The organism is Cohnella cholangitidis, assembly GCF_014107495.1.
In the GTDB taxonomy this organism is placed as follows: Bacteria; Bacillota; Bacilli; order Paenibacillales; family Paenibacillaceae; genus Cohnella; species Cohnella cholangitidis.
The window spans coordinates 1,266,247-1,323,658 of sequence record NZ_CP041969.1; the positions used below are offsets into that span (position 1 = coordinate 1,266,247).

Annotated in this window: 54 protein-coding genes, 2 pseudogenes and 2 riboswitches (1 of these 58 cut by a window edge); of the genes and pseudogenes, 21 read left to right on the plus strand and 35 right to left on the minus strand. The window is 51.1% G+C overall.

Annotation, left to right across the window (positions count from 1 at the left end; all coding sequences use genetic code 11):
* Positions 1-268, minus strand: partial view of a pirin family protein gene (locus tag FPL14_RS06225; RefSeq protein WP_182302199.1) — the 5' portion only. The gene continues 437 nt to the left of window position 1, outside the view; the window shows 268 of its 705 coding nt (coding positions 1-268); its start codon is at positions 266-268; the stop codon falls past the left edge of the window.
* A gap of 22 nt (positions 269-290) precedes the next feature.
* Positions 291-692, minus strand: coding sequence for a DoxX family protein (locus tag FPL14_RS06230; RefSeq protein WP_182302200.1), 402 nt, complete (start codon positions 690-692; stop codon positions 291-293).
* Between the two features lie 156 nt (positions 693-848).
* Between FPL14_RS06230 and FPL14_RS06235 the strand changes: the two genes are divergently transcribed.
* Positions 849-1,157, plus strand: coding sequence for a winged helix-turn-helix transcriptional regulator (locus FPL14_RS06235; protein ID WP_182302201.1), 309 nt, complete (start codon positions 849-851; stop codon positions 1,155-1,157).
* Between the two features lie 81 nt (positions 1,158-1,238).
* On the opposite strand, the gene FPL14_RS06240 is transcribed toward FPL14_RS06235, so the two are convergent.
* Together FPL14_RS06240 and FPL14_RS06245 are read right to left on the minus strand one after the other, a co-directional pair.
* The gene (locus FPL14_RS06240; protein ID WP_182302202.1) at positions 1,239-1,919 is read right to left on the minus strand and encodes a sensor domain-containing protein; all 681 of its coding nucleotides are present in this window, start codon (positions 1,917-1,919) and stop codon (positions 1,239-1,241) included.
* A gap of 106 nt (positions 1,920-2,025) precedes the next feature.
* A complete protein-coding gene (locus tag FPL14_RS06245; RefSeq protein ID WP_182302203.1) occupies positions 2,026-4,023 on the minus strand; it encodes a methyl-accepting chemotaxis protein in 1,998 nt (665 codons plus the stop codon).
* Positions 4,024-4,241: 218 nt separating this feature from the next.
* On the opposite strand from FPL14_RS06245, the gene FPL14_RS06250 reads away from it, so the two are divergent.
* The 10 genes from FPL14_RS06250 (at position 4,242) to FPL14_RS06295 (ending at position 16,368) form a co-directional block, all read left to right on the plus strand.
* Entirely contained in the window at positions 4,242-5,201 is a 960-nt protein-coding gene (locus FPL14_RS06250; RefSeq protein ID WP_229263802.1) for a M15 family metallopeptidase, read from the plus strand.
* 35 nt (positions 5,202-5,236) lie between these two features.
* A complete protein-coding gene (locus FPL14_RS06255; RefSeq protein WP_182302204.1) occupies positions 5,237-5,923 on the plus strand; it encodes a response regulator transcription factor in 687 nt (228 codons plus the stop codon).
* On the plus strand, positions 5,920-7,404 hold the full coding sequence (locus tag FPL14_RS06260) for a sensor histidine kinase (protein ID WP_182302205.1): 1,485 nt from the start codon (positions 5,920-5,922) through the stop codon (positions 7,402-7,404). Before FPL14_RS06255 ends, FPL14_RS06260 begins: the two co-directional genes overlap by 4 nt.
* Entirely contained in the window at positions 7,401-8,519 is a 1,119-nt protein-coding gene (locus FPL14_RS06265) for a TolB family protein (protein WP_182302206.1), read from the plus strand. The genes FPL14_RS06260 and FPL14_RS06265 overlap by 4 nt, the downstream gene beginning before the upstream one ends.
* A 40-nt stretch (positions 8,520-8,559) precedes the next feature.
* Positions 8,560-10,116 (plus strand): helix-turn-helix domain-containing protein, encoded by a 1,557-nt coding sequence (locus FPL14_RS06270; protein ID WP_182302207.1) that lies wholly within the window; start codon positions 8,560-8,562, stop codon positions 10,114-10,116.
* 7 nt (positions 10,117-10,123) lie between these two features.
* On the plus strand, positions 10,124-11,860 hold the full coding sequence (locus FPL14_RS06275; protein WP_182302208.1) for a cache domain-containing sensor histidine kinase: 1,737 nt from the start codon (positions 10,124-10,126) through the stop codon (positions 11,858-11,860).
* Positions 11,861-11,977: 117 nt separating this feature from the next.
* Entirely contained in the window at positions 11,978-13,360 is a 1,383-nt protein-coding gene (locus FPL14_RS06280) for an ABC transporter substrate-binding protein (RefSeq protein ID WP_182302209.1), read from the plus strand.
* Between the two features lie 91 nt (positions 13,361-13,451).
* A complete protein-coding gene (locus FPL14_RS06285; RefSeq protein WP_182302210.1) occupies positions 13,452-14,339 on the plus strand; it encodes a carbohydrate ABC transporter permease in 888 nt (295 codons plus the stop codon).
* Entirely contained in the window at positions 14,336-15,139 is an 804-nt protein-coding gene (locus FPL14_RS06290; protein WP_182302211.1) for a carbohydrate ABC transporter permease, read from the plus strand. Before FPL14_RS06285 ends, FPL14_RS06290 begins: the two co-directional genes overlap by 4 nt.
* A 551-nt stretch (positions 15,140-15,690) precedes the next feature.
* Positions 15,691-16,368, plus strand: coding sequence for a hypothetical protein (locus FPL14_RS06295; protein ID WP_229263803.1), 678 nt, complete (start codon positions 15,691-15,693; stop codon positions 16,366-16,368).
* A 923-nt stretch (positions 16,369-17,291) separates the two neighbouring features.
* Here FPL14_RS06295 and sdhB read toward each other — a convergent pair.
* From sdhB to FPL14_RS06320, 3 genes and pseudogenes are all read right to left on the minus strand, one after another.
* Positions 17,292-18,071 (minus strand): succinate dehydrogenase iron-sulfur subunit, encoded by a 780-nt coding sequence (gene sdhB / locus FPL14_RS06310; protein ID WP_182302213.1) that lies wholly within the window; start codon positions 18,069-18,071, stop codon positions 17,292-17,294.
* Positions 18,072-18,074: 3 nt separating this feature from the next.
* Positions 18,075-19,830, minus strand: a pseudogene (sdhA, locus tag FPL14_RS06315) (succinate dehydrogenase flavoprotein subunit).
* 18 nt (positions 19,831-19,848) lie between these two features.
* Positions 19,849-20,523, minus strand: a complete 675-nt coding sequence (locus FPL14_RS06320) for a succinate dehydrogenase cytochrome b558 subunit (protein WP_182302214.1) — start codon at positions 20,521-20,523, stop codon at positions 19,849-19,851.
* 170 nt (positions 20,524-20,693) lie between these two features.
* Between FPL14_RS06320 and FPL14_RS06325 the strand changes: the two genes are divergently transcribed.
* Positions 20,694-21,602: a LysR family transcriptional regulator gene (locus FPL14_RS06325; RefSeq protein WP_182302215.1), complete on the plus strand. Its 909-nt coding sequence runs from the start codon at positions 20,694-20,696 to the stop codon at positions 21,600-21,602.
* Positions 21,603-21,753: 151 nt separating this feature from the next.
* Positions 21,754-21,913, plus strand: a riboswitch (cyclic di-AMP (ydaO/yuaA leader).
* Positions 21,914-21,919: 6 nt separating this feature from the next.
* Positions 21,920-22,561 carry a 3D domain-containing protein gene (locus FPL14_RS06330; RefSeq protein ID WP_182302216.1) on the plus strand — a complete coding sequence of 214 codons (642 nt, stop codon included), beginning with the start codon at positions 21,920-21,922 and terminating at the stop codon, positions 22,559-22,561.
* 68 nt (positions 22,562-22,629) lie between these two features.
* On the opposite strand, the gene FPL14_RS06335 is transcribed toward FPL14_RS06330, so the two are convergent.
* From FPL14_RS06335 to FPL14_RS06350, 4 genes and pseudogenes are all read right to left on the minus strand, one after another.
* Positions 22,630-23,409, minus strand: a complete 780-nt coding sequence (locus FPL14_RS06335) for a polysaccharide deacetylase family protein (protein WP_182302217.1) — start codon at positions 23,407-23,409, stop codon at positions 22,630-22,632.
* Between the two features lie 97 nt (positions 23,410-23,506).
* On the minus strand, positions 23,507-24,169 hold the full coding sequence (locus tag FPL14_RS06340; protein WP_182302218.1) for a potassium channel family protein: 663 nt from the start codon (positions 24,167-24,169) through the stop codon (positions 23,507-23,509).
* Between the two features lie 13 nt (positions 24,170-24,182).
* Positions 24,183-25,528 (minus strand): annotated as a pseudogene (locus FPL14_RS06345) (TrkH family potassium uptake protein).
* A 14-nt stretch (positions 25,529-25,542) separates the two neighbouring features.
* Positions 25,543-26,883 (minus strand): TrkH family potassium uptake protein, encoded by a 1,341-nt coding sequence (locus FPL14_RS06350; protein WP_182303877.1) that lies wholly within the window; start codon positions 26,881-26,883, stop codon positions 25,543-25,545.
* A 93-nt stretch (positions 26,884-26,976) separates the two neighbouring features.
* Positions 26,977-27,176: riboswitch (cyclic di-AMP (ydaO/yuaA leader) on the minus strand.
* A gap of 256 nt (positions 27,177-27,432) precedes the next feature.
* On the opposite strand from FPL14_RS06350, the gene FPL14_RS06355 reads away from it, so the two are divergent.
* Positions 27,433-29,133, plus strand: coding sequence for a CPBP family intramembrane glutamic endopeptidase (locus tag FPL14_RS06355; protein WP_182302219.1), 1,701 nt, complete (start codon positions 27,433-27,435; stop codon positions 29,131-29,133).
* Here FPL14_RS06355 and FPL14_RS06360 read toward each other — a convergent pair.
* From FPL14_RS06360 to uvrC, 6 genes are all read right to left on the minus strand, one after another.
* Complete coding sequence (locus FPL14_RS06360) at positions 29,093-30,166, minus strand: sensor histidine kinase (RefSeq protein WP_182302220.1); 1,074 nt, start codon at positions 30,164-30,166, stop codon at positions 29,093-29,095. The genes FPL14_RS06355 and FPL14_RS06360 overlap by 41 nt on opposite strands.
* Entirely contained in the window at positions 30,156-30,845 is a 690-nt protein-coding gene (locus tag FPL14_RS06365) for a response regulator transcription factor (protein ID WP_182302221.1), read from the minus strand. The genes FPL14_RS06360 and FPL14_RS06365 overlap by 11 nt, the downstream gene beginning before the upstream one ends.
* A gap of 46 nt (positions 30,846-30,891) precedes the next feature.
* Positions 30,892-31,464, minus strand: coding sequence for a class I SAM-dependent methyltransferase (locus FPL14_RS06370; RefSeq protein ID WP_182302222.1), 573 nt, complete (start codon positions 31,462-31,464; stop codon positions 30,892-30,894).
* Positions 31,448-32,140, minus strand: coding sequence for a phosphatase PAP2 family protein (locus FPL14_RS06375; RefSeq protein WP_182302223.1), 693 nt, complete (start codon positions 32,138-32,140; stop codon positions 31,448-31,450). Before FPL14_RS06375 ends, FPL14_RS06370 begins: the two co-directional genes overlap by 17 nt.
* A gap of 35 nt (positions 32,141-32,175) precedes the next feature.
* Positions 32,176-32,910: a YkoP family protein gene (locus FPL14_RS06380; RefSeq protein WP_182302224.1), complete on the minus strand. Its 735-nt coding sequence runs from the start codon at positions 32,908-32,910 to the stop codon at positions 32,176-32,178.
* A gap of 206 nt (positions 32,911-33,116) precedes the next feature.
* Positions 33,117-35,021, minus strand: a complete 1,905-nt coding sequence (uvrC, locus tag FPL14_RS06385; RefSeq protein ID WP_229263946.1) for an excinuclease ABC subunit UvrC — start codon at positions 35,019-35,021, stop codon at positions 33,117-33,119.
* Between the two features lie 235 nt (positions 35,022-35,256).
* Between uvrC and FPL14_RS06390 the strand changes: the two genes are divergently transcribed.
* Positions 35,257-35,403 carry a YqzM family protein gene (locus FPL14_RS06390; protein WP_182302226.1) on the plus strand — a complete coding sequence of 49 codons (147 nt, stop codon included), beginning with the start codon at positions 35,257-35,259 and terminating at the stop codon, positions 35,401-35,403.
* Between the two features lie 59 nt (positions 35,404-35,462).
* On the opposite strand, the gene FPL14_RS06395 is transcribed toward FPL14_RS06390, so the two are convergent.
* Complete coding sequence (locus FPL14_RS06395; RefSeq protein WP_182302227.1) at positions 35,463-38,078, minus strand: SLC13 family permease; 2,616 nt, start codon at positions 38,076-38,078, stop codon at positions 35,463-35,465.
* A 225-nt stretch (positions 38,079-38,303) separates the two neighbouring features.
* Between FPL14_RS06395 and FPL14_RS06400 the strand changes: the two genes are divergently transcribed.
* Complete coding sequence (locus FPL14_RS06400; protein WP_182302228.1) at positions 38,304-38,771, plus strand: VOC family protein; 468 nt, start codon at positions 38,304-38,306, stop codon at positions 38,769-38,771.
* A gap of 117 nt (positions 38,772-38,888) precedes the next feature.
* On the plus strand, positions 38,889-39,440 hold the full coding sequence (locus FPL14_RS06405; RefSeq protein WP_182303878.1) for a TetR/AcrR family transcriptional regulator: 552 nt from the start codon (positions 38,889-38,891) through the stop codon (positions 39,438-39,440).
* 65 nt (positions 39,441-39,505) lie between these two features.
* On the opposite strand, the gene FPL14_RS06410 is transcribed toward FPL14_RS06405, so the two are convergent.
* Entirely contained in the window at positions 39,506-40,417 is a 912-nt protein-coding gene (locus tag FPL14_RS06410; RefSeq protein WP_182302229.1) for a YVTN family beta-propeller repeat protein, read from the minus strand.
* 199 nt (positions 40,418-40,616) lie between these two features.
* Here FPL14_RS06410 and FPL14_RS06415 point away from each other — a divergent pair, with 199 nt between their 5' ends.
* Positions 40,617-41,069, plus strand: a complete 453-nt coding sequence (locus FPL14_RS06415; RefSeq protein WP_182302230.1) for a helix-turn-helix domain-containing protein — start codon at positions 40,617-40,619, stop codon at positions 41,067-41,069.
* An 83-nt stretch (positions 41,070-41,152) separates the two neighbouring features.
* On the opposite strand, the gene FPL14_RS06420 is transcribed toward FPL14_RS06415, so the two are convergent.
* From FPL14_RS06420 to FPL14_RS06455, 8 genes are all read right to left on the minus strand, one after another.
* Positions 41,153-41,338, minus strand: coding sequence for a YezD family protein (locus FPL14_RS06420; protein ID WP_182302231.1), 186 nt, complete (start codon positions 41,336-41,338; stop codon positions 41,153-41,155).
* A gap of 42 nt (positions 41,339-41,380) precedes the next feature.
* The gene (gene cysW, locus FPL14_RS06425) at positions 41,381-42,247 is read right to left on the minus strand and encodes a sulfate ABC transporter permease subunit CysW (RefSeq protein WP_182302232.1); all 867 of its coding nucleotides are present in this window, start codon (positions 42,245-42,247) and stop codon (positions 41,381-41,383) included.
* A gap of 5 nt (positions 42,248-42,252) precedes the next feature.
* Positions 42,253-43,101 carry a sulfate ABC transporter permease subunit CysT gene (cysT, locus tag FPL14_RS06430; protein ID WP_182302233.1) on the minus strand — a complete coding sequence of 283 codons (849 nt, stop codon included), beginning with the start codon at positions 43,099-43,101 and terminating at the stop codon, positions 42,253-42,255.
* 33 nt (positions 43,102-43,134) lie between these two features.
* Positions 43,135-44,232, minus strand: coding sequence for a sulfate ABC transporter substrate-binding protein (locus tag FPL14_RS06435; protein ID WP_407644644.1), 1,098 nt, complete (start codon positions 44,230-44,232; stop codon positions 43,135-43,137).
* A 253-nt stretch (positions 44,233-44,485) separates the two neighbouring features.
* Entirely contained in the window at positions 44,486-45,436 is a 951-nt protein-coding gene (locus tag FPL14_RS06440; protein WP_182302235.1) for an ATP-binding protein, read from the minus strand.
* A 49-nt stretch (positions 45,437-45,485) separates the two neighbouring features.
* Positions 45,486-46,958 (minus strand): DnaD domain protein, encoded by a 1,473-nt coding sequence (locus FPL14_RS06445; RefSeq protein WP_229263805.1) that lies wholly within the window; start codon positions 46,956-46,958, stop codon positions 45,486-45,488.
* Positions 46,959-47,136: 178 nt separating this feature from the next.
* Entirely contained in the window at positions 47,137-47,553 is a 417-nt protein-coding gene (locus FPL14_RS06450) for a GtrA family protein (RefSeq protein ID WP_229263806.1), read from the minus strand.
* 20 nt (positions 47,554-47,573) lie between these two features.
* Positions 47,574-47,885 carry a YuiB family protein gene (locus FPL14_RS06455; protein ID WP_182302238.1) on the minus strand — a complete coding sequence of 104 codons (312 nt, stop codon included), beginning with the start codon at positions 47,883-47,885 and terminating at the stop codon, positions 47,574-47,576.
* Positions 47,886-48,083: 198 nt separating this feature from the next.
* On the opposite strand from FPL14_RS06455, the gene hemQ reads away from it, so the two are divergent.
* Positions 48,084-48,833, plus strand: a complete 750-nt coding sequence (gene hemQ, locus FPL14_RS06460; protein WP_182302239.1) for a hydrogen peroxide-dependent heme synthase — start codon at positions 48,084-48,086, stop codon at positions 48,831-48,833.
* A gap of 77 nt (positions 48,834-48,910) precedes the next feature.
* On the opposite strand, the gene aspA is transcribed toward hemQ, so the two are convergent.
* From aspA to FPL14_RS06475, 3 genes are all read right to left on the minus strand, one after another.
* Positions 48,911-50,329, minus strand: coding sequence for an aspartate ammonia-lyase (gene aspA / locus FPL14_RS06465; RefSeq protein ID WP_182302240.1), 1,419 nt, complete (start codon positions 50,327-50,329; stop codon positions 48,911-48,913).
* A 114-nt stretch (positions 50,330-50,443) separates the two neighbouring features.
* Complete coding sequence (locus FPL14_RS06470) at positions 50,444-50,722, minus strand: hypothetical protein (RefSeq protein ID WP_182302241.1); 279 nt, start codon at positions 50,720-50,722, stop codon at positions 50,444-50,446.
* Positions 50,722-51,915, minus strand: coding sequence for an NAD(P)/FAD-dependent oxidoreductase (locus FPL14_RS06475; RefSeq protein WP_182302242.1), 1,194 nt, complete (start codon positions 51,913-51,915; stop codon positions 50,722-50,724). Before FPL14_RS06475 ends, FPL14_RS06470 begins: the two co-directional genes overlap by 1 nt.
* 255 nt (positions 51,916-52,170) lie before the next feature.
* Between FPL14_RS06475 and FPL14_RS06480 the strand changes: the two genes are divergently transcribed.
* Complete coding sequence (locus FPL14_RS06480) at positions 52,171-53,166, plus strand: NAD(P)/FAD-dependent oxidoreductase (protein ID WP_407644645.1); 996 nt, start codon at positions 52,171-52,173, stop codon at positions 53,164-53,166.
* 294 nt (positions 53,167-53,460) lie between these two features.
* On the opposite strand, the gene sda is transcribed toward FPL14_RS06480, so the two are convergent.
* The 5 genes from sda to FPL14_RS06505 form a co-directional block, all read right to left on the minus strand.
* Positions 53,461-53,604 (minus strand): sporulation histidine kinase inhibitor Sda, encoded by a 144-nt coding sequence (sda, locus tag FPL14_RS06485; protein ID WP_182302244.1) that lies wholly within the window; start codon positions 53,602-53,604, stop codon positions 53,461-53,463.
* 280 nt (positions 53,605-53,884) lie between these two features.
* Positions 53,885-54,556 carry a YheC/YheD family protein gene (locus FPL14_RS06490; protein WP_182302245.1) on the minus strand — a complete coding sequence of 224 codons (672 nt, stop codon included), beginning with the start codon at positions 54,554-54,556 and terminating at the stop codon, positions 53,885-53,887.
* Positions 54,557-54,688: 132 nt separating this feature from the next.
* The gene (locus FPL14_RS06495; RefSeq protein WP_182302246.1) at positions 54,689-54,925 is read right to left on the minus strand and encodes an aspartyl-phosphate phosphatase Spo0E family protein; all 237 of its coding nucleotides are present in this window, start codon (positions 54,923-54,925) and stop codon (positions 54,689-54,691) included.
* A gap of 217 nt (positions 54,926-55,142) precedes the next feature.
* Complete coding sequence (gene erpA, locus FPL14_RS06500) at positions 55,143-55,502, minus strand: iron-sulfur cluster insertion protein ErpA (RefSeq protein WP_182302247.1); 360 nt, start codon at positions 55,500-55,502, stop codon at positions 55,143-55,145.
* Positions 55,503-55,555: 53 nt separating this feature from the next.
* Positions 55,556-56,011, minus strand: coding sequence for a hypothetical protein (locus tag FPL14_RS06505; protein WP_182302248.1), 456 nt, complete (start codon positions 56,009-56,011; stop codon positions 55,556-55,558).
* A gap of 256 nt (positions 56,012-56,267) precedes the next feature.
* Here FPL14_RS06505 and mqnE point away from each other — a divergent pair, with 256 nt between their 5' ends.
* The gene (mqnE, locus tag FPL14_RS06510; RefSeq protein ID WP_182302249.1) at positions 56,268-57,371 is read left to right on the plus strand and encodes an aminofutalosine synthase MqnE; all 1,104 of its coding nucleotides are present in this window, start codon (positions 56,268-56,270) and stop codon (positions 57,369-57,371) included.
* The last annotated feature ends 41 nt before the right edge of the window (positions 57,372-57,412 follow it).

The window sequence follows — 57,412 nt, forward strand, 5'->3', positions numbered from 1 at the left end:
TTCCGCCCCAAGTCGTCTCCGCCCGGTTGCCAAGACTGTCCTTATGCTCCAATCTTCCGGCGAGAACGATAGTGACGATCTCCATCTCCCGGTGAGGATGCATTCCGAAGCCCTCCGAAGCCGCGATCGAATCGTCGTTCAGCACTCTCATCGGACCGAATTGCACGTATTCCGGATCATAATAATCCGCGAAGGAAAAACTGAAATTGGATTTTAACCACCCATGGTCTGCGGAGTAGCGTTCATGCGAGCGTTGAATGGAAATCATCGATAATGCCTCCTTGTTTGAATCAGTTTACCCACAATGCGTCTAAAGAATAGTCGCCAGGTCCGATAAGCGCCACGGATACGGCAATGACAATAAGCACCAGATTGAATTCATACCCGTTCTGCGTTACCCATAAACCGTTTTTGCCATGTACTTTCAAGATAGCGATCAACATGGTCAGCACGATTAGCAATGCGGCAAGCGGAGTGAACAAACCGAATGCGAACAGCAATCCCCCAACGAGCTCCGCAAGTCCGGCCAGCAGAGCCATCGTACGGCCCGGTTTAATTCCGATCGACTCGAAGAATCCGCCCGTACCCGCCAGACCGTATCCTCCGAACCAGCCTGCCAATTTCTGCATCGCGTGACCCGCGAACAATAAACCTACCACGACTCTAAGCAACAATAATCCCCATTCCATCATAACCCACGCCTTTCGTTTTGTTTAGCATTCCTTACGTTCTGCTTTCTACTATATTATTTTAATTCACTTACTTTTGTCAAGTAACTTAATAATAAAAAGATTTAACTTACTTTTCTGAAGTGGGTATGCTAATATAGAACCAAAGGGGGAATCGGTATGGACTATTCCAAAATGTGCCCCAAATACGAATCCGCTGCAGAATTACTGGGCAAAAAATGGACGGGACTTATCATCCGCGTGCTGCTTGGCGGTCCTAAACGTTTCAAGGATATCAAAGAGCAAATTCCCGAAATGAGCGACAAAATGCTGACTGATCGCATGAAAGAGCTTGAATCATCCGGGATTCTAACGCGAACGGTGTATCCTGAAATGCCGGTGCGCATCGAATATGAGTTAACCGAGAAAGGCCGACATTTGGAGGAAGTCATTCACTCTATCCAAAACTGGGGCGAAAATTGGATGTAACGCGCAAACCGTCTAATCGAATGAAATGTCAAAGAACCTCCAACCCTTGAAGGATTGGAGGTTCTTTGCATGCGTATCAGATTATAGCTCGTGCACCGCCACTGGCGAATCGGCTTTCGCCGATCTTGAGATCCAATGGATCCACGCCGCATAAAAACCGACTAGCTTCCTCAAGAGAAACGGGGCGGACAAGAGCAATACGGCGCCCAAGCCGGCATTAAACCAGGATCGTTGAAACGAGCTCCAGTCCGGGAACAGCCATTTCATGAACCAGTCCTCGGCGAACAGATCGAATTGAAAAAACTCGATGCTCACGATAGCCGCGACAGGGGTTAACAACAATCCGATACCGACGGCAGGAATGATAACGGCTAAGACGAACGCAAGAATCGACACGGGAAAATGGAATATTCCGTAAACCAAGCTCCAATATTGTTGCTTGTTCGTTAGAACGCTTAGCCACCCCCGCCAATGCTTTAACCGACTATCGTTTGCAAGGTCCGCAAGGTTTATTTTCTGCGCGTTCGCACGTTGCGGATCCGACTGTTCATTATGGTCCAACTCCGCTAACAAACGGCGTTCAACGTTTAATATTCGCTCGCAGACGATCAGCATTCCCGCCAATAGAGGCAGGCCAATCACGAATATGGCTAGCGGAAGCCCTGCGCTTAATCCGGCAATCGCGATGACGAACGCTCCGATCCCTCTCGGGAGAGCCCCCAGCAAGATCGTCCAGGCTTTAAACACTTTCATTTTCTTCATCTGTCGGCTTCCCCTCGGCTTTTGTTTTCTTGCAATTATCGTAAGGGAAAAATGGAAAGATTGCCCTTGGCTAACGATCGGTTCCCCGACTGGACTTAAGTCCAGTTTACTTGAACCGGTTGACCGCCTGCTCCAATTCGCTAATCCGGGCCGATAACGAACCTATGGCGTCCGCGACTCTGCGTACCGTATTCATCTGGGATTCGGCTATTCCCGCGACATCTTGCGACCGTTCGGCGCTCGATTCGGATATCGCCTCGGTCTGGCTGACCAAGATGGATAGCTCTTCTACTTGCGCTCCGACCTCTTGTCCGGCGGACGCGATTTCCCTTAGCTCTCCCTCCATATCCGCAATGCCGGATGAAATCCCTTCGAAGGCGTTACCGGCATCGCGAACGAGCAAAGTACCGCTTTGCACTTCCCGATAGCCGTCCTCTATTCTATGGGTAACGGCGTTGATCCCCGAACGAATCCGGTCTACTCCGCTTGCGATTTCCGTCGCCGTCCGATCCGCAAGCAGCGCAAGCTTCCGCACTTCGCCGGCCACGACCGAAAATCCGCGTCCATGCTCTCCCGCCCTGCTAGCCTCGATGTTGGCGTTGAGCGCCAATAAATTCGTGCGATAAGCGATGGCCGAGATCGCCTCGACCATTTTCCCGATCTGTTCCGATTCCCTATGAAGCTCTTGCGCATCCGTAACCGAACTCTCTACCGAAACCGCGATCCGCTCCATCTGCGCCACGGCATGCCGAACCGTTTCGTTTCCTTCTTCCGCTTGTTTCGTCGCTTGCTCGGCTACGGCGGCGACGGAAGTCGTCCGATCGCTGATGATGTTCATGCTGCCCAATATTTCCCGGGTAACTTCGGCCCCCCGCTTCATCCCTTGCGCCTGAGAGTCCGCGCCCGCGGCGACCTCCAGCATCGACTCCGCTATCCGGTCCGCGCCTTCCGCGGCCGTATCCGCTTCGCCGGTCAATTGCCCCGCGGCGGTCGCCGTAACGTGCGCGGTCGAGCGAATGCCGGAGACCAGATGCTTAAGCTGCTCGACCATATCCTGCAAGGAACGAGCGATCGAACCGATCTCGTCTTCCCTTCTCCGAACTTTTTCTTGCAATTGGCCGGACAAGTGCCCCGCGGATACTTCTTTCAAGAAAACTTCGAACTTCACGAGCGGCACTATGATTCTGCGGCGAAGAACGACCGCGATCAATACGATCAGGACGATCGCCAGAACCGCCGCGATTCCGCTTATCCGGACCATTTCCTTCTGAACCGTCCCGCTCGCCTCCGCGGGCACGGATACGACCATTTCCACGACGGTCTGCCCCGATAAGCCGGAATGTCCGGATTTGACCTCGCTATACCTAGAACCGCTTATCTCCCCTGATCGGAAACTAGGCTGCCGATCGATCGCCGGCAGTCCGGAAGAACCGTCTCCATCCAACAACGCTGCAGTTTCGGCGCTGCTTCCTAACTTCTGCTGATCCGATGACCTTATCGCAATGCCAGCATTCAGAATCGTCCCGATTCCTTTTAACGCCTCGTCATCCAACAGCCGTCCGAAAATCAGCATCCCCGTAGATTCGGCTTTGCTCTGTTCGTCGGTAATCTGCGAGGCGGCAACGACCGCGATCCCCTCGGACGTCTGAATCATACCGTAGACATCCGGAGTTTTCCGGACCTTTTCCGCTATCGACATATCCTTCAACTGTCCGGTGAATTCGGGAATGTCCCCGGCTTGCGTCACGACTTTCCCCTCGTAATCGACGGTAGCCACGAAGCTGAGATCCGGAATAATGTCCAAAGAAACGTTTACGTTCTCCTCGATCCAAGCGAGATCATCTTGGTTCAGCGCGTCCAAATAATCTTTCCACTTCGCGTTCGTGATCACGGACCCCGACAATTGCTCTCCAAGCTGATCGAGCAACCGATGAGCGGAAGCGTTCACTTCGATCGCGTGCGCTTTCTCTATTTTCGCCAAATCCGAGCTTAACGTTCGGTAATATAACCAGCCAACGCCGCCGAGCGGCAGCATAAGCATCACGACCATTAATAACATGACTTGAATTCGCAAATGACCCCAGAATCGGCGACGCGTGGACATGAATACAACATCCTCCCAAGTAAAACAGCTTTTATTCCATTTGACATTCGCCCATGATTTTCCTCCTATATCCGACGACAATTGCAATATTTTAAGCAAATTCAATAGTACTTTAGCCCCGAGTTGAAAGTTTACACTTTAGAAACATGTCGATATGACGCGGATACATCTCTCTCTTACTCTTGTATTCTGAACATCGTTCCTAAGGAGAGAGAAATATGAATAAAAGAGTCGTCCTAACCGTCATTGTCGGCGCTGCGATCATAGGCGGAGTATGGTCCATAACGAATAAATCGTCTTCCGCGCCGGGCGCTATGCCGGAATCGTCCGGCAGCCCTTCACCTTCCCTATCCGCCAATCCGTCGCCGTCCGCGAGCTCGTCGCCGTCCGCGAGCTCGTCGCCGTTACCAGCGGAAACATTGTCGCCGGAACCGAAACCAACGCCTTCGCAGGAACAACAACCCTCGCCCACTCCAACGGAGAAGGTCGAATCGCCGCAGCTTGGAAATCCAATCTACGCGCTCCTGGCCGACAGCTTACCTAGCTCGACGGTCGCAAAGAACGAAGACGGCCTAGCGATCATTACTAATCCGACTAGCCCTTATGTACTCGTCAACAAGAAACGCAATCTTCCTTCCGATTACGTGCCGCCGGATTTGGTCGTTCCCGACGTTCCGTTCTCCTTCTCCGGAAATTCGCCCAAGAAGCAAATGCGCAAGTATGCCGCCGAAGCTCTGGAAGCTCTATTCGATGCGGCCGAAGAGGATGGCATAGAGCTGAAAGCCGTATCCGGTTATCGTTCATACGGGACGCAGAAGTCGATCTTCGAGAACAACGCGAAAAACAAAGGCGAAGAAGTCGCAAACCGGACAAGCGCCCGTCCCGGACAAAGCGAGCACCAAACCGGGCTTGCGATGGATATTTCCAGCGCTAGCGTCGGTTACGGATTGGAGGAGAGCTTCGGCGAGACGGATGAAGGCAAATGGTTAGCCAAGCACGCCCCCGAACATGGGTTTATCCTCCGCTTCCTGAAAGGTAAAGAATCGATAACGGGCTATTCCTACGAGCCTTGGCATGTGCGTTATGTTGGGAAAAAGATCGCGGAGGACATAACTAAGAAGAAGACGACGCTTGAACAATATTACGAACAAGTTGAGGCCGCGGCCGCTTCGCGGTAATATAGAACTCTTATTCCATACTTTCAGGTGAAGCTATGATTAAACGCATCCTCGTCGCGGACGACGAGCCCGGGATCGCCAACCCGATCTCCTATGCTTTTCGCAAAGAGGGCTATGAGGTGGAAACCGTCTATGACGGACAAGCCGCATTGGACAGAGCTCTCAGCTTCCATCCGCACGTCATCGTGCTGGATGTCATGATGCCCAAGCTGACGGGTTACGAAGTATGTCGCAAGCTGGATAATCGGTCGGATACGGGCATCATTCTCCTTACCGTTAAAGACGATATCGTAGACAAAATCGTCGGACTCGAGATGGGCGCGGACGATTACATGACTAAGCCCTTCGACATGCGGGAGCTGATCGCGAGGGTGAAGGCGCTTCTTCGCCGGTTGGACAAAAAAGAACCGGAACCCGCCGAATCCATTGTCTCAGGCCTCGTATCGGTTCATCTCAGGCTGCGCACGGCGTTCGTTGACGATAGAGCGATCGAGCTTACCCCCAAGGAATTCGATTTGCTTGCGCTTCTGCTATCGCACCCGGAACGGGTGTTTACCAGAGACGAGCTGCTGGATGCCGTTTGGGGGATCGAATACGCGGCCGGTACGCGAACCGTCGACATCCATATACAGCGACTGCGCAAGAAACTCGGAGAAGACGGCCAACTCATGCTCCAAACCGTGTTCGGCGTAGGCTATAAAGCCGTGGGGAGCAGCCGATGAGAGCCATTAGCATCAAGCTCAAATTCAGCCTTTTCCTAGCCGTTCTGCTGTTGCTCACCGTATTGGTTCTGAGCGTGTTCGTCCTACGGGGGATCAAGGACCAGCAGCAGCTGCGCATGGAAAAGGAGCTATTGCAACAGACGCGGATTGCCAACCTGAGCATCAAACAAGCTTATCTGACTTCCCCCCCGATCGAAGCTCAGACTTTCCTGCGCTCCCGCGGGCAGCAGTTTGCGATGGATCTGGCGGTATATTCGGGGCTGCACGTCGTTCTCTACGATAATTCGGGGAAGAAAGTCGGGGACTCCGTTCCGTTAAGCTCCTCCTACGAGGTGGATAACGCCCTGGTCTTTGCGCTGAAAGGGAAAATCGCCTACCAACGCGAAGGGAGCTCGCTACTCTATTTAACCCCGCTACAAGGCCCGGGCAAGCAAATGGGAGTGCTTCAGTTTCAATATTCGTTAGCTAACGATATTCGTTTCTACGATACGATCGCGGGCCTATTCCTATTTACCGGCGCTGCCGTGCTTGCGGCCAGTTTCATCCTCGGCTTCCTCTTTTTCAGACGGGCGACGTCTGCGATCATTACGCTTAACCATGCGGCCGAGCAAATCCGTAAAGGACAATTTCTCCAACGATCTCCGCTTAACCGTCAGGACGAGCTTGGACAGCTCAGTCGGGGTATATTCTACATGAGCACGGAAATACGCAAGAGCATGGAAGCCATGAAAGCCGAGGATCGGAAGCTGCGACAAGCCGTCGTCAAGCTGCAGCAGCTCGAACGGCAGCAGAAGCAGTTCATCGGCAACATAAGCCATGAGTTCAAGACACCGCTAACCTCCATCAAGGCGTACTCCGACCTAATGGAGTTATATCCGGAAGATAACGCGCTGCAGGGCGACGCGGTCCATCATATCAAGCTCGAAACCGATCGGCTGACGGATATGGTGGAGAAAGCTTTGCGTCTTACCGCCTTGGAGAAATACGATTTCGAGTATCAGCCCGAACTAATCCCTATACGGGAATTGTTGCTTGATTTGATCGGCAGAATGAAAGCGAAAGCGGAACGATTCGATGTCGCGATCGATCACCGATTGGAAGAAATCCCGATATGGGCCGACCGCGAAAGCTTCGTGCATATCCTCGTCAATCTGCTCGACAACGCGATCAAATACAACCTTCCCGGCGGACGCGTGCACGTCTCCGACCGCGCGGAAGAGAATAACGCGATCATTGAAATCTCGAACACGGGAGCGGGGATCCCCGAAGATGCCCGGGACAAAATCTTCGAACCTTTCTTCACCGTGAACAAGGACCGATCAAGGCAAAGCGGCGGCACCGGGCTTGGTCTGGCGCTCGTGAAGCAATTGATGGAAAAGCATAACGGAAAGATCGAACTGATCGATTCCGAGCTCGGCACGACTTTTCGTTTGATCTTTCCCGTTCGTACTTCGCCTCTTAGGAAGGAGGAACTCTTATGAAACCGAGATTGCATAGCCAAGCGATCGGATACGTCCTTGCGCTCGCGCTTCTTCTGTCCGGCTGCCAGCAGCAAGGCACAACGGACAAAGAAGAGCTGCAGATCGAAGGCAAGACCATTACCGTTATGGATAACCGGGAGATAGCCTCTTACGAGAAAACGGAAACCCATGCGCTAGTCCGGCTAAACGACGTGAGAGGAATGGATTGGCTAAGCGAAAACGAGCTTCTTATCGATAAGGAGAATCGCGATTTCAAGCCCGAGCAAATCGAAGGCTCCGAGTGGTATCCGCATAATATATACGTCCACTCCCTCTCGTCCGCCGTGCAGACTCCCCTTATTCCCGCCAACGAGAATCAAGGCTACGCCCAGGCGAGTCCGGACCGAACGAAAATTTTCTATAAAACGTTCAGTCTTCAGAGCAATACGGGCCAAGGACATATTTTGGATATCCCTTCGGGCCGTATTACGACCTACACCGATATCGACGCGATGACGATCGATAACGGCCGATGGGTAGATAACGACTCGATCGTGTACGGAACGATCGACGGCAAGCTTTACTTGGCGGATTCGGCTCGAAGCTCTGCTAGAATGCTCGTCGATACTAAGATCCCGTTCGCGAATAATATTGCTTATTTGGACGATCAGGTCATTTATAGTTCGCTGAAAGGCGATCTGATGTCGAACTCGCTAATCGACGATCCTGCCGCTTTCAAGATCGACAACGTCGTGTGGATGGTTCCTTCGCCGGACGAGCAACGGCTCGCCATCGTGAGGAAAATTTCCAGCGGCGAAGCAGAGCTTATCATCACGGACATGCAAGGCAACGTTCTTCAAGCGATCGCCCAAGATACGCAAATTTACGGAACCGCGTGGTCGCCCGACGGCAACAAACTCGCCTACGCGGGTATAACGTCTAACGGAACCGTACGCGGCGTCTACGTGGCCGACGCGTCGACGGGATTGTCCTCCCCCTTGTCTTTGGATATTAAATTCATCGCCGATCCTCTGCGCTGGAACCCGACCGGCAACCGCCTTATGGTGTCCGCGACGCAAACCGACGAACAACGAAACCGGAATCGATTTATTACCTATCTCGTCAGAATCAGTTAATATAAGAGTTACATTATGACTTGATAGGGGAAGACGACAGATGAAACCGATCCGCGTGTTGATCCTTGATGACGAGATTCTGGCCATCGAACATATTCGCCGCTTAGTGCCTTGGAAGGAATTGGGTTACGAAATTTGCTGCGTAGCTACCCATCCGGTCAAGGCGCTTTCTCTCGTGGAAGAATTCCGCCCTCAATTAATTATCGTCGACATCAAAATGCCCGTCATGGACGGGCTGGAATTTTGCAAACGGGTACTGGCGTCCGAAGAGCGTTCGCCCAAAATCGTCCTGCTATCCTCTTATAAAGAATTCGATTACGCCAAGGAAGCGATTCAGCTCGGCTTGTCCAACTACTGGGTGAAGCACGAACTGAATGCGGACTATTTGGCTCGCGAGCTGATCTTGCTCAAGAAAGATTTCGAAGAGGAATTTGTTAAACAGGCCGCGCTGCGCAAGCCCTTGCTGGCGGACTTAATCGCCGGCCGTCCGGTCACCCGGGAGCAATGGCTGGCGACGGCGGGAGCTTTCGCCGAAGCCGATTACCTCCAATTGGCGGTGGTCCAACAAGATCGCCCGTTTCCGTTGCTGACGGAAATGACGAATATCGGAGCTCCGATCCCTCCCGCATTCGAACAGCCGCAAGCCGAGCTGGAAGACGAATCGCTGCTGGCCGCGATTCCGATTCGCAAATCCCAATACGCGTTCCTGTTTATCGCCCAAGGCATCCGCAGCGAGCAGAAGTTATGGGACCATGCCCATGAGAAAGCGATGCTGGCCAAACGAGCCGTCGAAGAGCAAACCGGCGGGACGACATCGGTTGCGATCGTGCACGACATTAGCGACTGGAAAGGCATCCCCTCGCTCTTTCACGAAGCCAACTTACTATTATCCCGCTCCGTATTTTACGGACCGAGATTTCTTTTCCGCTTGCAGAACCGCAATGACTATAAAGTTGCGAGACTCGCGACGGATCAACAGCTGAAGGAATTCTCAGAGAACGTAAGAACGTTTCAACTTGACGGGATTCCTTCCCTGCTCGCGAATCTGTTCGCTGACGCCGCGGCTTCCAAGGACCTCGCCGGTTTTACCGATATGTGCAAGCAGTTGGTTTCGATTGTCGACCAAAGCCGCGAAACGTTGAACCTTCCTTCCTTGGAGCTGTTATGGAGCCGGGATGAAATCGACACCGCCCCGTGGACGTCAGCGGACGGGATTAGGGACTGGTTCATACGCGAATTCCAATCCTTGGCGGAAGCTTCCTCCGCCTTCAAATCGTATTCGCGAAAAGTAACCCAAGCTCTAGAGTATATCCGCAAAAATTACTCGGAGGATATCGGAGCGCAACAAATCGCCGAGCACATCGGCATCAGCCGCGACCATTTGCGCCACCTGTTCAAGGAGGAAACCGGACAAACCGTATTGGACGCGCTCACGGCCATTCGGGTCGATCAATCGAAAAAAATGCTCGAAGAGGGAAAACATAAAATTTACGAGATCGCGGAGCTCGTAGGTTACCGAAACAGCCAATATTTCAGCCAAGTGTTCCGCAAATCGACGGGCATGACCCCGCTCGAGTACGTGGAAAGGAAAAGGTGAGCCTGCGATGCGCTTCAAGATAAGGACGAAAATCATCGCCAGCACGGCTCTAGTCGTCTCCGTCACCTTAATGCTGAGCGGATTTTTCATCTACGACTACGCCAAGGGGATCATTCGGGAGCAATCGATCAAAGACAGCCGAACCAAGCTCGCCCAGGTATCCTTCCAACTCAAGAAGGTACAAGAGCAGGTTACGAAAACCGCGGAGTATATCGTATCCGACGAGGAGATCGGTTCTCTCGTTTATCTTTCTCCCAGTCCGTCGCTGGAAGAAAACTATTTTCGCAAACAAGCCGTTCAAGAGAAGCTCAAGCGCTTCGCGGCTCTGAATCATTATATCCAGAACATAGTCATCGTGAGGCCGGACAAGGAAACCTTCTCCAACAATACCGGCTACGAGGATTATTTCGCCGACTACTTGCAACAGGATTGGTTCGTTGAGCGAATGGACGAACGCAGCGGGTTTTCCGTTCCTCATCAGTTTTTCTATCTCGGCAGCAATCGTCAGGTGTTCAGCTACATTCTGAAATACCGTCCGATCGGGGACAACGTTTCTCCTTACAGCTACTTGGTATTGGATATCGCCTATTCGGAAATCGGCAACGCCTTTCTGCAGAGCGCGGGCGATTTCGAACAAATTCGGTTATCCATGGATTCCGGCGAATCGTTGTACGAGAGCCGCACCGACATTTCCGAGAATGACCGCGCTTTTATTCGGGATGTATACGCGACGAACGAGATTTATAAAGAAGACTCTTCGCGAATCGCGTTGATCGACTCCTCCATGAACCAAGGCTGGAAACAAGTCGCCCTGTTGTCGAAGGACAGGCTGTTCGAGAAAATCAACCGCGTATTTTATTTTTACATTTTGATCATTTTGTCCGCCATTTTGCTTAGCCTTATCGTCATGCTGCCGATCATTCTAAGCTTAACGAAGCCGTTGTCCAGATTGACCCAAGCGATGAAAAGGGTTGCCGTCGGGGATCTCAATACGAGCGTGGCCATCCGCAGCGGAGACGAGTTGGAAATACTAGGGGCAGGCTTTAACCGGATGGTGCACGACCTCAAATCCCATATCGAATCCTCCATACGCGACCAGGATATGAGACGAAGAATGCAGATCGACTTGCTGATGGCTCAGATCAATCCGCACTTCCTGTACAACACGTTAAACACGATTATTTACTTGTGCCACGCGGAACGTAATCTACAGGCTGCGGAGATGACCCAAGCCCTGATCGCCATTCTTCAGGATACGATCAAAACAGGGGACGGAGCCGAGTTCGCTACGCTTAAGGAAGAACGCCGAATCGTGGATCAATACGGGGTTATCCAGCAGACCCGCTATCCCGATCGTTTTCGCATCGAGTGGCAAGCGGAGGAAGAGCTGATGGATACCGTCGTTCCTCGAATGCTTCTTCAGCCGCTCGTGGAAAACGCCATCCTGCACGGGTTATTCCCTTCCGACCGGGAGGATGGGCGAATCAGGATCAGAGCCTACGAGGATCAACACCAGCTCCTATTGGAAGTCGAAGATAACGGGGTCGGCATTGACGAGAAAAAGAGCGCGGAAATCCGCCACTTATCGCTAACCGGACCTGAACGTACCCGCGGAATCGGCCTCAGCAACATTCGCGAGCGTATCCAATACCACTATGGTTCGCCTTACGGAGTAGAAATCGGGCAACCGGACGGACAAGGAACGCTCATTAGAATTCGGTTGCCGCTTAAGCCGCATGAATAACGCGATCGCCGGATTTTATACAAAATAACCGCTTACTCTCGTTTTCCCGTTTAACCCTCGCTGTTAACATAACAAGGTAAGCGTTTTCCACAAGAGATACAGGAGGGGTATTCAACAATGAAGACAATCGGATTCAAGAAATGGGCGACGATGCTCGCCTCGCTTTCCTTGCTGACCGTTTCGCTCGCGGCGTGCGGCGGCAACAATAACAACAATGCCGCGCCTTCGGCAACGGCGGATTCAAGCGCAGGCTCCAGCCCGAGCGCAAGCCAAGCCGCAAGCGCCAACCCGGCCGACCTGAGCGGCACCGTCAAAATTTGGGACTGGGATGAAACGTTCCAGAACGGCATGATTCCGGAATTCAACAAAAAATATCCGAACATCAAAGTCGAAGTCACCGTCGTTAACCCGAACGATTACTTACAGAAGCTGCAAAGCGGTATCGCATCCGGCTCCGACGTGCCGGACATCATTCTCGGAGAATCCGCTTACCGCGGCAAGCTGTTCGATCTAGGCGTACTGGATAATCTGGAAGGCGCGCCATACAATTTCGACAAGAGCTCCGTGCTGGATTACACGGTTCCATACTTGCAGAACTCCAAAGGCGAGTTGATCGCGATCGACCAGGCGATTACGCCTGCCGGGTTCGCTTACCGCCGCGACCTTGCCAAGCAATACTGGGGCACGGACGATCCTGCCGAGCTGGAAAAGCTGATCTCCACTTGGGATGATTTTATCGCCAAAGGACAAGAACTGAAAGAAAAAAGCGGCGGCAATGTATTGATGTTCCCTGGATTGGGCGACGCTTATATCGTTCTTCGCGGACAAAACTTCAACTCTTACGTTAACGGTACCGACGTTGACCTTACTTCCAAGCTGCAAAAGCCGCTTGAAACTTTGTTCAAAATGAGAGATGCGGGCATTCTCGGCAAAAACGAGCTTTGGACGCCCGCATGGTCCGCTTCGATGGCGAAGGGCCAATTCATGTTCTACCCGATGGGACCTTGGGGACCGAAATGGCATATTTCCGCCAACGACCCTGAGGGCAGCGGCAAATGGGGTCTCGTGAAAGCGCCGGAAGGCGGATTTACGCGCGGCGGAACGGCAATCGGAATTTACAAAGACAGCAAAGCGAAAGAAGCCGCTTGGGCATTCATGCAATTCGCTTACTTGTCCGACGAAGGCTCGGCTTACAACTTCAAAACATTCGGCAACATGACCAGCTCCAAAGCGTTCTACGAGAATCAAAAAGCTCTTATCGATGCTCCGGGAGCATACGACGAGTTCTTCGGAGGACAAAACCTTGCGAAATACTTCATGGAGAACATCGTTCCCGACATGAAGGGCGAAGCGCAATCGAAGTATGACTCCGTAGTCGACAGCGTATTCAACGCGCTCTATCCTTTGTGGACCAAGGACACTACCATCACCGCGGATGCCGCGTTGCAAAAATTCATCACCGAAGTGAAGAACAAAGCAACCGACGCCAACGTGAAATAAAAACTTGCATAAACGAGGGATGAACGTGAATTCGGAACGCACACTTCTAACGTCTTCCGCCGCATCCCGCAAACGGAAATGGGGGCCACGCATGTGGCCCTACCTTTTCGCTTTGCCTTTCATTCTTTCATACGCGGCGTTTCAACTATACCCTGTACTCTATTCCTTCTACCTGAGCTTAAACGACTGGAACGGAATCGGCGAAAAAACCTATATCGGCTTTAAGAACTACGTCGACTTGCTAACGAACGATCCTTTGTTCTACAAGTCGCTCTGGAACACGTTGATCATGATGCTCATGTTCATTCCGGTTACGCTCATTTTAGGCCTTCTTCTCGCCTATTGGACTTTCCAGCTCACGAGAGGAAGAAAGCTGTTTCAAACGATTAACGTACTCCCTTACATTACGACTCCGGTCGCCATCGGTTTTATTTTCTCTTACTTTTTCGATTGGCAAACCGGCTTGATCAATCTTATCTTCGTGAAGCTCGGTTTGATGCAGGAAGGCTTTTATTGGCTTCAAGATCCGTGGACTTCGCGGGCGGTCATTGCCATGATGGTCGTTTGGCGCAACCTCGGTTATTTCATGGTCATCTTCATGGCGGGCATGACGGCCGTGCCTCAAGACGTATACGAAGCGGCCAAAGTCGACGGATCGACGGGGTTCCATACTTTCCGTCACATCACGATGCCGTTGCTTAGAAACATCTCCGTATTTTTGATCGTCACGTCAGTCATAGGCGGACTTCAGTTGTTCGACGAGCCTAAGCTGTTGTACGGCGGTTGGTCAGGGTCGGTGCAAGTCGGCGGGCCGGACAATACGGCGCTTACTGTCATCTGGAAATTCGTGGACGAATCGTTCATTTCCAATACGCGCTTCGGATATGCTTCGGCAATCGCTTATACCTTGTTCGTATTGATCGTCTTTTTCTCCATCATCAGCTATCGTCTCAGTGCGCCAAAGGAGGATAAGCGATGAAGAAGCTTATGTGGATTTGCCTAATACTCATTTCTCTGTTATCGCTGTTTCCTTTTTACATGATGATCGTCATGAGTACCTATTTCAACGAAGATTTGTTCAAGGGAATCCCTCTTCTTCCTAGCGACTATCTATTCGAGAACTTAAAAACGGTATTCAAATCCGACTTCTTGCGGGTGTACGGCAACAGCCTGATCGTGTCGATTACTTCGGTCGCCCTTGCGCTGTTCACAAGCACGTTGATCGGCTACGCGATCGCCAAATTCAAATTCCGCGGCCGGAATTTCCTGCAAATATTCGTTATCCTCACGATGATGGTGCCTACGCAGGTCGGATTGATCGGCTACATTATCGAGATGCGCCACATCGGCGTAGGCAACACGTTATGGCCGATAATCTTCGTCTGGATGGCTTTCCCGTTCGGAGCGTTCTTCATGATTCAATTCATGCGGGATGCCGTACCGAACGATCTGCTCGAATGCGCGCGCATCGACGGCTGTACCGAGCCCGGTATCTTGCTGCGCATCGTCCTTCCGATCATTAAGCCGGGTCTCGCGACGATGGCGACGATGGTGTTCTTGTGGTCATGGAACAACTACTTGCTGCCCTTGGTCACGATCAACAAATCGGAATGGTTTACGTTGCCGCTCTTCATCTCCAATCTCGGAATGGTCCATCGCACCGACTACGCCGCCCGTATGGCTGCACTCGCAATGACGACCGTACCGGTGCTGATCTTGTTCATTCTGGGCTCCAGAACATTCATGAAAGGCTTAACCGCCGGCGCCGTGAAGGGGTAAGAAGCAGCGAGTTAGCTATGCAGAACACAATGCTAGGACTGTTCAATTTGCAATTTTCCGAATATACTGTCAACTAAGAGACGAAGAACGTCCTTATCCCGGATCAGGGATGGGGCGTTCTTTTTTTTTGCGTCTTGTCCATGTAGCTTTCACTCGTACAAAGCTCTAGCTCCCCCCCATTTTCTCATAGACCAAGATGCCCCTTTTTCATTGATCAAGAAGCCAACTTTCTCATCGACCAGGAAGGCCCTTTTTCATCGACCAGGAAGCTACTTTCTCATCGACCAGGAAGCTACTTTCTCATCGACCAGGAAGCCCCTTTTTCATCGACCAGGAAGCTACTTTTTCATCGACCAGGAAGCTACTTTCTCATCGACCAGGAAGCCCCTTTCCCCGCACAAATCTGGCCTTCCCCTCGCACAATGGCCAATTCCCTCGCAAAACGCCCCTATCCCCTCGCAAAATTATGTCTGGGGTGATGTCGAATCGTAGCTCATTGCTGAGTATTTGGTTGTAGTCGGATGATTAAATTACATTCTTAGGAGGTTAAAATGATGGAATTTGAACAAGCGTACGAAAAGTTTATGCAAAGCCATATCGAACGCCGATCCGGCGAGCGCAGAGGACGGCTGATTAGCCGCAATTTTCATGGAGAGAAGTTATTTTTGCAGAACATCTGGTGGGTCCTTAAAGGGAGTTTGGATAATCTGCATCCCGAGTACGAAATCATGGATTGGCGGGGCAGGTCCTATTTTGCCGATTTTGCTTGGAAAACCCCTTGGAATTTCACTCTAATATTCGAGATCAAAGGCTTCGCCAAACACATTCGGGAAATGGATAGAAACGGATTCGATAATGATTCGAATCGGGAGCTGTTTCTCCAAGGGATCGGTTACCGCCTTATCTCCTTAACCTATGACAACGTCTCAAAACGGCCCGAATTATGCATCACATTGCTTCGCTTATTTTTTAGCCAATTTCAAGATATTGAAGTTCCGAAGCAAGCCTCTCGGCTAGGAGAAAAGGAAATCATCAGATACGCTCTCAGACTGGCTAGGCCTTTCCGTCCAATAGATGTCTCCCGAAATTTCCAGATCAATTACAGAACAACCATGAGGATTCTTCGGCAGCTACTAACTAAGGGCTGGATTGTCCCTGTCATGACGGGAAAAAGCATGAGAGTCGTTTGGTATAAAGTCGCGGATGGAGCCGTTCATTTTATTTGCTAATATCCAATGTCGAAACAAACTAGTACTACGCACAGTTTCTTAGCACACATAAACCGATTGCAAGCACTATAAGTAACCTATATATTCCCAGCCCATACTAACTCCATCATGACTGTCTCGATCATGGCTGTCTAATATGACTTTCTCGATCATAACTGTCTAATCATCCCTGTCTCGATAATGGCTATCTCGATCATGGCTCGCTCACGTACTTGCCCGATCACGCCCTAGCTCGATCACGCCCTAGCTCGATCACGCCCTAGCTCGATCACGTCTAAATGTAAAATTTACATTAATAATTATGGAAAATGCTCTTTTTCATGATCTAGGTGTAAAACATACACTTAAATCGCGTGAATATACCATAAATCATTGTAATGATCTAAAATAGTTGCAGATTTTACACTTAGACAATGTTGCGGGAAAAGAAGCCTATTTTAGATGTATATTTTACACTTGGGTTACAAGAGATTGCCTGGTTGGTTGGTTGGTTGGTTGGTTGGTTGGTTGGTTGGTTGGTTGGTTGGTTGGTTGGTTGGTTGGTTGGTTGGTTGGTTGGTTGGTTGAAAGTTGGCGGTACGGGGTTCGCGGGTTTGCCCGTGGCGAGCATGTGGCGCATGCGGGATTGCGTCAGGGTTCGCGGGGTTCGCGGGGTTCGCGGGGTTCGCGGGGTTCGCGGGGTACGCGGGGTTCGCGGGGTACGCGGGGTTCGCGGGGTACGCGGGGTTCGCGGGGTACGCGGGGTTCGCGGGGTACGCGGGGTACGCGGGGTACGCGGGGTAGGCGGGGTACGCGGGGTACGCGGGGCTACGCATAGTCTGAATATAGCAGCAATGAGACAATTTGCCTTTACACCTAGGCAAAACACACCGCTGCCCAAAAAAACCGCCGTTCCCGAAGGAACGACGGTTTACCCTAATGAGTTACATGCCAAGCCATTGCTTGAACAATTGCTTTGTCGTGTCTTTGTTCATCGCCGCGATGGAAGTCGTGAGCGGGATGCCTTTCGGGCAGGAGCGAACGCAGTTTTGCGAGTTGCCGCAGCCTTCTATGCCGCCTTCTTCCATCAACGCTTCCAGACGCTCGTGCTTGTTCATCTCGCCCGTCGGGTGAGCGTTGAACAAGCGCACTTGCGAGATCGGCGCCGGACCGATAAAGCTGTTCCGGTCGTTTACGTTCGGGCAAGCCTCGAGGCATACGCCGCACGTCATGCACTTGGACAGCTCGTAAGCCCATTGGCGCTTCGATTCCGCCATCCGAGGACCCGGTCCGAGATCGTACGTTCCGTCGATCGGAATCCATGCTTTAACCTTCTTAAGCGCGTTGAACATCCGCTCGCGGTTAATGACCAGGTCCCTTACGACAGGAAACGTTGCCATCGGTTCCAACCGAATCGGTTGTTCCAGCTTGTCGATGAGCGCGCTGCAAGCTTGACGAGGCTTGCCGTTGATGACCATCGAACAAGCGCCGCAAACTTCTTCCAAACAGTTGGATTCCCAGCATACGGGCGCGGTTTTCTCGCCGTTCGCCTTCACCGGATTACGCTGAATTTCCATCAAAGCGCTGATCACGTTCATGTTCGGACGGTACGGAACCTCGAATTCCTCCGTGAATGGGGAGGCATCCGGACGCTCTCGGCGCGTAATGATAAATTTGACTTTACGACCCGCTGCCGTTGCTGGTGCAGTTGTAGCTTGAGACATGGATTAACCCTCCTTCTTCTTGTTGGTGGAGTAGTCGCGTTTCCGAGGCGGGATCAAGGATACGTCCACGTCCTCGTACGAGATTTGCGCCCTTCGGGCGTAAATGTCGCTTTGGTCGTCTTCAGGAAGTTCTCGTCGTCCCGTTCCGGGAATTCCGGCTTATAGTGGGCTCCGCGGCTCTCGTTGCGCAGAAGCGCTCCGGCCGTCATCGCTTCTGCCAGTTCCAGCATGTTCCACAATTGACGAGTGAACGCGGCGCCGGAGTTGTTCCATTGCGCGGTATCGTTGATGTTGATCTTATGGTAACGCTGCTTAAGCTCTTTGATTTTGTCGATCGTCTCTTCGAGCTTCTTGTTGTAACGGACAACGGTCATGTTGTTCGTCATCCACTCTCCGAGCTCTCTGCTCAATACATAAGCGTTTTCGTTGCCGTCCATTTTCAGGATCGATTCGAATTTGTTCGCTTGTTTTTTGCGCTCTTGCTCGAAAATGCTCTCCGATACGTCTTCGGCCGACTTCTTCAAGCCGCGCACGTACTCGATCGCTTTCGGTCCCGTGACCATACCGCCGAAGATCGCGGACAGCAACGAGTTTGCGCCAAGACGGTTCGCGCCGTGATATTGATAGTCGCACTCTCCGCAGGCGAACAGCCCCGGAACGTTCGTCATTTGATTGTAGTCGACCCACAATCCGCCCATCGAGTAGTGAACCGCAGGGAAAATTTGCATTGGAATTTTACGCGGATCGTCTCCGGTAAACTTCTCGTAAATTTCGATAATTCCGCCGAGCTTAACGTCAAGCTCCTTCGGATCCTTGTGGGATAGTCAAGGTAAACTTTGTTTTCCCCGTTGATTCCCAACTTCTGGTTTACGCACACGTCGAAAATTTCGCGAGTCGCGATATCCCGCGGCACGAGGTTACCGTATGCCGGATATTTTTCCTCGAGGAAGTACCAAGGCTTACCGTCTTTGTACGTCCAGATGCGACCGCCTTCTCCCCTTGCGGATTCGCTCATCAGACGGTTTTTGTCGTCTCCCGGAATCGCCGTCGGGTGAATCTGAATGAACTCGCCGTTCGCATAGTGAACGCCTTGTTGGTAAACCGCGCTCGCCGCCGTTCCCGTATTGATGACCGAGTTCGTCGTTTTGCCGAAAATAATGCCCGGGCCGCCGGTTGCCAGAATGACCGCATCCCCGCGGAACGTGACGGCTTCCATCGTACGCAGATCTTGCGCGGAAATTCCGCGGCAAACGCCGTCATCGTCTAGAACGACGGACGTGAATTCCCAATGCTCGAATTTCTGCACGAGGCCCGCCACTTCCCAGCGCCGCACTTGCTCGTCCAACGCGTACAGCAGCTGCTGCCCCGTCGTGGCGCCGGCAAACGCCGTGCGGTGATATTGCGTACCGCCGAAACGACGGAAATCGAGCAAACCTTCAGGCGTACGGCTGAACATAACGCCCATCCGGTCCATCAAGTGAATAATGCCAGGCGCCGCTTCGCACATCGCCTTAACGGGAGGTTGGTTCGCGAGGAAGTCGCCTCCGTATACCGTATCGTCAAAGTGCTCCCAAGGGGAATCCCCTTCGCCTTTTGTATTTACAGCTCCGTTAATCCCGCCTTGAGCGCATACGGAGTGAGATCTTTTAACCGGAACCAGCGAGAACAGATCGACCCGAACTCCCGCTTCCGCCGCTTTAATCGTCGCCATCAATCCGGCAAGCCCGCCTCCGACGACAATTACTTTTTGAGTAGCCATTGTATGTTTCTCCTCCCTCTAACCGTTCGACACTGAACTTAACGCCGTTGCTGCAGCCGAAGCGAACTCGTCGCCGCGGAAAGCGAACAGGGACAACAAGAACAGAGCCGACAAGATTACGAAGATGACCATGCAGATATTAGAGGAAACCTTCTGAGCGCGCGGACCGACCGTAATGCCCCAGCTAACGAAGAACGCCCATAGACCGTTCGAGAAGTGGAACATCGCCGCGAGAACGCCGATGATATAAGCCGTAAATACAAGCGGATCGCTCACGATACCGTTCATGTGCTGTCCTAGCTCTTCGTGGGTCACGTTGCCGAGCGTAATTTGAAAGCGCGTTTCGTAAAAGTGCCATGCAACGAAAATAAAGGTTATGACCCCCGTTATCCGTTGTGCGGCAAATGCCCAGTTACGGCCGTAGCTGAATCTGCCCGTGTTAAGATTCGATTGATACGCGATGTACAACCCGTATACCCCATGGAATAAAATAGGCAGCCAGATAACGAACAATTCCAGCCAGAATACAAGAGGTACGCTGTTCAGAAAATCAATGCTTTTCGTAAAGCCCTCCTGCCCGCCTTCGTAAGCGGAGTAGTTCGTCAGCGCGTGCTCGATGATGAACAATCCGAGCGGGATTACGCCAAGCAACGAATGAAGCTTTCTCGGTAAATAAGAATTACCCTTCGCCATGTCTGTGTTTGTTCTCCTTTCGCATCCGTGCTTTGACTTCAGTTGACGATGTTATCCATTCGTCACCATTTCGTCACCGCTTTTAAGGTTACTCTATTTTCGCTTATAATGGAACTGCTTATTTAATATTAATACTTATAACTATTTTGCATATGAGGATGGTGATCCCGATGCTTGAAGATATGCGGCTATTCGCGACGATCGTAGAACAGAAAAGCTTGAACAAAGCGGCGGAGAGGCTTAACCTGTCCCAGCCCGCTCTCTCGCGCCGTTTAGCCCGTTTGGAAGCGGAGCTTGAAGTCGATCTGTTCCGAAGAATCGGCAAGCGGCTCGAGTTGACGGCTGCCGGTCAAGTCACTTACGAGTTCGCGCTTGATCTGCGACGTTATCATGGCGGATTTTTACAACGGCTGAACGCGTTCAAATCTTCGGAAGCCCATGTCGCGACTATCGGAGCCAGCTTAACGACGCTTCAAACCACGCTCCCGGATCTGATTACGGCCATGACGGAGAAACATCCTAATCTGGAGATCAAAGCCATTACCGGCAAATCCCACGAAATCGCCACGCTCGTGAAGGAGAGGAAAGTCGATTTCGGCATCGTCGCTTCCTCCGTCATCGATGATCCCGCTATTACCAGTTTACCCTTATTCGACGATCATCTTATCCTCGTCCTTCCGCGAACGCACATTATATTAGAAAGAACTCATTTGGAGATGGCCGATTTGCACGGCTTGCCTATGATCCTTTTCGCTCCCGGCACTTGGTACAGAACGTTAACGGACGAGCTCCTCCGAGCCTATAACCTGAAACCCGACGTCCGGATGGAGATCGATTCCTTCGAAGCGATTATCCGCCTGTTGTCCGCTTGCAGAGCGGGCACTTTATTGCCGAAATCTTACTTGCGCGAGCAGGTATTGGAAGACAACGATCTATACTTGGTACGGATCCGCGAACTCGAGGAGACGAAACGGACAACGTCCCTCATTCACGGCGACCCGGCATGGCTTGCTCCTTCCACGCGTTTCCTGATCGAAGAGACGAAAACGTATTTCGCAAGGCGAGCAAGCCAGCAATAAGAGCAGGCCCGGCGCGGGATTGCTCCCCTTTTCCTGAACTTTCCGGTTTTAAACGCCTACCTGCTGTGGTAACCTTTTACAAGTATTCGAACGATTAACCCGATCTCGATTGGGGAAAGTTTGTATCAATGCGATTTATTATTCGAATCGCGACCAAATCCGGCCAAAACCTGTAAAGGTGCGGGGGAAATGAACGAAAGTACATATCGGTAAGCCGTATCGTACTAGGGGTGAATCGCGACGAAAGCGTAGGGCTGATCTCCCAGCCCGAATCCGACAGCTAACCTCGCCGGCCAATTCCAGGAGGAATACCGTAAATGAAACACAGTTGGAAAAAGTGGAGTACGCGATCTGCGGCACTCGTATTAGGCGCAACGTTGGCACTGCCGGGATTTACCGCGCATGCGGCAACTTCCTATACGGCGAAGGAATCCGACACGTTCTGGAAGCTCTCGCAGCAATTGAACGTTCCTCTTCAACAGCTCGTAGATGCGAATCCCAACGTTGATCCGCTGAACATTTATGCTGGACTGAAGCTGCTTATCCCAAGCGGCGCCGCGAAAGCGCCTTCGATTTCGGCCGACGAATCCGCCAAGCCCGTTCAAGCGATAACGACATCCGCCGGCCAGTCTTTAGCTTTCTCGAAAGTAATGGACATCAAGGCGACGGCCTATTCCGCTTCGGCGGAGGAAAACGGAAAATGGGGACCCGTTGACTACTTCGGAAATCCGCTTAAGCTTGGCACGATCGCCGTCGATCCGAAGATCATTCCCTTCGGCACGAAAGTGTACATCACCGGATATCAGTTTTCGGGCTTGCCTGCCGGAGGATTAGTCGCTACCGCAACGGATAAAGGCGGAGCGATCAAAGGCAACCGCATCGATATTTTCGTGCCCGGCTCTCGCGATTTCGTGTCCGGATTCGGTTATCAGAGCGTTAAAGTTTATATTTTGAAATAGTCGCGGCTCATGCCGTTGCCGCAAGGACTATTCGCGATAAGCTCCTGCTTTCGCGAATAGTCCTTTTACTATTTGCCCGTTCTCTGCTCCGGTATTTCCAAAAGATCGGTTAAAGTGACCGGCTCGTACTGATGGGCGCGAAGCCAATCGATGATCCTCGGAAGCGCCTTTACGGTGCCGGACAAATTTTGGCCTTTCCCTCCGCCGGCATGCATAAGCACGACGGAACCGGGACGAACCGATTGCGTCACGTTGCGGAACACCTTATCGGCGTTCAGTTGCCGCCAGTCCGAGGAATCCACGTCCCAGTTCACTACCGTATACCCTTTCTTCTTCGCCCACTCCAAGTGCGCGGGCAGAATTTCCCCGTACGGCGGACGAACGAGCCTAGGCTTAAATCCGACGATGCTTTCGATTTTCCTCTCGGCGCGTCCGATCTGCTCCTGTACCTTCGCCAAAGGCAGCTTAGAGAAGTTCGGGTGACTGTAGGAATGGTTGCCGATGTCATGTCCTTCCCGATGAATGCGTTTGACCAGGTCAGGATGCTTCGAGCTTCGGGTGCCGACGACGAAGAAAGTAGCGTGAACCTTCTTATCTCTTAGCACGTTAAGAACCTGCGGCGTAAACCGAGGATCCGGCACGTCGTCGAACGTCAACGCGACCTTCCGGGAACCGCGGGAAGCCGACAAAACGAATACCCCTTCGTATTTGCGTTCCAGATCCGACCATTTGATGCCGGAAGGCTTGGCATTAACGGTGGACGCCCCCACGCAACTCCCCCACAAAGACAAAAGGGTGACGGCGCTAAGCAGCGCCATCACCGCTGTTTTGGAGCGTGAAATCTTCATCTCGCCCTTCCTCCCTGCAGCTTATCTAATCTATATCCTGAACGAATGGGATGGTTTTCATTCAACTCCTCTAAGCTCCTAAATAAAAAAGATCGGGCTATTGCCCGATCGATTGTTGGAATTGTTCTATTTGGTCATTCGTGCCGATTACGACCATCACGTCGTCCGTAGACAATACGTCCTTCGCCACGGGGGCGATAATAATTCCTTGAGGTTTATTGATGGCAACGATGCTGCAGCCGAATCTCCCTCTCGGATTAACGTCGTCCAGCGATTTGCCCGCCAAGCATTGAGGAACCGCCAGCTCCGCGATCGTATATTGCTTGGACAACTCTATATAATCAAGTAAATTAGGCGATACGAGCTGATGCGCGACCCTTACCCCCATGTCTCTCTCGGGATAAATGATCCGGTCTACGCCCACGCGTTCCAACACGCGTCCGTGCAGGTCGGACACCGCCTTGGCTACGACCTTCTTAACGCCGAGATCCTTTAATAAAATCGTCGCCAGGATGCTCGCCTGTATATCGTCCCCGATCGCCACTACGCCGCAATCGAAGTTACGGGCGCCGACGGAACGCAGTACCTCTTCCTCCGTTGCATCCGCTACGACCGCATGCGTCAGCACGTTGGAAAGCTCTTGCACCTTCTCTTCGTCGCGATCGACTCCAAGCACCTCGTACCCTAGCTTGATTAGCTCCGTTCCCAAGCTGGATCCGAAACGTCCCAAACCGATAATTACGAATTGATTCATCTTCATGACATTTCCGCCTCTACCCGATAATAATTTTACCTTCCGCATTCCGATATAAAGCACGACCCTGCTTCGGCCCAAGCGCGTAAGTCAAGGTCAGCGGCCCAAGCCGCCCCATAAACATCATGAGAATGATGATGATTTTGCCCGCGACGGTCAAATGCGCCGTCAATCCCATCGTTAAACCGACCGTTCCGAAAGCGGAAGTCACTTCGAACAGAATCATGAGGAAATGGTGGTCCTCCGTCGTCGACAAGATCATCGTGGCCATAATGACGAGTCCGAAGGCGAACAACGTAACGGTTAAAGCTTTATATACCCTTTCTTGCGCCAACCTCATACGGAACAGCACGACATCTTCCTTGCCCCTGACCATGGCAACGACCGCCCCGACAAGCGCGGTGAACGTCGTGGTCTTAATTCCTCCGCCCGTGGAACCAGGCGAAGCCCCTATAAACATGAGAATAACGATGATGAATTGGGTCGCTTGCCGCAACGCTCCGATATCTACGGAGTTCACTCCGGCCGTTCTTGGCGATACGGATTGCATGAAGGCCGCTAACAGCTTTTCCCCGAATCCGAGCGAACCCATCGTTCTGCTGTTCGTGTATTCGAATAGGAAGATGACTGCCGCGCCTGCCACGATCAATAAGGCGGACATGCTGAGCACGACTTTCGAATGAAGCGATAATTTACGTTTAGGATTGCGGATTTCAACCAAATCGGATAGTACGACGAAACCTAGACCGCCTAGAACGATGAGCAGCATCGTAACGATGTTAACCAAAGGATCTCCTACGTAATCTACCAAACTGCGATAGTCACCCATAATATCGAAACCGGCATTGTTGAAAAAAGATACCGCATGGAAGACGCCCTTATAGATGGCTTCGCCGACCGGCATATCGAATAAGAATCGTACCGTAAACAAAATGGCTCCGGCTAGCTCGATAGTTAAGGCGTAAATAACGACTTTGCGCACTAATCGAATAATTCCTTCGATACTCGTCTGATTAAACGCTTCTTGCAGGACGAGCCGTTCTTTCAAGGAGATCCGGCGCTTGAGCATGATCGCGAATAGCGTAGCCATCGTCATAAAGCCAAGGCGCCGATCTGGATCATCGCCAGAATGATCCATTGGCCGGCCGTCGTCCAATATGTTCCGGTATCGACGACCACAAGCCCGGTTACGCAAGTCGCGGACGTTGCCGTGAACAACGTATCGATGAATCGCGGAGCCGCTTCTTGCGTATGGGCGAAGGGCAGCATAAGCAAGCCCGCTCCCAAGAATATGATCGCGGCGAAGCCCAACACGAGAATTCTGGGCGGAGATGCCGCGATAGATTTGAATAATTTGACAACCATGACCATCCACTCCGTCAACCGATAATGATTTTTCCTTCCGCGTGACGGTAGAGCACTCGACCCGGCTTAGGCCCAAGCGCGTAGGTCAACGTCAGTGGACCCAAACGCCCGATAAACATGAGAAAGATGATCGTTAATTTTCCGGCAATGGATAGATTGGCCGTGAGTCCCATCGACAAACCGACCGTTCCGAACGCCGATGTCGCTTCGAACAAAATTTTCAGAAACCCTGCATCCTCGGTCGTCGCGAGCACCATTGTTCCTAGCATTACGATACCGATACAGAACAAAGTAACCGTAACCGCCTTGTAAACCCGCTCCTGTGCCAGACGCAGGCGGAACAGGACAACATCCTCTTTACCGCGGATCATAGCCAATACGGCACCGACGAGCACGGCGAACGTCGTCGTCTTGATCCCTCCGCCCGTTGAACCTGGCGAAGCGCCGATAAACATGAGGATAATGATGAAAAATTGAGTCGCCTGGCGCAATTCGGCGATGTCTACGGTCGCGACGCCGCCGGAGCGGGTCGTAACCGATTGGAACAGCGACATTAACACCTTTTGCCCGAAAGCCTCGTCCCCGATCGACCGCCCGTTCGTAAACTCGAAAATGAAAATAATCAATGCTCCGAATCCGATCAATACCGCCGAAACGCTTAGAACGACTTTCGTATGTAATGAAAATTTCCACTTTTTTCGGATTTCGAACAAATCCGCGAGCACGATAAATCCGAAGCCGCCGAGAACGATCAGCACCATGGAGACGATATTCATGTACAAATCCGCGGAATATTTGGAAAAACTGCTAAAGTCCCCCGACAAATCGAAGCCCGCGTTGTTAAATATGGAGATGGAATGGAATATCCCATGATAGATCGCTTGCCCGAGAGGCATATCTATCGCGAAACGAATCGAATACAGGATCGCTCCCGCCGTCTCTAACGCCAGCGCGTAGAAAATGACTTTCCTTACGAGCCTGACAAGTCCTTCGATGCTTCCTTGATTGAGGGACTCTTGTAAAATAAGCCGCTCCTTTAGCGAAATTCTTCTACGAAGGATAAGAGCGAACAAAGTCGCCATCGTCATGAAACCGATCCCGCCGATTTGAATGAGCAGCAGAATGACCCAATGGCCGAAGGTGGAAAAATGACTGCCCGTATCGAACAAAACCAACCCTGTCACGCATGTGGCGGAAGTCGCGGTGAAGAGCGCGTCCACGAAGGACATCGATTCCCGGCTTACCGTCGCGATGGGCAATCTCAGCAACTGCGCTCCGGCGAAGATGATGAACGCGAATCCGATCAGCAAAGTTCTTGGCGGAGACGCGCTGAACCATCTTATTGCTTTTTTAATCAAATAAGTCACCTCATAAGAAATTCAAGGGAGTTGGACATTTATGCAACAAAAAAAGCACTGGAACCCCAGCGCTTATTATTCGCACGCGAGTCCTGTTCGTTACGTAGCCTACGAGGTTAGCTGTCGGGTTCGGGCTCGAACAGGCTGCCCTATCCATCGCGCCTAGACGCGAGGTTGGAATTCACCCCGGGATCTTCGAATACAATGAAGCTTGTATACGATGATTGGTTGGTTCCCCCGTTTTCGTTATGAGGTTGCCCTCAAATTCGGAAATTCGGCTATCTATTCAGATGATTTTCAGACGTACCATCGAATTATATTCTTTCCTGCTTAGGGGGACAACATCAAAAAGGGGGCAAACCGACTCATTTGAACGATTTTACCGATAGCTTGCTCATGCTTATGCCCTCGGACAGTGATTATCGTTCTCTTTGCTTTCATTTTCATCGAAAATGAGAGATACTTGATGAAAAATAAGGCGTTTCACAAGATTAAACCCGCTGTATGCGTTTACTTGAACTTATTTTGCTTAAGGAGAGATACATTTTGAGTAGATTAGCCCCATCCGCTTTGGACAAACGCTGGATCTGGACAGCCACGATCGGGTTCCTGTTTTTCTTGCTCATTCAAGTATTCCCCATCACGGGGCAATTGTTTGCAATCGACGTGCAAGATGTCATGACGCGTTCCAAAGCCGAGGACAAAGCGCTGGAGTGGGCGGAGGCGAAATTCGGGATACGACCCGATCAAACGGAGAAAAAGACGGTCACGCATTTGTCCGATAGCGACACGACCGGTTACTTTTCCAAATATAAACTGTATGACGCTTATGAGAAACAATGGTCGGCCTCCGCTCCGACGGATACTTACGCGGTCGAATTGCATTTACGCGAGAAGGGGAAACTGCTGCTCTTCCTGAACATGGAATCCGGAAACCTAGTCGCTTGGAAGCATTATAGCGATTGGCCGGCTAAAAAGGATCATTCGGTAAGCGAAGGAGCGAGCGGGGAGCAATCTGCGGCCAACGCGCTGAAATACGCGGAGTTTTGGGGCGTACAGCCGGGAGATTGGGAGCCGGAGGGTAAATCGGACTCGGACGGCGCTTTCACTTTCGCCTCGAAATCGGGCTCGATCGAAGAGGCTCGCCTATGGCTTAAAGTGAGCATGCCGGACGGATTCAGCACGTTCGATTCCGCTTTCCCCTCCTGGCAAGGCGGATCCGTAACGTATGGGGTGAACTTGCCCGACGATTTCGTCGATTATCTCGATAGCCAGGAAAAATGGTCGGCCATGCTGTCTTTGCTCGGTTTTCTATTGCCTCAAGTGCTGCTGTTCATTCTTGCCATCATTTATACCGGTACCCATGGCGGGAATAGCTCTTACTTACGAGGGATTTTCTTATCCGTCCTGTTCTTCGTCCTCTATGCCGGCTTAACGTTTAACATGATACCCGGCCTGCGAGCCGGAACATGGGATGATGGCGTCGGCGTTGGAAGTAACGCGACCGTTATCGTCAGCCTGATCACTTATGCGGCAATGGCGGTATTTACTTACTTATCCGCCGTAGGCGGAGACGGTTTGTGGAAATCGATGGGACACAGCTTGTGGCCGAGATGGAAAGAATCCGGCTATGGGGAAGCAGTGCTCAGGAGCATGCGCGAAGGTTACTTCCTCGCCTTTATCCTGCTTGGCGCACAGTCCGTTATTTTGCTTCTTCTCGAGAAATCGTTAGGCTCCTTCGCCGCCTCGGACGCGTCGCAATCGATGTATAACATGAGCATCCCGTTGTTGCTTCCTTTATTGGCATGGTGCGCCGGGATTTCCGAGGAGCTGCAGAGCCGGTTGTTCGGCATCGGCGTATTCCGCCTATGGTTCGTAGGTCTCGCACGCAAAATACTGGGGAAGGAGCCTTCCCGCAAAGCTTTGGTTTGGCTAACGACGGCCGCAATCGTACCGCCGGGCTTAATCTGGGCGCTAGGCCATGTCGGATATGCCATCTTTCCGGTTTACACGCGAGTAATCGAGCTCGTGCTCATGTCCTTCCTATTCGGATGGTTCATGCTTCGCTTCGGCATCATGACCGTCATTTTCGCCCACGTTACTTTGGATGCGATCTTAATGGGCATGCAGATGATGTTCGACGGTTTGCCCGGGGATTTCGCCGGCGGCGTGTTCAGCATTCTCATGCCGGGACTCGCGGGGATCGTCATATGGGGACTGCATAGGGCAATACGACCCCGAAGTTAAAGCGGCCTTCCGAATGGTCTAAATAAACTCGCCCGCCATGCCGTTCCACGATAGTGCGGGTAATCGCCAAACCCAAGCCCGCTCCTTCTTGCGGGCTTGTTTTCGTTCTGGAGTCGTCCGCTTTATAGAACCGGTCGAACAATCGTTCCTCCTGATCTTTAGTTATCGCTTCGCCTTCATTTTCCACCATTAAGGTAACTTGTTTATCCCGGCCGGTCAAAACCACCCGAATTACGCCCGGTTTAACGGAAAACTTCACGGCGTTAATCAACAAATTATCGACGGCTCTCTTGATTCGTTCGGGATCTGCCCGAATGAATAAAGGCTGTTCGTGCAGCTCCGACTCAATAGCCACTTCGTTGTCATGGGCTAGCGGTTGAATCTCGACAAGCATTTGATTAAGGAGCTCCCTGAGATCTATAGTCTCTAGATCCAGCATAATTTCGCTCTGAGTCAACCTCGTATACTCGAACAGCTCGTCGATGAGCCTTTTCAGCTGTATTGCTTTGTTGTGGGTGTTCCCGACGAAACGCTCGTATTCCGCCTCGTCTTGGTAAGCCTTCTCCTTCAGTAGCCCTAAATAACCGATAATGCTCGTCAAAGGAGTTCTAAGATCGTGCGAAACGCCCGTGATCAGCTCCATCTTCGACCTTTCCAATTGCCTTTCTTTCTCGATCAAGCTCTCCAGTTTCTGCGCCATGAAATTAATGTGCTCGGCAACCGCACCCAGTTCGTCTTGCCTGACGATCGGAATTCGATAATGAAGATTGCCCGCCGAAATAACGGTTAAACCTTCGGATAATGTCTGCATGTATTTAATCGTGCGGCGGGTTAAAACAAGGAACGAGATCGTGAAAGTTCCGAAGAAGGCGATTACCGAGATCGGGACTTCGAACAAGAGGCCTCTAGGAATGGACACGGATACCAAAAAGCTTGCTACTATACTGGCGAGGAACGTCCATACCATCTGAAATCGAAGACTTCTTCGCCCGGTAAGAGTCGAAATGAGGGAGTTGAACTTGTTATTTCTCAATTTTATAACCTACTCCCCATACCGTCTTGATATAGCGAGGCTCCCGGGAATTGTCTTCGATTTTGTCGCGAATGTTTCGGATATGGACCATGACCGTATTGTCCGAATAACCGCTAGGCTCCTTCCATACCTTCTCGTAAATTTGATCGGCATGAAACACTTGCCCTCTGTGGCTAGCCAATAATTCAAGAATCGCGAACTCCAGCGGCGTAAGAGCTACTTCTTGACCCCTTACCGTTACCTGATGCTGCGCGACGTCGATCATGAGCTCATTAACGCGTATGACCGTTTCGGGCTCGCTGTTCGCGTTCAGGTTTTGCCTGCGAAGCTGAGCTTTGACCCTTGCCATTAACTCCAACGGGCTAAAAGGTTTGGACACGTAATCGTCCGCCCCTGTGGAAAGTCCCGTAATTTTATCGATATCTTCCTGTTTGGCTGATAGCATAATGATCGGAATGTCGGACGTTTCCCTAATACGGATGCAAGCTTTGATTCCGTCCAGATCCGGCATCATCACGTCCAAAATAATGAGTTGTACAGGCTCCTTCGCAACGATCTCCACAGCGCGAAGGCCGTTTTCCGCTTCTAGAACGCGAAATCCATCATTGCGTAAATATACGTGGATGACATCCCTGATTTCAGCGTCGTCATCGACGATCAAGACGGTGCTTGTGTTCATTCGCGATCTCTCGCTCCTTTAAACCGTTTGACTTCCCTTCCTAATTTTAACTCCTTATCTCTTTCCTGCATACATAGACGAAAGCGGGAGGGAAATTCAACGGGACGAACTGAATTCGCTCGATTTGGAACATCGAGGACATTTGATTTTTCATTTGCATGGAATATTGAAAAGCTACGAACAATCCTCCCGGTTTCAGCGACGCCGAGATTTGTTCCATCAAGACGTCCCGCAGCGGCTGGGGAAAGTTATAAAAAGGCAAACCGCTCAGTATGCAATCCAGCTTCGGAGCATTCTTTTGGGCGAGAATACGCGACAAATTGACGGCGTTGGCCGCGCATTTGAAGTCGGGATAGTCCCGCAAAAGTCGTTTTCTCATTTTCGAATCCTTCTCGAACAAATACACTTTCGTATCCGGTAGCGCCTTGCGGGAGATCGCCTGCGTGATCGCGCCGGTACCTGATCCAAGCTCCGCCACGGACTGCACGGAATGCCAGGGAATCGGGGCCACCATGCTGTCCGCGAGGAATCTCGAGCTGGGGACGACGCTTCCGATCTGCTTAGGCTTGCGAACGAACTTTCGTAGGAACAGGCGGGCTTCCTCACTTATAATCCGCATAGCGAGCCCCCCTCTTTCTCCTGAACGCCGCTGTCCTGCGCAGGACTACAGGCAACATTTTCCCAGCCAACCAGAACGCGAACTTAGCCAATAGCATTCCCGCCAAAAGATCGGCGATCACATGCTGTTTAATGAACAGCGTGGAGGCGATAATAAGCATCGCGAACGCCGCAAGAGGGATTCTCCACCTCCATCGCAACGACTGCAAGCCGAAGATCATGAGCGTGCTCGACAAGACATGAATGCTGGGAAAGCAATTATACGGTTCGTCGTTCGCGTAAACGATTGCTACCAAATGATTAAAAAATCCGGTAGATTCCACTTCGGGGCGGGGAACCGTCGTTTGAAAAAACAAATAGACGAGGTTAGACAGTAGAAGACCGATGCAAAGAGCGAGCAATAAACGATAATACTTGATTTTGTCCTGGCGCAAGACCAAGAAAAAAACGAGAAACAGGAACGGATACCAGAGCATATAGGGCGCCGCGAATTCCGAAATAAAAGGCGTGCTCCTATCCACTTCCGTTACTAATGACAGAACGTTTCCTCCGGGGTGATTTTGCATTACGTAAAAGAAGTTAATAACAGGAACGGCTAGCAGTCCCAGCAAAGGTTTGTAAGCTGACATGCGACTCCGCGCGTTCGGGCTGATGCGTTCTCTCTTTTGTAGTTCCATCGTTCCACTCCTCCATCAAGGGTTGATGAAACCCATCATAGAGAACAATCCTTAGGAACTTCTCGAGAACATTCTGAAGAATTAATAAAGCTGAACTTTCGCGTTAATGCATCCCTCGAAATAATCAGCATTAAAGGAGCAAGCTTGTCCTTATTCCGTCCGATCCTTTCCATGCCGTCGGGATGCATGCAAAGCAACAGCAATCTCAAGTACAATGCAGTAAATTTCTCGAAGCGCTTAGATGGCAGTTTCCTTTGTTCAAACCCCAAGCCGTGGGTTAACCCCCGATGAAGCATGGTCACTCCGACCAAAGCTTTCACTTGGGACAAGTCCGTTCGCGTTTCAAGCGCCTCGTTAATTTCCATAAGAGATTTCCGCACCAATCGCGCTGTCTGCATCGCCGCTCGAGTCGCGCCGACTTTCATGGTCATCTCGTGTATCATGCGGTTGTTAAGATGCAGTTCCCCGACCAGGTCGCCTTTCGCGATCCGCGTGCCGTCCGCGCAAACGATGTCGCCGCCTTTGTGCTTTTTAACCAATAACCTGCAAATCCCGGCCTCCATCGCATATTCGCTATTAAGGTCCATGAGTCGTCCTATCGTTTTTTCCCATCTCAGCCAAACCCATTGCCTTGTATTCGAAATTCCTCTTCTTCTATTCGATAAAGCCCTCGTAGAACTTTTGCCCCCTACCGCCAATTCCGGTTGATTATTCAGCATCGCGTTTCCACCTTCGCCAACGATTCCGCCATTGCTGGTCGTTGACTTCATTCTATCCTTCCGCCGGTACCGCCTCCCATCGCTTCGCGTCGGGTTTGTCTCCTATCTTTTGTCTAGTATCGGTTAGACTTAGGTCTTGATGCTGTACAAATCGGCTGAACGCGAAGCTAAGCACGCAAACAAGCCCAGCACCGTTATTCGGGTGCTGGGCGGGTTCCGCCAATTGATCTTGGACATGTTGGTTAACCTTAACAACCTTACTCCGCGTTCAATGCGTCAAGAATGCGCTGAGCTAGCGCATCTCCGATCGAAACGGCCTTAAAGTCGTCCGCGCTTGCTTCCTTGATCGCTTTAAGCGAGCCAAAGTGGCTCAGCAGCTGCTTGCGGCGCTTCTCTCCGATGCCGGGGATGGCATCCAGCCTCGACGCGACCATCGATTTCGCTCTCTTCTCCCGGTGGAACGTGATCGCGAACCGATGAACCTCGTCCTGAATGCGCTGCAGCAAGTAAAATTCTTGGCTGTCGCGCGGCAACGGAACGATTTCCGGCGGATCGCCTACAAGCAGCTGCGCCGTGCGGTGCTTGGCATCCTTAGCCAGCCCGCATACGGGAACGTCCATGCCGAGCTCGTTCACCAGCACGTCGAGCACGGACGCGATATGTCCCTTTCCTCCATCGACGACGATCAGGTCGGGCAGCGGCAAGCCTTCCTTGAGCACGCGCTCGTATCGGCGCCGCACGACTTCCCGCATCGACTCGTAGTCGTCCGGTCCTTGCACGGTCTTGACGTTATACTTGCGGTATTCCTTCTTATCCGGTTTGCCGTTCGTGAACACGATCATCGCGGACACCGGAGACGAACCTTGAATGTTCGAGTTATCGAACGCTTCGATACGATTGGCGTTAGGAATGCCGATCCAACGCGCCAAACCTTCCACCGCTTTCACGCTGCGAGATTCGTCCCGTTCGATCAGGCGGAATTTCTCTTCGAGCGCGACCCGGGAGTTGTCGCAAGCCATCGCGACGAGCTGGCGCTTCGATCCGCGGCGAGGCACCGCCACCTTGATTTTCAACCAGCGGCGCAACGATTCTCCGACCTCCGCCGCTTCCCCTTCCTCGGCCGAATCCGCAGCCGCATCTTCGCCGTAGGGCTCTTTAGCCTCAGCTACCAAGCTAACTCCTTGCCGAGCATCCGGTCCATCAGCGTTCAACGCCTGCTCTTCCCCCGCTTCAGGGGGAGGAGGCAGCAGCATTTCTCGCGGAAGCGCCGGGTTATCGCTATAGTATTGGGTAACGTAGCTTAAAAAATCATCGTATGCTTCCCCGTAATACGGAAAAACGGACATGTGACGCTGGATCATTTTCCCCTGGCGCATATAGAGAATTTGCACGCACATCCAGCCCTTGTCGACCGAAAAGCCGAACACGTCTCGATCCATCGCATCTGCCATGTTAATCGTCTGCTTCTCCATCAGCGCTTCGATGGCGACGATCTGGTCGCGGTACTCCTTCGCGCGCTCGAATTCCAGTTCCTCGGCCGCGATTTCCATCTTGCGCTTGAGATCTTTTTTAATCTCCGCATGCCCGCCGTTCAAGAACCGGGAGATCTCTCCGATCATCTCTTCGTACGCGGACTGCTCGACCGGGTATTCGCAAGGCGCCACGCACTGCCCTAAGTGATAATAGAGGCAAACTTTGTCGGGCAACGTATTGCATTTGCGCAAAGGGTACAACCTATCCAGAAGCTTCTTCGTCTCCTGCGCGGCGAAGGCGTTCGGGTATGGACCGAAATATTTGCCCTTGTCCTTCACGATCCGCCGGGTCACTTCCAGCTTCGGGTGCGCTTCGTGGGTGATCTTCAAATAAGGAAAAGATTTGTCGTCCTTAAGCAATACGTTGTAACGCGGAAAATGCTCTTTGATCAAGTTGCATTCGAGGATAAGCGATTCCGTGTTGCTTGCGGTGACGATATATTCGAAGTCCCGGATTTCCGAGACAAGCTTTTGCGTTTTGCCATCGTGGCTTCCCGTAAAATAAGAGCGGACGCGGTTTTTAAGCACTTTGGCTTTTCCCACGTAAATAATTTTTCCTTCATCGTTTTTCATCAGGTAACAGCCCGGCTGATCGGGAAGCAACGCCAGCTTATGGCGAATGTTTTCCATCGCTTTGTCGCGATCGGCCAGTGAATGATTCAGGATGTCCACGTACGGCACCTCCTCGGTAAATGGCATAAGGGGCAGAACACCCGTTCCTCCCATTGTAGCATATTTGCGGGTTTCGTTTCCTTATCCGATTGTTGGTTGTCGCAAACTTGTCACCTAAGACAATCAGGAATACTTTACAACAAAAAGCGATGTTGGGTATACTGTAGTTATCGAATGTGTCAGGAGGCTTCCCATGGAAAACGTAAGAGATCCCCGCCAGCACATCAACGAAGAGCCGCGCGACGATTTAATGGATACGGCAGTCGGCTTCGGAGCCATGTTCGGCTTCATGTTCGTTGTATTTACGGTAGCGGTTGTCGTTAAATTTATTATTTCATAAGCTCGCATGCCTAAAAGCCGCCAAGGAGCCGATAGCTCCTGGCGGCTTTTGCTTTGCCCTTATTTAATCAAACCCAGCCATTGCCAATAAGGCACGCTTGCCATGACCGCAACGATAACCGCCGCGGCATATCCCAGAGCGACCCATTGTCCTTGGCGATGATGGAACGACTTGCCTTCCGCGCTGTAATAAGCAGTTAAATAAGTCGGAGATTGATAGGCGAAAAAGAACGGATCCGTGCACAGCAAGACGACGAATACGAGCACCCACGGATGAACTCCCGCCTGCTCCGCCAGCGGAATCGTCGCGATGACCAGCAAGATTAGCGCGGGATCGTCCCGCACGACGAGGGTCACGAGGAACGACACCCCCATCACCGCCGCCAAGAACAGCATAGGCGAGGAGAGAAACATCGACATATGTTCTCCCAAGAACGAGGATAACGCTTCGATAATGCCTAGCTGCTTCGCCGCCTCCGCGAAGCTGAACGCAATGCCGATGAAGATGAGGAACGTCCAATCCATGCCTGTCTTGAGCGTCTGCGAATCCAGCGTCCCCGTGGCGACAAGCACCGCAAACCCTAGCAGCATGACCCACGCGTTGTCGAGCCCGTGAAGAGGCTGGGCGATCATAAGCAGAATGCTTCCGACAACGGTGAGTACGGTTACTCGCTCTTGTTTCGTTAGCTTGCCCAGAAGCCGCAGCTGATCGTCGAGCACCTTCTGCGAGATCGGCTTGGCGGACGACACCTTGCGAAACTTCAGGAGCAAGAAAACGAGAATGAGCACCGTAAAAATAAGAAAAGCCGGCAACGCATACAGGAACCATTGAAACCAACTCGGTTGCTTAACCCCGTCGACTAGGCCGAACGCCATGACGTTACTGTAGGAACCCGTCAGAACGAAAGGCGCCGTAAACCCGTAGAACACCATGGCCGCGAGCCCTAGGCCCGCCGCCCCGTCGCTTCTGTCCTTAAACCCCATCGAGTCGGACAAGGTACGGGCTATGGGAACGCCTAAAGTGACTTTAGCCGAGGAGGAAGGAATCAACGGATTCAACAAAGCGCCGCCCGCCACGACGCCCCACAATTGTCCCCGATAGTTGGACGGAAATCGTTTGAGCGCATGGAGGGAAAGTCTAAACAGGATCCCCGACTTCGTAATGACCGCCCCGAAAGCTAGAATAAACAGCATGTACAGCCAAGTCGTCGAGGAGAATCCCGATAAAGCGATTTCCGGCGTCGCCAGGTCGCCCAACACCCAGAACATCGCCATGAACAAAGCAACGAGGTAGTCCGCTACGAGATTAACGATCCATAAAGCGACGGCGGCAATGCCGATGCCGATAAAATCCATCCCTTGTCGCGACAACCCTCCGAACGGAGGAGAGAAATGAAAGAAACCCAAACTGAATGCGACAACCAACACGCATATAACGATGCTCCAGCTCCGGTTTTTCAACAAGTGGTTCGCTTTGGAGGCCAGTTCGTTCGTTTTATGCCTCTCCATTTTTTGTTTGGCAGCCCGATACGCGCGCTCTTCGGCTTCTCCCGTCGCCGCCGTACGATCGGATAGAGACGATGCCAAAGCTTCCGCCATGGACAAATACTCCAATGCCTTTACCTTCCGATCCAGCTGCTGGCAAATTTCGGCTCCGATCTCATACAGGACGACCCTTTGATCGAGCGTGAACGGCATCGGACTATTCTCCAAAGCCTGCTGCACCTTCGTAAAACCGGCTTCCCTTTGTCGAGCGGCGCAATACCGCAAATACCGGTCCAGCACGTTAAATTTAGCGAACAGCAAAGTCGCGGGACACGGATCCAAATAACGATATCCATCGTCCGTTTCGGGAGCTTGCGCGGCAAGGTTCAACGCGGCCTCCCACCGCTCGTTAACCGCATAAAGCTCGATAGCCTTGCCCCATTCGGAATCGCTAATCCAACTATCCGCGGCTTGGTCCAGCCATTCGTCTAATTGCTCGTCCGTTCGTATCGTTTTCCATAATCCAAGCAAAGCAGGCTTCGCAGCGGCATTAACGGTCCATTCCGGCATCGCTGCCGGGGAAGGCTCCAGCGTAAAAAATTCCGAGCCTTTCCGAATATGATCCAGCAAATTCTCGGCCGAGTCCCCCTTGAATAGCGCGAAAAGGAGTTTCCGATTCATACGCGGCAACAACGAACAAGCGCACAGAATGTCTCTCATCTCGCCGGAATATTGGTCAAGCTCCTGCAGGATCCATTTGTCCTTGGCCTCGTTAGACACTTGCAATCTATCGTTAGTCTGAACTAATCTTTGCGATAATAGCGAAATAAAATAGGCCGATATCGTCGGCTGCTCCATAATCAGCTTCTCGAATATTTCCTTGTCCATGACGAACAGAACCGATTCCGTCGAAGTAAGCGCGGTGGCCGATCGGGATTCGCCTGTCAACAGAGCCATTTCTCCGAGGATGTCTCCCTCGCCGAGAACCGCAAGCGGTTGACTGCTTCCATCCGCCGTTTCCATGGACAGCTGGACTTTGCCGCTTTGAATGATAAACATGCCGTCACCCGGATCGCCTTGCCGAAACAACAAGCTCCCCGCCGGTCTGTTCTGCTTATCCAGACGACCAAGTACTCTCGCCAGCTCCATGTTCGACAATCCTTGAAACATCTTAATACCCGTAAGCGCCATGTCGAAAATTCCTCTTGAGAAATGAGATTAGAAGCCTATTTTACAATATGTAACCTGCGATGAGTATTAACCAAAGTTAATCGGCGTCTACTTTCGATAAAAATAAAGATATAGATTGCCGCTGTTTTATTCCATCTCTCGATGCAAATCGTGCTACTTCGAATTTACATACATACAGAATGTATGTTAAGATTCGGTTATAAACCTGCGAAGGAGAATGCGGCTATGAAAATTTCCAGCTTTTATCCGGTTATTTTAACTAATCAAGTGGCTTTAAGCGCCGAATTTTATCGAAATCAGTTTGGGTTTGAGATCGTATTCGAGGCCGAATGGTATATAAGCCTGCGATTGCTCCGGGATACCGAAACTTCGTTCGAGCTCGCTATCCTGGAATCCGGCCATCCTACCGTACCGACTGCATACAGACATTCGGTGAACGGACTAATTCTCAACTTCGAAGTGGATGATGTGGACGCGGAGTACGAAAGACTTATCAAGCGGGAGAAGCTTCCCCTGCTGCTCGATATCCGGGACGAAGAGTTCGGACAGCGGCATTTTATCACAAGCGATCCAAATGGCGTATTGATCGATGTGATCAGCATTATCCCGCCTTCCACCGCGTATAGCGAAAAATACAATGAGAAGCCTTGGCTGGATAAGAACGCGGGCGGTGGATTGCTCTCCGTGGATTAAGGTCGCTGGTTATCAGGAGACAAGAACGCGCTCGAGATATCGAAGCTTATGGAGAAATGACGGAAAACAGGAGAAGGAAACCGACATGAAAAAAAGCAAGGAGAAGCGTCCGAAACGATTGTCAAACTGATACAAGTAGCCTGGAAACACTTTACGGAGTATGGGTATGCGGAATCGTCCATGGAAGAAATCGTGGCGGAGGCCGAACTGACCCGAGGCGCTCTTTACCATCATTTCGGCAGCAAGAAAGGCTTGTTTCAAGCCGTGCTTGAATCCGTTCAGACGGAAATCAGCGAAAGGGTAGAAGCAGAGGCGGCCCGAAGCGATGATGCATTGGAACAACTTATTCTAGGCAGCCGCGCATTTGTCGCGGCTGCCGTTGAACCGCGCATTAGACGAATATTGCTCATAGACGGTCCTGCCGTATTGGGTTGGGAAGCTTGGAGAAGGATGGACGAGGAGAACTCGATGCGGCACTTGCGCGAGCAATTGGAGCTAATGCAGCGACAAGGTTGCCTTAAGCCGGTACCGTTAGATGCATTGACTCATTTTGTCTCGGGCGCCCTTAACGAATCCGCGTTATGGATTGCGCAAAGTCCGGATGCCGATCAGTCGCTGGAGGAAACGATATCCGTTATTTCTCATTTTCTGAAAGCTTTTGCACATTGAGTGAATAAACCGCTTAGCTGAACAGGCTGCCGATAATACCGGCAGCCTGTTATCTGCGGAGCTATCTATAAAGGGATAATAGCAATACCAGATGCCTTATTTCCTACTTTTATCGTCTTAACAACCTTATTATCCCTGATTCTAATCACGGATACGGTGTCTTCTCCAAAATTAGCCGCATAAGCATATTTACTATCTTGCGTAATAGCAACGATACCGGGTTTGATTCCCACCGGGATTGTAGCTATTACCTTGTTACTTATTAGTTTGATAACGGAAACCGTGTTATCCCCTTCATTGCCGACGTAGGCGAATTTATTGTCAGGGGTTATGGCCACGCCGACCGGACTACGGCCGACTCGAATCCTTTTTAGGATCCTTCGGCTGCGAACGCCTATGACCGATACGTTATTCTTCGTGGTGACGTAAGCTAATTTGCCGTTCTTCGCGAAAGCAATTTGATCCGGACCGACGCCGGCTTTTATCGTATCGACGACCTTGTTGTTTTTCGCATCGAAAATCGAAATCGTATTGCTGTCTATATTGCTTACGAATCCTAAAGTTCTTAAGCCGATCTTCTTGGGAGTAACGGTTACTCCTACCGGTCTTTTTCCGACCCTTATCGTTTTAACGACTCTTTGTTTCTTCGGGCAAATTACGGAAACGGTATTGTCAGCCGAGTTCGTAACGTAGACGAAGTTTCGGGAAGTCCCTACGTCCGATGGAGCGTTTCCGACCCGGATGGTACGGATAATCGTATTTGTTTTTCTTTTGATCACTTGTGCGGTGTTATCGCGTTTATTCACAACATAAGCGTACTTTCGATCGGGTGTAACGGCAATCTCGAAAGGTCCGCGGCCGGTCTTGATCGTTGCCTTGACTTTTTTGGTTCGGGTATCGATCGCCGACACGGAATCATCGTCGAAATTCGTGACGTACGCGAAATGAAATGATGGCGAAGGCCTGCATACGGTCAAGGGACTAGCCCTCCTTTATTATGATGTAATTTAGTCTATTAATTTGCTTAAAGGAGCGACACGGCGATCCGCGACAGCTTGAGATATAGGGTTTCAAGACGCAACCGCGAGTTGCGGAGCGCCGGCAACTAAAACGGTCTTTACTTTCGCCAGACGATAATCGAATAATGAATCATAAAATCCGAAAGGTTGTTGTTGAATGATCTTTGGAGAAAAGTTAAAGACGGAGAGAAAAAAGAAGGGATGGTCTCAAGAGGAACTAGCCGCAAAGCTTTTTGTTAGCCGGCAGTCCGTATCGAAATGGGAAAACGGCCTGAACTATCCGAGTATTGAAGTCATCATTAACTTAAGCGATCTCTTTGGAATAACGATCGACGAATTACTGAGAAGCGACGAGGAGCTGACCAAGAAAGTGATTAAAGACAGCAAACGATTGGCTTACCCCAAGTCAAAGTTAATGTTCGATGTCTTGTTTCTAGTCGGCGTTGTTTTGTTAATCCTGAAACTGGGAATCCTCCTCTTGAACAAAATAACTCCTTTGGACATTCCGCTTCCCGGGGGATCGTTTTTTTGGAATTTTGGATCTCTCATCCTAATGGCGGGAGCAGGAATGGGGTCCGGGATCCTCAAAGATAAATATAAAAAAGACTAACGGTCCGTTTCAGCCCGAATCGCCCCAACGCCAGGAAGCCCGCTTCGATAAGCGGGCTCCCGGGCTATATTCGTATGGAAGCTCTAAGCTTCTTTTTGTCCTGTTTTAACGACTCGGATGGAGTCGTCGTAACGTTTGCGTTCCTTGCGTTCGATCTGAACGATTCTGCCGTCGTGGACGACGATGTTCACCTCGCCATACTCCAATCCGTTTACTTGCTCGGCAATGCGCCCCAGCCAACGATCATCCACTTCTACCGGTTTCGCCATCTCATTTCCCTCCCAGAATAGTTTCCATAGTTTGAAATCGACTCAATGTTCCTGGCTCATGCGGCTCTCCAAGATCGATTTCGCGACGAGAGTGATAATCGCCAATACCATCAATAACGAAGCAACGGCAAACGCTGCGCTGAATTGGTACTCGTTGTACACGATTTCGATATGCAACGGCAAGGTGTTCGTCTCGCCCCGGATATGACCGGAGACGACGGATACCGCACCGAACTCTCCCATCGCTCGCGCATTACACAAAATCATGCCGTACAACAGTCCCCACTTGATATTGGGCAACGTTACCTTGAAGAAGACGCGCCAACCGCGAGCTCCCAAGCTAACCGCAGCTTCTTCGTCTTGAACGCCTTGCGCCTCCATGAGAGGGATAAGCTCTCTGGCTACAAAAGGGAACGTAACGAACATGGTCGCCAACACGATCCCCGGCGTCGCGAAAATAATATTGATGTTATGCTCATCCAGCCATGGGCCCAAAAAGCCTTGAGCGCCGAACAGCAGGACGTAGATAAGTCCACTCACTACTGGAGAAACGGCGAACGGTAGATCGATTAGGGTTATGAGCAGGTTTTTACCGCGAAATTTGAATTTCGTAATGGCCCATGCCGCCGCAACCCCGAATATCGTGTTCAATGGAACGGCAATCGCCGCGGTAATTAGAGTCAGCTTGAGCGCCGACATCGCATCCGGATCGGAAAGCGCGGATAGGTACGCTTCCCACCCTTTGCGGAACGACTCGGCAATAACGGATACCATCGGAAGAATGACAATCAGTCCGAGAAACAGAAGCGCGATTCCGATCAAGATATAACGTACCGTTCTGGATTCCGTTAAGTGAGGCTTTATTGGCTGGCTTTTCCCCGAACGGGGATTCGTAACGATTCCCGCCATGTCGATTAACCTCCTTTAACGGAGCGCAGGCGTCGATTGCTCCATCTTTGCAAGATGTTGATGAAGAGCAACAATACGAAGGAAATCAAGAGCAGCACGACCGCTACGGCAGCGGCTTGGCTGTATTCGTATTGTTCAAGTTTCGTAATGATAAGTAGAGGGGCGATCTCGGTTTTCATCGGCATATTGCCGGAGATGAATACGACCGAGCCGTACTCCCCGATGCCGCGCGCGAACGCCAACGCGAACCCGGTCAGCAACGGAGGAATCAAGTCCGGCAAAATCACTTTGAAGAACGTTCTCGCACGGTACGAACCGAGAAGCACCGCCGCTTCTTCCATATCGGATTCCATGTCCTGCAGAACCGGCTGAACCGTCCGGACGACGAACGGAATGCCAATGAAGATCAGCGCGAGCGTAATACCGAGCGGAGTGTAAGCAACCTTAATGCCGAGCGGCTCAAGGAGCGATCCTACCCAACCTTTCGGAGCATAGATCGTCGTTAAGGCGATCCCCGCCACGGCGGTTGGGAGGGCAAACGGCAAATCGATAAGACCGTCTACGATTCTTTTGCCGGGAAACTTGTATCTCACTAGCACCCATGCGAGCAACAGACCGAACACCAGATTAACCAAAGCCGCGAAGAAGGCGGTTAACAAACTAAGCCTGTAGGAAGCAACGACCCGGGGATCGGATACGGTATCCCACCACTCGGAGGGGGACAGCTCTGCCGACTTCAGCGCCAGAGCCGCCAATGGAATCAGTACGATCAAGCTCAAATACAGGACCGAAAATCCTAATGTGATGGATAACCCAGGCAATACCCGGTCTTTCTTGCGACGAAGTAATGTCATATGCCCGCCTTAACCTCTCTTCTCGGCCCTTGGTTAGGAACCCGGCGTATAAATTTTGTCGAACGTTCCGCCATCGGAGAAATGTTTTGCTTGCGCTTCCTTCCACCCTCCGAAATCCTGGTCGATCGTTAACAGATTCAATTGTCCGAATTGGTCCTTATACTTATCGGCAACCGATTGAAGGCGCGGACGGTAGAAGTTTTTAGCCGCGATTTCCTGTCCTTGCTCGGTGTACAAATACTTGAGATATTCTTCGGCCGCCTCGCGGGTGCCTTTCTTATCCACGTTCTTATCCACGATCGCTACCGGAGGTTCCGCCAAAATACTGATGGAAGGCGTTACGATTTCATACTCGTCGCCGAACTCCTTCAGCGCCAGATAAGCTTCGTTCTCCCAGGCAAGCAACACGTCGCCGATTCCTTTTTCAACGAACGTCGTCGTCGAACCGCGCGCTCCCGTATCCAGAACCGGTACGTTTTTGAACAGCTTCTTCAGAAATTCCAACGTTTGCGGTTCGTCGTAGCCGAGCGTCTTGGTCGCATAACCCCATGCCGCAAGGTAGTTCCAGCGAGCTCCGCCGGACGTTTTCGGATTCGGAGTAATGACTTGGATGCCGTCTTTAATCAGGTCGCCCCAGTCCTTGATTGCTTTTGGATTTCCCTTGCGAACCAAAAACACGATCGTTGAAGTATAAGGCGTGCTGTTTTGTTCGAATTTTTTCTGCCAATCCGCATTCACTGCGCCTGCGTCCACGATTGCATCGATATCATATCCGAGCGCTAACGTAACGACGTCCGCTTCCAATCCGTCGATTACCGCGCGGGCTTGCTTGCCCGAACCGCCGTGGGATTGCTTGATCGTAACGTTGCCTCCCGTTTTTTCTTTCCAGTAAGCCGCGAAGCTCTTATTATATTCCTCGTAAAGTTCACGCGTCGGATCGTAGGACACGTTAAGCAATTCGATGTCTTTCGGAGCGTTGCCGGGCTCGCTTGCAGACGCGCTAGGACTTGCGCTTGCGTTGGAGCTGCTTGCCGAGGCAGGTTCGTTGTTGTTTTTGGATCCGCATGCTGCCAATACGGTAATAATCAATGACGCGATAAGTACCAGTTGGAGGTTTTTAAATGTTTTCATTTTCATGCACCCCTAATTTTTAGTTGTTTGAACGATGGAATCTCGCTTGTCTCCGGATGGCCGTTCCGGTCGATCGACTAACATACAATTCCGATACATCTTATAATTCCTACCTGTTTAGTAGGTTATTGAAGTCATAATAGCAGGTGATCTTGCTTACTGTCAATAAGTGCTATAAAAAAAATTGATAAATCTTTGTTGAAACAAAAAAGAGCTGCCCCAATGGGGCAGCCCTGTTATTATTGCGATATTGTTACGAGCCCCGTTGATTGCGGCCTCTGACATGAATGACATCGACGAAAGGACGTACGCGATCCATCAGACGTTGACCCTTGTGCATCTCTTCGCCTTCCTTATGGGTAAAGCTGAAATGTCTCTCCAAATCTTCGAGGCCATGGTTCGAGGTGTAGAAAGTCGGCTTGCGATTCATCCGATGGTTCAGAATCGCTCCGAGCACGTGATCTCTGACCCACGGGGTCAAATTCTCCGCGCCGATATCGTCGAACACGAGCAGATCGGCTTCTTTCATGAGCGTGATCGTCTCTTTGAGCTTTTGCGGCTCGAACATGAGCGCTTTGGCATCCTCGACGAACTCCGGCATGTACACGATAACGCCCGAGAAACCTGCCTTAGCCAGCTTCTGAAGCATATATCCCGCCAGATACGTCTTGCCCGTTCCGAAATCCCCCGTTAAGAATATTCCTCGCTTTTGCAACCCTTCGTTGATCGTCGTCCGGACATAGCTGTGCAATTGATTCACGGCAACCAATCGGTTGGCGTCCAGCTCCAGCATCTCCGCCTCGTCGTAATCCTCTCCCAAGACGGTTTCATCGACGTAAAAGCTCGTAATTCTGCGGCGGATTTGCTCTTGTTGCTCATTAGCCGTCCACTTAGAGCAGGCGGTTTTATAATCGTTAATCTGCCAACGGCCGTTGATTTCCACGCAGCTAATCCCCGTCGAATGGCCTTGCATATCGTTCGGGCATCGGGCTAATCCCGGACATTCTTTGCAGGCCCGATATTCCGTGGTCATCTGATAGAGTCGATTTAAATTAGACCGCAATACAGCGTCGTTCAGCTCGGGATACCGGGAGCGCAATTTCAGAACGAGCGGATCGTTTAATACCTGACTGGCGATTTGTTCGGCGTTTCCCCTACCCGGAAACGCAGGCATATGGCGCAAAGCCTCTCCTAAAGATTCCATTTCCCGTCCCTCCTTCCGCTTAAGTCGTTCGATTCCTACTCTCTAACCGTTAGCTTTTCCCCTTCAACTCTCTAGCGAGCTCAAGCATCCTCTCAAGCTCTTCCGGCGTAACCTCTTGAGCCGGTCCGGTATCCTTAACGACCGACATAGCCGGCTTCCGTCTCGTATTTCGCCCTTGCGCGCCGTAGGAACCCGCTCCCGCCCTCGCAGGCTCTTCGCCCTTCCGCTTACGCTCCAGCGAGGCATTCAGCTTCTCCTGCTCATGAATGTACATAACGGCTTTATCCAGCGTATCGATTCCTTTGGCCAGCATGTTGGACGCAATGGAATCCACGAAAGATTTCGTTAATCTTTGCGCACGGCTTAACGAGAACACGTAATGGATAAGAACGTTGATGACGGGCTCGGGCAGCTTATAGTTGATGTCTATCCGTTCGAAAATACGAATGAAGGCGTCCGGAACGGCTCCCGGAAAATAGCGTTCAAGCATTCTCGTATACGGCTCTCGCCGCAGCATCTCGTTATAACGGGCGACGGAAACCTCCCCATTAAACCGCTCGGGGATTTCCAATTGCAACGATGAACTCGTCGTTCCCTGAACATCGTCCTCGAACGGCTGGCGTTCTTCGCCTCGCGCGAAAAACCGCTCCCGCTCCTCTTCCCGTTTGCGATCTTGGCGATACATAAGATTGGCACGGATCTGAAGCTCGTCCCAATTCAAAGTGCCGTCCGAATGGAATATCCCATCTTCGTCGAGAAGCCGGCAAATTTCGGGTACTTCCAAATTAAATTTATAGGATAAATAATTTAACTGGGCCATGGACTCGGGCGCGCGATTAAGCCGCTCCACGAATCCCCGATTGGCCGAACCTCGCGGAAATCTCAACATCATCTCGCTATGCCGGATGTTTTCCTGCGGTTGAAAGGACGGCGCTCTTTCTTTGGCGGTGGCGCTTTCCGCCCATGCGCTCTCGAGCTCCGGGTCCAACGTTCCGGAACTGATCCGAAACATCTCATAGAACGGCACGGTCGCCTCTTCCCGATTAACGAATCTGGCAAGCTCCGGCGGTTGCCGGGAAATGAATCCTTCCCGCAGCTCCAGTAACGCGCTTTTCCCTATTTTGTCTCTTAACAGGAGCGTCAGATGAACATTGGAGAAAAACTCGGCCGAGCTGAGCGGCTGAAGAAGCACGTACTCGTATATGGATTCTTCCGTTAACGGATTATGATTGCGGTACACTTGCAGCAGCCCTACGGCTTCAAGCCGCGAAGCCGCGTCGATAGCCGTTTGGCGACCAACGGCGTTCAATTCCAATCCCAACCCTAGGAATAGCTTGCGTTGCTGTTCGATCGAGGAATGCCCCGCGCAGTCCTCCGAGAATTGATGATAGAGCAGCAGATAGAGAGCAGCGGAAATCGCCCCCACCATCGGCTGATAGAGGGATATAAACACTTTGCGGTCCAATCCGCTAAGGGCAAAATCGCGACTCGCAAAATAACGATGGTTTTCGGTAAATTCCATAATATTCGACACGCGCATAGCGGGATCGACAACTCTTTTCCCTAAATAATGATTGTTCTATTGTAGCACAAATCGCCCCGTCCGAAGAGATGTAAAAATAGACTCCTAGAGCGGCGCGATAACCGGAAACACGCATCCGTCATCCTCGTTCCCCGCTCTTCGGGAGTCTATCGGTCTTCTATTCTCTTATCGTCCGAGCGGTTTTCTCCGAAACGCGAAAAACCCATAGTCGATAACCAACGTAATTAACGGCAAGCGAGCATGCCACGGATAGGATTTTGGCGAACGCGGGCTCTATTCCCCAACTCTCCAAGCCTAACAAGACCAACGTGGCCGCGCCGAACGACAGCAAGTTAACCAGAATAAAACGTACAAGCTCCCCAGCGCTTCGTCGTTCCTTCACCTGAAACGTCCAGTAACGATTCAGCAAATAACTGTTGGCTACTCCCGCGACGTAGGAAATACATTGGGCCCAAAACGTCCCAAAACCTATCCCGTATACCAACGTACAAAAAACAGCGAAATCCACCCCCGTGTTCAACCCGCCCACGATCGCGAATTTCGCTATCTTTTTACTTTCCGATAATCGGAGCATCATACTCCTCCTGACCGAACTTAGAACATTTTGTAACCGCCGCGCCGCAGCGCCCGGATCGACCAGCCGCTTAAGTATGCGCCCACAGCTCCCGCTATGATCAATATCATATCCGACACGAGCAGCGACTGTATATTTTCAGTTACGCTTAAGTCATTCTGCCACAATTGCCAAATGCCCAAAGGCGTGACAATGATCAGGAAAAGCCATAGCGGAAACCAAGTCGTCTTGATTAACATGTTCAATATGAAACCGATGCCGAAAAAAAGCACCAGACAGAGCAACGAGCCGACGATTCCGAACAAAATCCCGCCGAGTATTCCACCGGTCATGATAGGTCCCTCCAAAATAGTGTACTGTACCAGTTTACAAGTTGGTTTCGCGTCAGTCAACGAGCAGGGTGTGAATGGGATGTGAACAAAACGGAAGGGAATTTCATTTTTCCCGCCAGCGACGCGGATATGGGTTTGCCCCCTTCCTCCCAATTGGGCTACAATGGGAAAAGCATGTTGGACAAGGAGTGATCATTCATGAGCGAAGCCGCTCAAACGCTGGATGGCTGGTATGTATTGCACGATTTGCGCAGTATCGATTGGCAAGCTTGGAATGCCGCATCGCCTGCGGAGAAAGATACCGCTTTGAACGAGTTGTCGAAGCTCGTTTCCGATTGGGAAGCGGTCGAAGCCCGTAAAGAGGGAAGCTTGGCGATCTACTCGATCGTAGGACAAAAAGCGGATCTCATCTTCATGCATTTGCGCGAGACGTTAGAAGAGCTTAACGCGATCGAGAACGCGTTTAACCGTTCCAGCTTCGCCAAGTATACCCTTAAAGAATATTCTTACGTCAGCGTCGTGGAGTTAAGCAATTATATGGCGGCTCCAGGCGTCGACCCGCTGCAAGTGCCGGAGATCGTCGCCCGTTTGAAGCCGACCCTGCCTAAGAGCAAACATATTTGCTTCTACCCGATGAACAAGAAACGCGACCTTCAAGACAACTGGTATATGCTTCCGATGGAAGATCGCAAAAACCTGATGAGAAGCCACGGCATGATCGGTCGCGGTTACGCGGGCAAAGTCAAACAGATCATTTCCGGATCGGTCGGCTTCGACGATTGGGAATGGGGCGTCACATTGTTCGCGGACGATGCGCTGCAATTCAAGAAACTCGTATACGAAATGCGCTTCGACGAAGTAAGCGCCCGTTACGGAGAGTTCGGCGCATTCTACGTCGGCAATATTCAGACTAGCGAATCGCTGACCCGATTGCTGAGCAACGAATAGAACTTTCGGGTTCGCAATAATAAAGTCCATGCACTCTCCGATCCGGAGAAGCATGGACTTTTATTTTGCTCACATGCTCAAACCTGATCCTTCAGCAATCGTTCCCCCGCGATTCCCGGAGTCGTCATTTGCACCGGATCCAAAATTTCGTCCATCTCCTCGGGAGTCAGCAAGCCTCTTTCCAGGATCAATTCCTTGATCGTCATCCCCGTTGCCGTAGCCTCTTTCACCAATTGCGCCGCGACGTCGTATCCGAGATGAGGATTCAACGCCGTCACGATGCCGAAGCTCTGCTCGACGTATGCCCGGCATCTGTCCCGATTAGCTTCCATGCCTTCAAGGGCATACCGGTAAAATACGTCCAACGCTCTTTGCATGACCTGAAGCGATTGCAACAAATTGAAGGCGATGACGGGTCCCATGACGTTAAGCTCGAACTGCCCGGCTTCGGAAGCCATGCAGATCGTATGGTCGTTGCCCATGACCTGAAAGGCGACCTGGTTCACGACCTCGGCCATGACCGGATTAACTTTGCCCGGCATAATCGAAGAGCCAGGCTGTCTTGGGGGAAGCTTAAGCTCGTTTAACCCGACGTGAGGGCCGGAAGCCATCAATCGAATATCGTTGCATATTTTGGACAAATTGACGGCGCACACTTTTAATGCCGCCGACAGTTCGGTATAGGCGTCGGTATTCTGCGTAGCGTCCACCAAATCCGCGGCGGAGTGAACCGGAATGCGAAGATCGTCCGCCAAATGCTTCACGACAAGCTCGATATACTCCACTGTCGCATTCAGTCCGGTTCCAACCGCGGTTGCGCCCATATTAACGGAGAGCAGACCCTCGGCAGCCCTGGCGATTCTTCCGATATCCCGAGCCAGCACTTTGGCATACGCCCCGAACTCCTGTCCCATCCGAATCGGAACCGCATCCTGCAGATGGGTTCGACCCATTTTGATGACGTCGTCGAATTCCGCTTGTTTCGTCGCGAAGCCCTGTTGCACGACCCGCATCGTCTCCAGCAGTTGACCTGTCAGGACGTGCGCGGCCAATCTCAACGCCGTCGGAATCGCGTCGTTCGTGGATTGCGACATGTTTACATGATTATTGGGATTGCAATGAAAATAATCGCCTTTTTTATGCCCCATAATTTCCAAAGCCCGATTCGCAAGAACTTCGTTCATGTTCATGTTGATCGATGTCCCGGCTCCGCCCTGAATGGAATCGACGATAAATTGATCGGCCCATTGCCCTTGGGCGACTTCTTCGGACGCCTGAATAATGGCTTGTCCGATTCCGTGCGGAAGCCGTTTAAGCTCCATGTTCGCTTGGGCGGCGGCCTTTTTCACGCGAGCTAAAGCAATGACCAGTTCGGGATGGACGGGTACGCCGGTAATCGGAAAATTTTCCACGGCTCTAAGCGTCTGGATACCGTAGTAAACCGCGTTTGGAACTTCTTTGCTTCCAATAGAATCTTTTTCAATCCGTGCAGTCATCGCAATCTCTCCCTGATTGAGTTATGTATCCCTATTCTACACCGAATAGAGCGTGCCTAACAAAAAACCGGATTCAGCTCCCTACTGCCAAGGAGATCCGAATCCGGCTTCGCATTATTCCTCTTCGTCGTCCAATTCGCGCATCTGCGCTTCCCATTCCGCACGGCGCTTTTCTTCCAAATACTCTTGCGTCATGCGGTCTCTCGCCCGGCCTTTCTCTTTAAGCCGTTCGATGCCGGGTTGGATGAGAAGATCCACTTCCGCTTGAACCGTCGCCGCCAGGTCGTATCGGCTTTGCGATTCCAAATAAGAGCCTACTTCCATCAGCGCGTTGTAGCGGTCCAGCTCATCCCGAGTCAGCAGGCCCCGCACTTGCACGCTGCAGTGTCTCATTAGAAGAACTTGCCTTTGCGCAATACTAACGGAATACCGCCGATAATGAACAGGTAACGAATGTCGATTGCTTTTTTCAACCATGCCGCCACGCGGCCTTTATATTTCTTGCCGAAGGCAATGCCGATCGCTTCGCCTTTGCCAAGGGATGCAACCGTACCTTTGTTGGAGAAAGAGTAAGTTTTCAACGGTTGGTTACGAATCGACGCAACCAAGTTATGCGCGCAGTTCACGCCTTGTTGCATAGCCATTTGCGCGGTCGGCGGGTACGGACGTCCTTCCGGGTTAAAGACAAGGGAGTTGTCGCCCAGAATATATACGTTATCGTGGCCTGGAGCGCGCAGGAATTCGTCTACCTTCACGCGTCCTCTCATCGTTTCGAAGCCCGCTTCTTCGATGAGGCGGTTACCGCGTACGCCGCCGGTCCAGATAACCGTTTGCGATTTGATCTCTTCGCCTTCTCCGACGATTACGCCGTCAGGAGTACATTCTTTAATGGCCGTGCCGATGCGGAACGTAACGCCCTTCTTCTGAAGAACTTGCATCGCGTATTCGACCAATTCAGGATCGAAGCCCGGCAACGCCGTCGGAGCCGCTTCGATATTGACGATCTTGACGAGCGCAGGGTCGACGTCGAATTGTTTGCACAGTTCCGGAATGCGATCCGCCAATTCTCCGATAAACTCGATACCCGTAAATCCGGCGCCGCCGACTACGAACGTCAGGTAATCCGTACGGTGCGGCTCGCGTTTGAAACGAGCGAATTGGTATTCGATATGCTCGCGGATCAGGCGAACGGAGTTGATGCTGCGGATGTTCATCGCGTATTCGCCGAGTCCCGGGATGCCGAACGTTTCCGATTCGCCGCCCAGACCGATGATCAGGTAATCGTAAGACAGCGTTCCGTCTTCAAGAATGACTTTTCGGTCTTGCGGGCGAATTTGCACTACCGTCGATTTCACGAAATCGATTTTGAATTCGTCGATCAATTTGGAAATGTTTACGCGCGCGTTTTCCGGATTGTCCGTACCTGCCGCCGGCATATGCAAGTGAGTCGTAATATAATGGTAGTCATGTTTGTTGACCAGAGTTACGTCCGCTTCATTATAATTTAATTCCTTTTGCAGTCGAAGCGAGGTTAACACGCCGCCGTAGCCTGCTCCCAGAATCACGATTTTAGGTATACTGCTCATTGATGATCCCATCCAATCCCTGTTTGTGTTTAGTTTGTGAAAAATTACACAATGTTCTCCGTTATGTCACAAAATAGTGCTCCACACAAATGATCATATAAGCTTTTCCAACAATTTTCAAGGTTCTTTTTCACGAATTAATTTGGACTTCTTTACAAAATCCTTTTCATGCCACGGCCGCAAGATTATAATGGATACGTTTAGTTAACGTTTAGTTCCTAAAGATTTGGCATGATTAACGGAGGTGTCACCCTTTTGAATCAAAGCAATGTATCTGCCGTAGACGTCGTCATTATCGGCGGAGGCCCTGCCGGGATGTTCGCCGCCTTCTATGGCGGAATGCGACAAATGTCGGTCAGTCTTATCGAAAGCATGCCTCAGCTAGGCGGCCAGCTCGCCGCGCTATACCCTGAGAAATACATCTATGATGTCGCGGGGTTTCCGAAAGTAACTGCTCAGGAACTGGTCAACAATTTAAAGATTCAAATGGATCATTTCCAACCTCAATTGTACTTGGAAGAAAAAGTTGTCAAGGTGAGTAAATTAGAAGAACGTCTCTTTGAAATTGTTACCGATAAGCGCGTTCATCATGCACGAGCCGTTATTATTACGGCAGGAGTCGGAGCTTTCGAACCGCGGCGGTTGGAATTGCCGGAAGCGGCTCAATACGAGAAATCCAATCTTCATTATTTCGTCAGCGATCTTGAACGTTACCGCGGACAGAAAGTTCTCATCAGCGGCGGCGGCGATTCCGCGCTCGATTGGGCGCTTATGCTCGAGCCTATCGCGGAGCAAGTCATACTGGTGCATCGTCGCGACAAATTCCGCGCGCATGAGCACAGCGTCGAGCTTCTAATGAAATCCAAAGTTAAGGTCGTCACGCCGACGGAAATTACGGCCTTGCACGGAGAAGGCTCCATTAGACAAGTAACGCTCACGGACGTCAAATCCGGCGCGACTAGCGAATACGATGTCGATGCGGTCATTATCAACTTCGGTTTCGTCAGCTCGCTCGGACCGATAGCGGAATGGGGACTTCATATCGAAGGAGGATCGATCGTCGTCGATTCTCGCATGGAAACGAATATTCCCGGCATGTTCGCCGCCGGCGATATTACGACATACCCCGGCAAGCTTAAGCTCATTGCGGTTGGATTCGGAGAAGCGCCTACGGCGATCAACAATGCTAAAGTGTATGTGGATCCCGACGCTAAGCTTTCTCCCGGACATAGCAGCAATATGAAATTATAGAAACAACAAAAGGGCATCCTACTTAAGGAATTCCGGATTTTCCGGACCTTAGGAGGATGCCTTTATGATTTGTCCTGTATGCAACGCATTGAACCCCCTAGAGGCCTCTTGTCCGAAGTGCGGTTCCGCAGCCGAAGACGAAGGTCGTTGGAGCGATTGGAGCGGCCCCTACTCCCCCTATGAACCCGCGCTGACAAGCGCAAGCGCATTCGTCCGGGAGACGGTTTGCCAACATGCCGTTCGCTGTATCTCCTGCCATTACCCTTTTAGCGTCGAAGTTACAGGATGGCATGTCTAGAAAACCCGCTCTTCAGGGATAGTCAACTTTCTTCTTCTGATTTCCGATCGCAATAAGTGCACGAACTCTCTTTCCAACCGCAAACGGAGCGCGCTTCGATAAGCATCCAACAATAGATCATCAGGCAGCAGAGGCAACATTGCCCACACCCTTTCCTTAAATTAGGAACTTTGTGAAGGCATCATAGCACGTCCTAAACTTTACGGACAAGCCCTCAAGTTATCCACAGAAGGGTGTGGGCAAAGTGTGGGTATATTGTTGAAAAATGCTGGAAATCCTTTGTCGGCAATGTGCAAATTGTGGATGAAGTTATACACAATTTGTCGGCAACTTTTTCTCAACGATCATCATAAATAACTTTCATAACCGCAAATTATTCAATTAGAGGAATCTATAGAAAACGCTGTCGGATCAAGCGGTTTACTGCGGTCGCGTATTGACCTCTAGCATCCAAATATGTCCGTTTCGGTCGATTCCATAATCATACCCAAGCGATCCGATCCCCGGAAAACGGCTTTCCAACAGCATTGTGGAAGCATTCGTCAAATGTCGCATTTCCCGTTTCTTCGTTTTGACGAGCTTTCCGGACAGGGAACGGCTTATTCCTTGCGCCGCGGTCAGCTGGGTTCCGCCCCGGCATAGGTTCGTTACGAACAAACCGGGTCTAGCCAATCGTCCAACCATCGATCGGTATGTCCATCTTCCGTTTTCCTTCACGTATTTGACCCTGTAGTCAATCGGCCGTCCTCCGATCGTGGCCAATCGGATTCCTCTTTGAATCAAATAAGCGCGTTTTTTGCGAGTAGCATTCAGCGCGCGTTGCAATCCGCTAAAGCTGGAGTAAGTACGACTAGTAGACTTATGAGTTAGTCTGTACGTGCTTCCCTTTCTTTCAACTTTAATGACACCGATTCCCCCTGCGCCGCGAACCGGCTTTACGACGACCATGCCGTATCTGGATAGCATTAGCCGCAAATTCGCGGTATTCAGCAGCCGCGAAGCCGGAATATGCCTGGAAATATAAGGGTTGGAAAGCAATGCGTTGGTCTTCAGCCACTTACTGGCCAATTGTCGACTTATCGTAACCTCCATCCATTGAGGCTCCTTTCCTACGGGTATATCTCTATACATACTCCGTTTGACGGACAGGTTCTTGGATGGATGACGCCGGAAATTCGCCCCTCTTTCGATCGCCCTCTCATTCGACCATGCCGGCTTACCCGGTCACCCGAAATGATGGACAGCGGCGAATACCATCAACTTTCCCGTTCGGGGAGGCTCTGATTGTTCGTATACCTTGCAGCGTTCGTAACGGTTTAGCTGTTCATCCAACAACTGGGACAGACGCAGCACTTGAGGATGGCTCATATCCGCGCCGTTCTGCACGAAGGCCAGCACCATTTTGTTGCGAAGATTTTCTATTCTCCGTCTCATTTTTCTTATTCTCGTTTTGTTCTCCATCTCGAAATCTCCTTTACGAACGATTCCGTTCATCAACACTCGGATTGTTAATTGTATCTTTATGATAAACTTAAAGTTTTTGTAAAGTTCAGGGGGAAGTGTTAGATAATTGTTAGATACACCTAAATACGCAAATCAAAACAAAAAAGACCCCCATAACGGGTTAGTCTCGGACTAATCCCGTTATAGAGGCCGTGAATGAAGCATAAATCTTAGATCAGCAAGGTTCCGCCGCGGGATTGCCCGCTTCCGTAGCCGTTCTGAAGCTCGAGCCGCATCCGCATGTTGCCGTTGCGTTCGGATTCTGGATCGTAAAGCCGCCTCCCATGGCGGATTCCTTCCAGTCGATCTCGAGGCCGTTCAAATACTTCATGCTATCCCCGTCAACGACGACTTTCACGCCGCGAATGTCCATTTCCTTGTCGCCGTCGTGCATTTCGTCGTCGAATCCCATGCCATAAGAGAATCCGCTGCATCCGCCTTCTTGAACGCCAATGCGCAGAAACAAATTCGGAGTTTCTTCGGCTGCCAGCATTTCTTGAATTTTATCCGTAGCCGATTCGCTGATGTTTACCATATCCGGTTCCCTCCTTAGAGCTGCTTTCTCTCTTCAGTATACTCCAGAGAGCTTTAAGCCTCAAGTGAGGTATCGCCCGCAAGTTGCTGGGCGATCGCTTTAAGTTCGATCCGGCAGCGGAATTGTCCCTGCTCGTTTTGCAAGAAATCGGCCAGTCTCCGAAACACCATTGCCAGCTCCGGTCCTGAAGAATCCGTATCCAGCAAATAACGGAACTGATCGGCCGACAACTCCCGCAACCGACCGCGATCGAACTCCCGACCGCCGGATTCGTGCATTCTCTTCCATTCTTTCGAAGGTTCGAACTTGTCGGAACGTCTCACGATCTGTTCGTATATACGTTGTTTTTTCAGCCACATATAATATTGGATTGGGTTTGATAAACTCCAAGCCTGACTAAGATCTTTAATCGTGTACGCCGCCCTGTACTTTTGAAGCGTTTGGATTTTCTCTTCCACGTCCAACTTCTCCAGCTCGCTGAGTGGTAAAATATCCGGTTTCATTTCCATGCACCGCCTCGTTCAATATTGTCATTTTAAACATAACCATAATTTGGCTTATTATACAAGTTCATTCCCTATTTTGACATCGTTTATACGTTTTCTATTTCCAGTTGCCGAGGATAATATTGAGGTTTATAATGTTTACAGTTGTTCACCTAAGGAATTGCACGTTTTCATGATAAGTTATTTTTTTCACAAACCCTTCACGAACATTATTCGCACTTATTATGAAACAGATTAAGGGTTACAGGAGGCTCATCACATGACGCTCGTTACGACGCACCCTGATCGTCAAATGGCGGAAATCGCCGACAAGATCAGGAACGGACAACGGTTATCACTTGAAGACGGCGTATTTCTCTACCGTTCCGATGATTTGTTGACGATCGGACAATTGGCCAACGAGGTTAATTTAAGAAAGAACGGCAAGAAAGTTTATTTTATCGAAAATATGAGCCTCTACTTCACGAACGTATGCGAAGCTCATTGCGCGTTTTGCAATTTCCGCAAGGACGAAGGACAAGAAGGTTCTTATACGTTATCGCCGCAGGAAATGATCGATTACGTGGAACAACACATTCATCCCGGCGTTCGCGAATTCCACATCGTCGGCGGACATAATCCTAACGTACCGTTCGATTACTATGTGGAATCGATTCGCGCATTAAAGATCAAGTATCCGAACGTGACGATCAAGGCGTATACGGCCGCCGAAATCGAGTTTTTCTCCCGCATCTCCGGCTTAAGCTTCAAGGAAGTGCTGGAACGTCTGATCGAAGCCGGGCTGGAGACGTTGACCGGCGGCGGCGCGGAAATTCTATCCGATCAATACCGTAAAAAGATGCGCGTGGACAAAGCCAATATCCAACAGTACCTGGATGTGCACCGCACGGCGCACGAACTCGGCTTGCGGACGCATACGACGATGCTGTACGGTTCCATCGAGTCGTTGGAAGAACGCGTTCAGCACATGCTTCATATTCGCGAGCTTCAGGACGAGACGAACGGCTTCCAAGTATTCATCCCTCTCTCCATGCAGCCGATAAGTCCCAAAGCGAGCATTCGCCGCAGGAACTCCGCGTACGACGACTTGAAAGCAATCGCGATCAGCCGGTTGATGCTCGATAATATTCAGCATATTAAAGCTTATTTCATTAACATCGGAACGCAATTGACCCAGGTAGCGCTTACAATGGGCGCCTCCGATGCGCACGGCACGATCGTTCGCGAGAAAATCAGCCACGCGGCTGGAGCGTTGACGCCGGCCGGCATTACCCGCGAGGACTTGGTTTGGCTAATCAAGGGAGCAGGACGCATTCCGGTCGAGCGCGATACGTTCTACAACGAAGTGAAAATATACGAATAACACGGAGTTCCCCGTCGGGTAGACGGGGACTCTTCTGTGTC

Bases quoted from the DNA above. Each gene is read 5' to 3' on its own strand.
- FPL14_RS06370 (WP_182302222.1), bottom strand. From the start codon at position 31,464: ATGCGGATTATAAGTGAGGAAGCCCGCCTGTTCCTACGAAAGTTCGTT.
- FPL14_RS06235 (WP_182302201.1), top strand. From the start codon at position 849: ATGGACTATTCCAAAATGTGCCCCAAATACGAATCCGCTGCAGAATTA.
- FPL14_RS06335 (WP_182302217.1), bottom strand. From the start codon at position 23,409: ATGAAGATTTCACGCTCCAAAACAGCGGTGATGGCGCTGCTTAGCGCC.
- cysW (WP_182302232.1), bottom strand. From the start codon at position 42,247: ATGGCGGGAATCGTTACGAATCCCCGTTCGGGGAAAAGCCAGCCAATA.
- FPL14_RS06455 (WP_182302238.1), bottom strand. From the start codon at position 47,885: ATGACCGGTGGAATACTCGGCGGGATTTTGTTCGGAATCGTCGGCTCG.
- FPL14_RS06275 (WP_182302208.1), top strand. From the start codon at position 10,124: ATGCGCTTCAAGATAAGGACGAAAATCATCGCCAGCACGGCTCTAGTC.
- FPL14_RS06435 (WP_407644644.1), bottom strand. From the start codon at position 44,232: ATGAAAACATTTAAAAACCTCCAACTGGTACTTATCGCGTCATTGATT.
- FPL14_RS06250 (WP_229263802.1), top strand. From the start codon at position 4,242: ATGAATAAAAGAGTCGTCCTAACCGTCATTGTCGGCGCTGCGATCATA.
- sda (WP_182302244.1), bottom strand. From the start codon at position 53,604: ATGTTGCCTCTGCTGCCTGATGATCTATTGTTGGATGCTTATCGAAGC.
- FPL14_RS06290 (WP_182302211.1), top strand. From the start codon at position 14,336: ATGAAGAAGCTTATGTGGATTTGCCTAATACTCATTTCTCTGTTATCG.
- cysT (WP_182302233.1), bottom strand. From the start codon at position 43,101: ATGACATTACTTCGTCGCAAGAAAGACCGGGTATTGCCTGGGTTATCC.
- FPL14_RS06320 (WP_182302214.1), bottom strand. From the start codon at position 20,523: ATGGCGAAGGGTAATTCTTATTTACCGAGAAAGCTTCATTCGTTGCTT.
- uvrC (WP_229263946.1), bottom strand. From the start codon at position 35,021: ATGGAAAACATTCGCCATAAGCTGGCGTTGCTTCCCGATCAGCCGGGC.
- FPL14_RS06285 (WP_182302210.1), top strand. From the start codon at position 13,452: ATGTGGCCCTACCTTTTCGCTTTGCCTTTCATTCTTTCATACGCGGCG.
- mqnE (WP_182302249.1), top strand. From the start codon at position 56,268: ATGACGCTCGTTACGACGCACCCTGATCGTCAAATGGCGGAAATCGCC.
- FPL14_RS06445 (WP_229263805.1), bottom strand. From the start codon at position 46,958: ATGGAATTTACCGAAAACCATCGTTATTTTGCGAGTCGCGATTTTGCC.
- erpA (WP_182302247.1), bottom strand. From the start codon at position 55,502: ATGGTAAACATCAGCGAATCGGCTACGGATAAAATTCAAGAAATGCTG.
- FPL14_RS06450 (WP_229263806.1), bottom strand. From the start codon at position 47,553: ATGCTCCGATTATCGGAAAGTAAAAAGATAGCGAAATTCGCGATCGTG.
- FPL14_RS06475 (WP_182302242.1), bottom strand. From the start codon at position 51,915: ATGAGCAGTATACCTAAAATCGTGATTCTGGGAGCAGGCTACGGCGGC.
- aspA (WP_182302240.1), bottom strand. From the start codon at position 50,329: ATGACTGCACGGATTGAAAAAGATTCTATTGGAAGCAAAGAAGTTCCA.
- FPL14_RS06390 (WP_182302226.1), top strand. From the start codon at position 35,257: ATGGAAAACGTAAGAGATCCCCGCCAGCACATCAACGAAGAGCCGCGC.
- FPL14_RS06470 (WP_182302241.1), bottom strand. From the start codon at position 50,722: ATGAGACACTGCAGCGTGCAAGTGCGGGGCCTGCTGACTCGGGATGAG.
- FPL14_RS06230 (WP_182302200.1), bottom strand. From the start codon at position 692: ATGATGGAATGGGGATTATTGTTGCTTAGAGTCGTGGTAGGTTTATTG.
- FPL14_RS06240 (WP_182302202.1), bottom strand. From the start codon at position 1,919: ATGAAGAAAATGAAAGTGTTTAAAGCCTGGACGATCTTGCTGGGGGCT.
- hemQ (WP_182302239.1), top strand. From the start codon at position 48,084: ATGAGCGAAGCCGCTCAAACGCTGGATGGCTGGTATGTATTGCACGAT.
- FPL14_RS06255 (WP_182302204.1), top strand. From the start codon at position 5,237: ATGATTAAACGCATCCTCGTCGCGGACGACGAGCCCGGGATCGCCAAC.
- FPL14_RS06365 (WP_182302221.1), bottom strand. From the start codon at position 30,845: ATGAACACAAGCACCGTCTTGATCGTCGATGACGACGCTGAAATCAGG.
- FPL14_RS06375 (WP_182302223.1), bottom strand. From the start codon at position 32,140: ATGGAACTACAAAAGAGAGAACGCATCAGCCCGAACGCGCGGAGTCGC.
- FPL14_RS06420 (WP_182302231.1), bottom strand. From the start codon at position 41,338: ATGGCGAAACCGGTAGAAGTGGATGATCGTTGGCTGGGGCGCATTGCC.
- FPL14_RS06340 (WP_182302218.1), bottom strand. From the start codon at position 24,169: ATGAAGATGAATCAATTCGTAATTATCGGTTTGGGACGTTTCGGATCC.
- FPL14_RS06380 (WP_182302224.1), bottom strand. From the start codon at position 32,910: ATGAAGTCAACGACCAGCAATGGCGGAATCGTTGGCGAAGGTGGAAAC.
- FPL14_RS06505 (WP_182302248.1), bottom strand. From the start codon at position 56,011: ATGGAAATGAAACCGGATATTTTACCACTCAGCGAGCTGGAGAAGTTG.
- FPL14_RS06495 (WP_182302246.1), bottom strand. From the start codon at position 54,925: ATGGAGAACAAAACGAGAATAAGAAAAATGAGACGGAGAATAGAAAAT.
- FPL14_RS06325 (WP_182302215.1), top strand. From the start codon at position 20,694: ATGCTTGAAGATATGCGGCTATTCGCGACGATCGTAGAACAGAAAAGC.
- FPL14_RS06330 (WP_182302216.1), top strand. From the start codon at position 21,920: ATGAAACACAGTTGGAAAAAGTGGAGTACGCGATCTGCGGCACTCGTA.
- FPL14_RS06440 (WP_182302235.1), bottom strand. From the start codon at position 45,436: ATGGAATCTTTAGGAGAGGCTTTGCGCCATATGCCTGCGTTTCCGGGT.
- FPL14_RS06395 (WP_182302227.1), bottom strand. From the start codon at position 38,078: ATGGCGCTTACGGGTATTAAGATGTTTCAAGGATTGTCGAACATGGAG.
- FPL14_RS06400 (WP_182302228.1), top strand. From the start codon at position 38,304: ATGAAAATTTCCAGCTTTTATCCGGTTATTTTAACTAATCAAGTGGCT.
- FPL14_RS06415 (WP_182302230.1), top strand. From the start codon at position 40,617: ATGATCTTTGGAGAAAAGTTAAAGACGGAGAGAAAAAAGAAGGGATGG.
- FPL14_RS06490 (WP_182302245.1), bottom strand. From the start codon at position 54,556: ATGGAGGTTACGATAAGTCGACAATTGGCCAGTAAGTGGCTGAAGACC.
- FPL14_RS06265 (WP_182302206.1), top strand. From the start codon at position 7,401: ATGAAACCGAGATTGCATAGCCAAGCGATCGGATACGTCCTTGCGCTC.
- FPL14_RS06280 (WP_182302209.1), top strand. From the start codon at position 11,978: ATGAAGACAATCGGATTCAAGAAATGGGCGACGATGCTCGCCTCGCTT.
- FPL14_RS06260 (WP_182302205.1), top strand. From the start codon at position 5,920: ATGAGAGCCATTAGCATCAAGCTCAAATTCAGCCTTTTCCTAGCCGTT.
- sdhB (WP_182302213.1), bottom strand. From the start codon at position 18,071: ATGTCTCAAGCTACAACTGCACCAGCAACGGCAGCGGGTCGTAAAGTC.
- FPL14_RS06245 (WP_182302203.1), bottom strand. From the start codon at position 4,023: ATGTCCACGCGTCGCCGATTCTGGGGTCATTTGCGAATTCAAGTCATG.
- FPL14_RS06295 (WP_229263803.1), top strand. From the start codon at position 15,691: ATGATGGAATTTGAACAAGCGTACGAAAAGTTTATGCAAAGCCATATC.
- FPL14_RS06270 (WP_182302207.1), top strand. From the start codon at position 8,560: ATGAAACCGATCCGCGTGTTGATCCTTGATGACGAGATTCTGGCCATC.